This window comes from Bradyrhizobium sp. Kon58, assembly GCF_055807455.1.
The window spans coordinates 1-55,206 of record NZ_JBVVOT010000029.1 but is presented as its reverse complement, the minus strand read 5'-3'; the positions used below and the strand labels follow the sequence as shown (position 1 = coordinate 55,206).

Below are 55,206 nucleotides of genomic sequence, written 5' to 3'. Positions count from 1 at the left end.
GGCCTGGAACGGATCCCAGATCACCCACGCATCGACTGCGCCGCGCTCGAAGGCAGCGCGCGCATCGGCTGGCGCCAGAAACACCGGCTCGATCTCGGAATATTTGACGCCGGCTTTCTCCAGCGCCTTGACCAGGAGGTAGTGGACATTGGAGCCCTTGTTGAGCGCGACCTTCTTGCCCTTGAGGTCGGCGACCGATTTCAACGAGCTGTCCTTCGGCACCAGGATCGCCTCGCCCTTCGGCGCCGGCGGCTCGTAGGCGACATACTGGATCGGCGCGCCGGCAGCCTGTGCGAAGATCGGCGGGGCTTCGCCGGTGTTGCCGAAATCGATCGCGCCGACATTGAGCGCCTCGAGCAGTGGCGGGCCGGACGGGAATTCGGTCCACACCACCTTGTAGCCGTCGGCGGCGAGCTTCGGCTCCAGCGTGCCCTTGCTCTTGAGCAGCACCAGCTTGCCGTATTTCTGGTAGCCGATGCGGACCACCTTGTCCTGACCGTAGGAGGTGCCGACCGCGGCGGCGACGATACCGATCGACAGCACGATGGCCGCGATCAGACGCTGGATGATACGCCTCATGTTCAAACCCTTTGAAATGGGGAGATTGGTTGGCACGATCAGGCCGCCGGGTTGCGCCAGACGATGTCGCGGATCACGATCGGCTTCGGGATCAGGCCGAGCTTGTGGAAGCGGTCGGCGACGCCCTGCTGCGTCGTGACGACGTCGTCGGTGACCGGGCCGACCACGAAATTCGCGCGATTGGCGGCGAGGGTCTGGATGTCCAACGGGACGCCGGTGATCGCGGCGAGCGATTTGGCGACCGCGTCGCGGTGCTGTTCGGCCCATTGACCGGCGGCGGTCGTCACATCGATGATCTGCTGCAGGATGGCGCCGTGATTCCTGGCGAAATCGCGGTTGGCGATGAAGAAGGAATTGGTCTTGGTGATTTCGCGCGCATTGATCAGGATGCGGCCGCCCTGCTTGGTCTCGCCGATCGCGAAGTAAGGATCCCAGATCGCCCAGGCCTCGATGCTGCCATTGGCAAAGGCCGGGCCCGCATCCGGCGGCGTCAGATAGACCGGCGTGATGTCGGCATAGGTGAGGGCCGCTTTCTCCAGCGTCTGCACCACGATGTTATGAGCACTGGAGCCCTTGGTGAAGCCGACGCGCTTGCCCTTCAAATCGGCGATCGAACGAATCGGCGAGTCCTTCGGCACCAGGATGCCCTGCCCGTTGGTGATGGGCTGGCCGGCGGCATAGACGATCGCCGCGCCCGCCGCCTGGGCGAACACCGGCGGGGAATCGCCGACCGCGCCGAAATCGACGCTGCCGACATTCATCGCCTCCATCATCGGAGGCCCCGACGAGAACTCGACCCATTTCACGTCGATGCCCAGGGGCGCGAAATGTTTTTCCAGGGCGGCCTGCTGACGCGTGATAACCAGCACGCCGGTCTTCTGGTAGCCGATACGAATGTCCTTCACAGCGCCTTGTGACGCTGCTTGCGCGTTGGCGTGCGAAGCGAATGCGGCGGCTGCCGCAGTTCCAACGGATAGTTTGAGAAAGTCCCGACGTTGCATCCGACACTCCCGGCCGCGTGCGGCCGTCCTTCATTCGTGTTCGGGAATGATGGTGCGGCTTATCGGAGGTGTCGAGACGCGCGGAAAAATAGCGATGCAAGCACTGCAGGCGTGGCAGAGCGCATGATTAATCTTTCAATCCACGGAGCGAATGCAGGGGATATTTTTCCGCACGCGAATGTGAAAAACGCACGCGGCCCGACCGAGAATAAAAAAAATCGCGAAAACAACCCCATGCACAGTAGCCGGGGCGTGTGAAAACAATGACTTACGTATTATCCGAAATTGCTTTGACTCGTCGGGCAAAACAGGAGCAGGATGGCATCATGGCGGCGTTGCGGATGGACCGGTCCCTGCCGAGCTAATGCAGCCACCTCACCGGTAGATTTTGCAGCCCGCGAAAGGCCCAGCCGCCGATCCGCACGGGTTCGTCGTCGGCGATCTCGAGCCGGCCGGCACGGGCGAACAAGGTCGGCAGTGCGACGTCGGCGATCATGGCGCGCGAGGCCCAGGCGCCGGCGCAGAAATGCGGACCGGCACCGAACGCGACGCTCTTGGCCGTATCACGCCGCACGTCGAACTGGTCGGCGCGCTCAAAATGCTTCTCGTCGCGGTTGGCGGAGCCGAACATGAGGAACACCCGCTCATCGGTTTCGAACGCGACGTCGCGGATCGTCCACGGCTTTGCGATGCGTCGCGGCGACATGCCGATCGGCGAGATCCAGCGGGCATATTCCTCGAAGGCCTGCAGCCACGTCACCTCGCCCTTGCGCACGAGATCGAGCTGGTCGGGATGGCTCAGCAACGCCCACACCGTGCCGGCGATCGCCTTGCGCGGCTCGTTCTGGCCACCGGAGATCGCGAGTTTCACGTTGGCGCGCACGCTCTCCATCGCCATGCCCGAGGCGAGCAGCACGCCGAGGATGCTCTGGTCGGGATGCTTGCGCATCACCGGCAGGATGTCGTCGATCGCCGCATCGATGCCCGATGTCGCCGCATGGCAACGCGCCTCGACGGCTGCGTCGCCGCTGTAATTGGCGATGCCCTCGATCATGCCCTGTGACCAGGCGTCCATATCCGCAAAGCCGATATTGGTGAGGCCGGTGATCGACTTCAGGCATTCGCCGGAGAACGGCAACGCGAAGTCGCGCATGAAATCGATCCGCCCGGGCTCGATCGCGTCGATGATGCGGTCGGCATGGGCCTGGAACAGCGCGGCCCAGTGGGCCTTCACCGTCTTCGGCGACACCGTCGGAAACATCGCGCGGCGCTCGACCTGGTGCGCCTCGCCATCCTTGCGCATCATGTTGTGGCCCATCAGCCGGTTCATCAGGCCCGCGGGCTGGTGCGAGGAGAACACGTCGATCTGCTTCTCGGAGATCGAGATATCGTCACGGCTCGTCAGCAGCGTCGAGCCGAGCTGCGGCACGAAGGCGATCGGCGCCTCTTTCCGCATCTTTGCCAGCATCGGATAGGGATCGGACCAGAATGCGGCCGGGTCGATGTCAATGCGCGGCGCGGTGCTCAAGCTTCGCTCCATTGCTGATCACCGCCAACGTTAGCGGCTTCAGGAGGCGCCGTCTGTCCCCAGCGATTGGGACAGCTTCAGTTCAGGCCGCGCGGGCCGGCGAGCAGGCGCAGCACGATCGCAAACAGCTCGCTTTGCGAGGAGATGCCGAGCCGCTCATAGGCGCGCTTGCGGTACGTCAGCGTCGAATGCAGGCTGATGCCGAGTGCCTGCGAGATCGCCTCGGAGCTGAAGCCGGAGAGGATGCGCCGGCAAACATCCTGCTCGCGCGGGGTGAGGCTGGCGAGCGGCGCGCGCGTCGCGAAGAGCGCAGCGAGAGACTGCTCGGCCGTCGCCGACGAGCTGTGCTGGAAATGGCGTGCCACGCTCGCACTGATGGCCGGCGCGATGGCCTCAAGCCGCGCACGCTGGGCCTCGCTGAAGCGGCCCTGGACGGCGATGCGATAGAAGTTGACGTAGAAGCAGGTGTCGTCGACCCAGATCGCGGTCGCGCATTTGTCGACGATGCCGGAATCCACAAAGAACATCTTGCGGTAGCGGGCGCCGTACATGCGCGGCGCGAAGGCGGGCAGCACGAGCGTCGCGCGGCCCTCGCCTTCGAACAGCGCATCGCGGTTGGGATCGGACTGGTGGAACTGCCCGGCATAGGCGGCGCCAAGATCGCCGCCGATCGGGATGTTGCCGGCATCGAGCAGGCAGTGTGCGGCGCCCGCGCGGCTCAGCGCGAACACCATGCAATGCCCGACGCCGGCCTGCTGGCGCAGCGTATCGATCAGGATATCAGGGAAATCCGGACGACCGATGGCAAGCACCGCGGACGTGACATCGCCAGCTGCCGGATTTGCGGGCGTCCCGTGAGGGCGCATCGTTTTCTCCCCATCGCCTTTTGACGAAATTTATCAGCAATGGCCGCGCAGCGGAAGGCGGGTGTCGCCGGATATCTGCCGTAACGTCGCCAAGCCAGGCGGACGAAGGATGACCCCTCAGTCAGCACTTGTCCGCAAAATCTTGTCCATTGCTTTTCCCTTGGCCAGCTCATCGATCAGCTTGTCCAGGTAGCGGATCTCTCGCATCGTCGGCTCTTTGACATCCTCGACCCGGACGCCGCAAACCACGCCTTTGATCAGGGCTCGCGAAGGATTGATCTTGGGGGCTTTCGCAAAGAAGGTTTCGAAGTCCGTCCGCTGTTCCAGTTGGGCTTCCAACTCCTTCTGACTATAGCCTGTCAACCAGGAGATGACCTGATCGACCTCTGCTTTGGTGCGTCCTTTCTTCTCCGCCTTCGCAACGTAAAGCGGGTAAACGCTTGCGAAGCTGGTGGTGTAGATCCGGTGTTTTGTCATGAGCACTCCGGGATCGCTTGTTGCGGGATGTGACAACACCTTACCCCGCCGCCGCCTTTGCCGGCGCCACGCTGACGGCGAGCTTGCCGTAGCGGTCGGTGAACGCCTCGGTGTCGATTTCCTCGAGCTTGATCTCGCCGCTCATGACGCCTTGCTTCCACGCCGCCTGCGCCGGATCGTTCTGGAATTCCGGCATCACCTCGCGGCCGAACAGCTCCAGCGATTCGCAGATGTGCTCGTGGCTGTTCTTGCCCGCCTGGTTCAGGAGGATGACCTGGTCGATGTGCGAGCCCTGGAACCGCTTCAGCTTCCTGCGGATGGTCTCGGGCGAGCCGATCAAACCGCCGCGCAGCGCGGCCTCCTGCGCCTCCGGATTGTCGCGTTTCCACTTGTTGTACTCGTCCCACATGTTGACGGTGTAGGGCGCCGGACGCTGGCGGTTCTGCGAGGCGCCGTAGAAGCGCAACGCGAACTGGAAGAAGGTGGCGCCGTCGGCGCGGGCGCGGGCCTCCTCGTCCGTCTTGGCGCACATGAAGAACGACACCAGCGCCATGTTCGGATTGATCTCGTAATCGGCGAGCTTGGCGAGACGCTTGGTCATGGCGTTGTAATAGGCGTGCACCCAGGCATGCGCGGCATCCGCGCTGACGAACTGGAAACCGAGCGCGCCAAAGCCGTGCCGGCCCGCGCGTTCGATGGTCTGTAGCTGCGAGCAGGCCATCCACAATGGCGGATGCGGCTTCTGCACCGGTTTCGGCACGACGTTGCGCAAGGGGATGTCGAAATATTTGCCGTGATGCTCGCTGCCCGCGTCCTTGAACATCGGGAAGATCGCGGCGACGGCTTCCTCGAACACCTCTTTCTTGGTCTCCATGTCGCGGCCGAACGGCGTGAGCTCGGTGATGGATGCGCTCTCGCCCATGCCGAATTCGCAGCGCCCGTTGGAGAGCAGGTCGAGCACCGCGACGCGCTCGGCGACACGTGCAGGATGGTTGGTCGTGAGCTGGAGGATGCCGTGGCCGAGCCGGATGTTCCTGGTGCGCTGGCTTGCGGCCGCGAGAAACGATTCCGGCGAGGGCGAGTGCGAGTACTCTTCGAGAAAATGATGCTCGACGACCCAGGCGTGGTCGTAGCCGAGCTGGTCGGCCAATTCCATCTGCGAGAGCGCGTTCTGGTAGAGGTTGAGTTCGTCGCCTGCCACCCATGGACGTGGCAGTTGCAGCTCATAGAAGATGCCGAACTTCATGACGCCTCTCCCAAGTGTTTTTGCCGCTCATATTTTTGTTGCGGGCATCTTAATGGGTGGGGCGGCGCTGTCTACGCAGTCGCAATTCCGCCTTGCGGGAGAAGGTGCTTTTCGGCGCGGCGGCCATTGAGGACCACACCGATCAAGGTGAAGCGGACCAGCAGATGATAGCTCGCCAGCATCGGAGGAAGCGCGACGATCAGAATGATCGCGAACTTGATCAGCCCGGGCCAGTCGAGCTGCGACAGCGCGACCTGCAGCGCCATCACGATCGGCAGGTGGATCAGATAGAGCCAGTAGGATGCATCCGCGAGGTAGCGCCACGTCCGACTGAAGCCTGACATGAAGCGGAGGGCGAGGCCGAGGACCGCGAATGTGGCAACCCAAATCGCCGGTGCGTAGAGGATGGCGGAGATCAGCCTGAGCGTGGCGAAGCTGACCGGCAGTTTCGGCGCGACAGGCGACGACAGCATCACGCCTGACAACGCGAAGCTGACCAGGATCAGGAAGAGCGCGAGCAGGACATGCGTCAGCCAGCGTCGCTCGATGAGCCGCAGCAGATCGACCTGCCGATGCAGGAGCCAGCCGACGCCGAATGCGGTGCCGAAGCCGATCCAGGCCTGCGCGTTGGTGACGAGCGATTGATCCGGCGTCCTCACGCCCATCACGTTGATCCATCGTTGGTCGAGGCAGAAGGCGATGCCGATCGGGATTGCCAGAACCAGGGGAGCCAGCGGATTTCGCATGATCCGCGCGAAGACACGGTCAAACACCATGCGTAGCGAACCTGATGCATCAAGCCAGACCATCGCACCGCGCAGCAGCAGCATCGCGACATAGAGCTCCAGCAGCACATACAGAAACCAGAGGTGGGTCAGGGGGAACTTGGGCAAGGCCGGCAGCCAGCCGGACGTGGGGTGGATCGGACCGCCATTTGGAAAGTGAGATGCCCAGATCACGATCAGAACGATCGGCATGAACACGAGCGGCCAGCCGATCACCAATGGCAGGCCGATCCGCTGTAGCCTGTCCCTGACGAAGCCCCAGCTCCCCCGCCGGTGAAAGCTCATGCGGGCAAAGAAGCCGGCCATCAGGAAGAAGGTCGTCATCCGGAAGACGTGGATGGTAAAGGACAGCAGGCCCAGAGCGACACTTGGATGGGTGTCCTGGATGATCCAGAACCGGGGCGTGGCTGGCACAAACGACAATGTCGCGTGCAGGACGATGCCGAGCAGCAGGGCGCCACCCCTGACTGCGTCCAGAGCATGGAGCCTCTCCGATACAGGGGCGGCGGCGGTCGGGTGGGACATGGATAGGCTCGTTCCGGCTGGATGGGAGTTTATGCTGGACGATCTAGCCAATCGGCACAGGGCCTTCTCGCCTGATCCAAAAATCGGCTAGCCGATTTCGCGGCGCGGCTGGCTGAGTTCAGCGCTGTCGGGCCGGCTCAGCGCCTCACGCCGGAACTCGGTCGGGGTCATGCCGGTTTCAGCCTTGAACGCGCGATTGAAAGGTCCGATCGACTGGAAGCCCGCATCCATGGCGATGGTCAGCACCGGGACCTCCCGTTGCGTCACATCGGACAGCGCCAGCCTGGCGTCCTCGATACGGTAGCGGTTCAGGAAAGCGTTGAAGTTGCGATAGCCCAGCCCTTCATTGATCGCCTGGCGCAGCCGATGCTCGGGAACGTCGAGCCGCGCCGCAAGCGCTCCGATCGCAAGGCCTTCCTGGCGGTAGGTTCGCTCCACGGTCATCAGATGATCAAGGCGCCGCAGCAGGATCGGGTCGACGACCACCCGCCCCGCGGCGGCGCGATCGGCGATCCGGGCTTGCCTCCCCGTCTCGCCGGATGCGATCGCGGCCGTGGCGTCATCGACGGCCATCGCCGGCGCGCTGAACAGGCCGATGGCGGCAAGCATGGCCACCACGAACAGCCCGAGCGCGGTCGGGAGACTGCCGGGCGCACCGGGAACCGCGACGGGAATTGCGGCGAAGCCGGCGACGGCGACGGTCGCGATGAGCACGACATTGATCGCAAGCATCGCCAGCCGCAGTCGGCGTCGCCGCGCGACCAGATCGGCTCGCCAGGTCTTGACCGTCTGAATCGCGGCAGCGAGGGCCAGCACCAGGGTGGCCAAAGCCAGGACTCGCCCGCCTGCGCCGGCCAAAGCGGGCCAGTTCGCCCAGCCCAGCGTGATCGCAAACCCGAAAGCCACGATGCTCAGCCACAGGGCGCCGTGCCAACGTCTCAGCACGAAATCGTCGTCAAACGCCGCGCGCGCCCACAGCCAGAAGACGGCAGGCTGCGCGGACAGGATCGGCAACACCCACCACCAAGCCGTTTTGGGGAGGTTGGGCGCCGTCGCGATCGCATAGAATATGCCGCCTGCGCACATCGCGATGCCCAGCAAAGCCTGCTGGCCGGTTGCACGACGCAGCAAGGCCACGAGAACGATCAACAGGAACACGCCGCTCGCCGCGCCGCGAAGTCCGAGATCGATCGCCGTCAGCCCCGTCGCGTTCACAGCTCGTATCCCCGTTCGATGCCAAATTGTCGCATCGCCTTCGCACGGGCACAACCCAAACTTGTGCTTGTGGTCTGGCGGCAGCCAGCATCGCAACTGGACGGATTGATCCAGATCAAGGCGTCAGTGGCCCTGCTGCATCTAAGGTGCGGCAAGGCAACGGCCCGGATGCCGTCCCAATCCCCACATTCCAAACGAGACCGAATATGTCGGCCCCAGACGACGCGACTTCGCGCGTGCGCCGTAAGCGCATGGAGATTTTCGCTTTCCTGTTCCTGACCGCAATCGTGATGCCCGTCCTCGCGGTCGGAACGGTCGGCTCCTACGGGCTCGGCGTCTGGATCTACCAGATGTTCGCCGGCCCTCCCGGCCCGCCTCCCTCCCCGCATTGATCTCCTCGAAGCGAAAGACAGGCATCATGGCCGAATCCAAACTCAACCGCCGCGCATTGATCACCGGCCGGGTGCTCAGCGCCGACCGCATCGTCGCGCCGCCCGGTTGCGAAATTGCCAGCATCATTGTGCAGGCGCGCCCCGAGCGTCTGGACCAGTTGGAAGCCGCGATCACCGCCCTTCCCGGCTGCGAGATCCACGGCCGCGATGCGCGCGGAAAGCTCATCGTCGTGACCGAGGCGCCTGATTCCGGCAGCCTCGGCACCCTGCTCAACACCATCCAGTCGCTGCCCGACGTCTATTCGGCGGCGCTGGTCTTTCACGCCATCGAAACGGTTTAAGGCCGGGAGAGTCGTCATGACATCGCCAAATCTCGACCGCCGCCAGATGCTGAAGCTCGAGGCCGCCGCCATCGCGGCCGCCGCTGCGGGCATGCCGGCACCGGCGCTCGCCGCGAACCTCGTCGCCGAGCGCGACGTCGCCGAACTGAAATGGGACAAGGCCGCCTGCCGCTTCTGCGGTACCGGCTGCTCCGTGATGGTCGCAACCAAGAACAATCGCGTCGTCGCCACCCACGGCGACATCAAGGCCGAGGTCAATCGCGGCCTCAACTGCGTCAAGGGCTACTTCCTCTCCAAGATCATGTACGGCCACGACCGCCTGACGCAGCCGATGCTGCGCAAGACGGCCGGCAAATACGACAAGAACGGCGAGTTCACGCCTGTTACCTGGACCGAAGCCTTCGACATCATGGAGGTGAAGTGGAAGGAGGCGATCAAAAAGCGCGGGCCCAACGGCGTCGCCATGTTCGGCTCCGGCCAGTGGACGGTCTGGGAAGGCTATGCGGCCGTGAAGCTGTTCAAGGCCGGCTTCCGCACCAACAATATCGATCCCAATGCGCGCCACTGCATGGCCTCGGCCGTCGCCGGCATGATGCGCACCTTCGGCATCGACGAGCCGGCCGGCTGCTATGACGACATCGAGGCCACCGACGCCTTCGTGCTGTGGGGCTCCAACATGGCGGAGATGCATCCGATCCTGTGGACGCGCCTCGCCGACCGGCGGCTCTCCGCACCGCATGTCCGCGTCGCCGTGCTCTCGACCTTCGAGCACCGCTCGTTCGACCTCGCCGACATCGGCATGGTGTTCAAACCGCAGACCGATCTCTACATTCTCAACGCCATCGCCAACCACATCATCAAGACGGGCCGGGTCAACAAGGACTTCGTTGCCGCGCATACCATCTTCAGGCGCGGCCAGACCGACATTGGTTATGGTTTGAGGCCGGAGCATCCGCTGCAGAAGAAGGCGACGGGCGCGGCGAAGGCCAATGATTCCACCGAGATGAGCTACGACGAGTACGTCAAGTTCGTCTCCGAGTACACGCTGGAGAAGGCGGCGGAGATGTCGGGCGTGCCGCTCAACCGGCTGGAGGCGCTCGCCGAACTCTATGCCGACCCCAAGACCAAGGTGGTCTCGTTCTGGACCATGGGCTTCAACCAGCACACCCGCGGCGTCTGGTGCAACAACCTCGTCTACAACATTCACCTTCTGACCGGAAAGATCTCCTCGCCCGGCAACAGCCCGTTCTCGCTGACCGGCCAGCCCTCGGCCTGCGGCACCGCGCGCGAGGTCGGCACCTTCTCGCACCGCCTGCCGGCCGACATGGTCGTCACCAACAAGGAGCACCGCACCAAGGCCGAGCACATCTGGCAGCTGCCGGAGGGCACCATTCCCGACAAGCCCGGCGCCCACGCCGTGCTGCAGAGCCGGATGCTGAAGGACGGCCTGATCAACGCCTATTGGGTGCAGGTCAACAACAACCTCCAGGCCGGTCCGAACGCCAACGAGGAGACCTATCCGGGCTTCCGCAATCCCGACAATTTCATCGTAGTCTCGGACGCCTATCCGTCGGTGACGGCGCTCGCCGCCGACCTCATCCTGCCGACCGCGATGTGGGTGGAGAAGGAAGGCGCTTACGGCAACGCCGAGCGGCGCACGCAATTCTGGCATCAGCTCGTCCCTGCACCCGGCGAGTCCAAGTCCGACCTCTGGCAGCTCATGGAGTTCTCCAAGCGCTTCAAGATCGAGGAGGTCTGGCCGGAGGAGCTGATCGCCAAGAAGCCGGACGTACGCGGCAAGACGCTGTTCGACGTGCTCTACAAGAACGGCCAGGTCGATAAATTTCCGACGTCGGAGATCGAGGAAGGCTACGCCAACGAGGAGTCCAAGGCGTTCGGCTTCTACGTGCAGAAGGGCCTGTTCGAGGAATACGCCGCGTTCGGCCGCGGCCACGGCCACGACCTCGCGCCGTTCGACGCCTATCACCGCGAGCGCGGCCTGCGCTGGCCCGTCGTCAACGGCCAGGAAACCAAATGGCGTTTCCGCGAAGGCAGCGACCCCTACGTCAAGCAGGGCACCGAGGTGCAGTTCTACGGCTATCCCGACGGCAAGGCGCGCATCTTCGCCCTGCCTTACGAGCCGCCGGCGGAATCGCCCGACAACGAATATCCCTACTGGCTCTCCACCGGCCGCGTGCTGGAGCACTGGCATTCCGGCACCATGACCCGCCGGGTGCCCGAGCTCTACAAGGCCTTCCCCGAGGCCGTGTGCTTCATGCATCCTGACGACGCGCAGGAGGCGAAGATCCGCCGCGGCGACGAGGTAAAGGTGGTCTCCCGTCGCGGCTTCATCCGTGTCCGCGTCGAGACCCGCGGCCGCGACCGGCCGCCGCGTGGCCTCGTATTCGTGCCGTGGTTCGACGAATCCAAGCTGATCAACAAGGTGACGCTGGATGCCACCGATCCGATCTCGCTGCAGACCGATTACAAGAAGTGCGCCGTGCGCATCGAGCGGGTGAACGTGTCATGATGAAACGATTTGGAATAGCGCTGCTCGCAGTCGCGATCGCGGCCGGCGCGAGCTCGCTGACCGCGCAGACGGTGACGTCAGGCCTGCGCGGGCCGACGCCGCTCAACGACGAAGGTCCGGCGCCGCCGATGCTGCCGAACCGCAACACCTCCGAAAGGGAAGTGCGCAACTATCCGGAACAGCCGCCTGTCATTCCGCATACGATCGACGGCTACCAGATCGACCTCAACGGCAACAAGTGCCTGTCCTGCCATGCACGGGCGCGCATCGCGGAATCGCAGGCGCCGATGGTCTCGATCACCCACTTCATGGATCGCGACGGCCAATTTCTGGCGTCGATCTCGCCGCGCCGCTTCTTCTGCACGGAATGTCACGTGCCGCAGAACACCGCGACACCGCCCGTCAGCAACGACTTCACCGACATCGACACGCTGCTGTCGCGCGCAAGCCCGGGTGGCCGCCGATGACGACGACCGCTGATGAGCCCGACGAGGGAATGAAGGCCAAACGCGGCTTCGTCGCGCGAAGCTTGGACTTTGCGCGCGAGCTCTGGCAGGTGCTGATCCGTCCGAGCTCGGTGTTCGGGCTCGGCGTGCTGGTGCTGGCGGGCTTCATGGCCGGCGTGATCTTCTGGGGCGGCTTCAATACCGCGCTGGAATTGACCAACACCGAAAAATTCTGCACCGGCTGCCACGAGATGAAGGACAACGTCTATGCCGAGCTGAAATCGACCATCCACTTCGCCAACCGCTCCGGCGTGCGCGCGACCTGTCCGGATTGCCACGTGCCGCACAACTGGACCGACAAGATCGCCCGCAAGATGCAGGCCTCCAAGGAGGTCTGGGGCAAGATCTTCGGCACCATCGACACCCGCGAGAAATTTCAGGATCACCGGCTCGAGCTGGCGGCGCATGAATGGGCGCGCTTCAAGTCCAACGATTCGCTGGAATGCCGCAACTGTCACAGCGCCGATTCCATGGACATCACCAAGCAGTCGCCGCGGGCCTCGGTCGCGCATCAGCGCTTCCTGTTCACCAAGGAAAAGACCTGCATCGACTGCCACAAGGGCATCGCCCACCATCTGCCCGACATGCGCGGTGTACCCGGCTGGCAATAGGGCGCCCCGCCCGGCTTGAACCGGCGGTGCGAATGGTTAGTTTTGGGGCTGGCGAATCGCTCCGTTTCGCCCCCTCCTCAAGACAGACATGGCCACATTCACCCCGCATCAGGATGCCGCGCTCAAAGCCGTTGGCGACTGGCTCAAAGCCAAACCCGGCCGCAACGGCACGCCGCCGGTGTTCCGCCTGTTCGGCTATGCTGGCACCGGCAAGACCACGCTGGCGCGGCACATCGCCGACGGCGTCGACGGCGAGGTGAAGTTCGCCGCCTTCACCGGCAAGGCGGCGCTGGTCATGCGCAACAAGGGCTGCGACGAAGCCTCCACCATCCATTCGCTGATCTACCGCACCCGCGAATCCGGCGAGGAACAACCCAGCTTCGAGCTGTGGGACGACGCCCCGGCGTCCAAAGCCAAGCTGATCGTGATCGACGAATGCTCGATGGTCGATGCCGAATTGGGCCGCGACCTGATGTCGTTCGACTGCCCGCTGCTGGTGCTGGGCGATCCCGCGCAGCTGCCGCCGATCCAGGGCGGCGGCTTCTTCACCAATACCGAGCCGGATGCGATGCTGACCGAGGTGCACCGCCAGGCCCAGGACGATCCGATCGTGCGGATGTCGATGGACGTCCGCGAGGGCCGCGAGCTCGACATTGGCCGCTACGGCGAAAGCGAGGTGGTGTCGCGCAAGGAGCTCGATCCTGATCGCGTCATGGCCGCCGACCAGGTCCTGGTCGGCCGCAACAACACGCGGCGCGCGTACAATATGCGGGTGCGCCAGCGCCAGAACATCGAAGACGTCTTCCCCGTCGCCGGCGACAAGCTGGTCTGCCTGCGCAACAATCGCAAGAAGGGCCTGTTCAACGGCGGGCTGTGGCGCGTGAAGTCGCGCAACACCTCGCGCTCGAAATCCCGCATTCTCAGCATGAGACTGTCGCCGGACGAGGATCTCGGCCACAAGGTGACCAAGGTCTCGGTGCGTGCCGATTGCTTCGAGGGCGGCGTCGAGGCGATCGCCTGGGAGCAGCGCAAGCCCTATGACGAGTTCGACTACGGCTACGTGCTGACCGTGCACAAATCGCAGGGCTCGCAATGGGACGACGTCGTGCTGTTCGACGAGAGCTTTGCGTTTCAGGAGAGCCGCGCGCGGTGGCTGTACACGGGAATTACGCGGGCGGCAAAGCGGTTGAGCATTGTGGTGTGAGGCTGCCGTAGCTGCCGTAGCCCGGATGAGCGAAGCGATATCCGGGACAGAAGGACCCGCATGTCGCTACGCTCATGCGGGCTACGAATTCGAGCCCGGCCCTCACTTCCCCACAACAAAACAAAAATCCTCTCTTCCCGGCGGCGAGCCGTAGGAAAACGGCTGCTGCACGTGCTTGGTCACAAGCCAGACGTCGTCGCGGACGATGTCGAACAGCTTTCGGATCTCGACGCGCGGCATCTTGATTTCGCGGGCGAGCGCGGTGGCGAACGGGCTGTCGGCGCCGCCGTCGCCGTCCATCGCGGTCTCGCCGTGCTTGGCGGCGTAGACCACCATGAAGCCGGCGCCGGGCTCGATGTTTGAAAAGCCCTTGTCCACCAGCTTGAGCGACAGCGTGCGCTGCATGGTCGGCGCGAACGGATTGTCGCGGCAGGCATCCAGCATCACCAGACGCACTTTTCGCGCAGCGCCCACCGCCGCGATCACCTGCTCCAGCGCGACCGCCTGGGTCTCGGCGTCCCTGTCGGCGGCAAGCTTGGCATCGACGGGAACGAGGTAATTCACGCCGCCGATCTCGAAACCATGGCCGGCGTAATAGACCACCGCCCAATCCGCCTTCTCCGCCTCGGCCGCAAACGTCTGCAACGCTTCGAAGAACTTGTCGCGGGTGAGATCGCTGACGGATATCACGGTCTGGAAGCCGACATCGCGCAGCGCGGCTGCGATCATTTTCGAGTCGCGTGGCGGATTGGGCAAGGCGTGGACGTTCTTGTAGGCGCCGTTCCCGATCACCAGCGCCACGCGGCGCCCGGTGGATCCGGCCGGCGCCTGCGGGGTCAGCGCGGCCAATCGCTCCTGCGCGATCGCGCGGGCGCGCGCGACGTCGAGCTCGTCGAACTTCGTCAGCGAATAGGCCGCCGCACGATAGTCGGCACGGGCCTGGGCGAGGTCCTTCTTGCGCTCGTAGATCTGGCCGCGACCCGAATGTGCCCGGACATTGTTCGGGTTGATCTGGATCGCAATGTTGTAGTCCTTCAAAGCGGCGTCGAAATCGCCCTTCAACATGTTGACGTCGGCGCGATTGTTGATCGCGTACGTGTTTTTCGGCTGCTTCTCGATTAGGCCGTTGCAGTCGGCGAAGGCCTGGTCGTACTTGCCCATCATGCCGTAGGTGATGCAGCGGTTGGCGGTGATCTGCTGCGCGCCCGGTTCGATCTTCTCGGCCTCCGCGAAATCGGCGATCGCGCCGTCAAAATCCTGCATCAGCGTGCGCACGCGGGCGCGATTGGTGTAGCCGAGCAGGAATTTTGGCGCGTATTTGATCGACAGGTTGAAATCGTCGAGCGCGCTTTGCAGCGCCCCCCGGCGCAACTGGATGATGCCGCGGTTGTTGTAGGGGACACCGTAGGTCGGGCGCTTCTGGAGCGCGAGGTTGTAGTCCGTCATCGCATGGTCGTCCTGGCCCGTCCGCTCATAGGCGAGGCCGCGCAAATTGAGCGTGACGACGTTGTCGGGATCGAGATCGACGGCGATGGACAAGGTCTCGATGGCGTGGACGTAGTCGCGCTTGTTGATCAGCGTGTTGCCGCGCACGGAGAGCGCGATGGCCTTGTCCTTGCCGGTGAGCCGGTCGGCGTTGAGCAAATTGTCGCAGGCCTGCGCCCTCGCCTGCGCATCCGCCTGGCGGTCGCGGCAAATGGCGAGGTCGTCGCCGGGTTTTGGATCGGCCGCAGCGATCGAGCTCCAGCCGGCCAGGATGGCGAGCACGGCGACGAGGGTCAGGGATGCGACGCGCAGCATGTTGTCAGGTCAGCTCCAGCCATCATTCTTTAGGTCGATCACCGATCGCGCCGGTTCATCTAGCCCGGAGTTCCTGTCCTCGCCAAGCCGGGCCGCTCCAGGCGGCGCGTTTCACAGACTCGTGTCCGTCCGGCCGTAACAATCGCCCGGTCCGCCCGTATCTCGACTATCCGAAAATGCCGGGCTGTTCGCCCGGCCCCAACCGCCCTAGACTGTCAGACCTTCGGAAAGAGGATCGCCATGCGCCGACCTGCCATCCTGTCCCTGCTCGCCGCAACCACCGCCCTGACGCTGGCCTTTGCCGCGCCGACCCGGGCCGCAGAGGATGCGGTCGTGATCCCCGCCCCCGCGGTTGACGCGGCGCCCGCTAGCGGGATCCAGACCGCCGTGATCGCCGGCGGCTGCTTCTGGGGCGTGCAGGGCGTGTTCCAGCACACCGCGGGCGTCGTCAACGCGGTCTCCGGCTACGCCGGCGGCACCAAGGCGACGGCCGACTACCAGACCGTCTCGAGCGGCCGGACCGGCCATGCGGAATCCGTCGAGATCAAATACGACCCGAAGAAGATCTCCTACGGCAAGATCCTGCAGATCTACTTCTCGGTGGCGCACGACCCGACCCAGCTCAACCGGCAGGGCCCCGACAGCGGCACGCAATATCGCTCGGCGATCTTCACCACCTCCGACGAGCAGAAGAAGGTGGCCGAGGCCTATATCGCCCAGCTCAACGGCGCCAAGGTCTTCAGCAAGCCGATCGCGACCAAGGTCGGCGCGCTGGAGGCGTTCTATCCGGCGGAGGCCTATCACCAGGATTATCTGACGCTGCACCCGAACCAGCCCTACATCGCCTACAACGACCTCCCGAAGGTCGAGAACCTGAAAAAGCTGTTCGCGGATAACTATATCGAGAAGCCGACGCTGGTGAGCGCCAGCAAGGCCACCAACTGATCGCAAGATCACTGAACAAGATCACTGAACAAGATCACCGAAAACAAGATCATCGAAAAACGGGAGACCCATGCCCGACACCAAGACGAAAACCACGGACGACAAGGTCATCAAGAGCGAACAGCAATGGCGCAGCGAGTTGTCGCCGATGCAATACGCAGTGCTGCGCGAGAAGGCGACCGAGCGTCCCTTCTCCGGCGAATATGAGCACGACCACCGCGCCGGCACCTATACCTGCGCCGGCTGCGGCAATGTGCTGTTCGAGTCCGACGCGAAGTTCGATTCCGGCTGCGGCTGGCCGAGCTTCACCCAGCCCGCCGTCGAGGGCCATATCGACGAGGAGCGGGACGTCACCCACGGCATGATCCGCACCGAGGTGCTGTGCGCCAAGTGCAGCGGCCATCTCGGCCATGTCTTCCCCGACGGCCCTGGGCCCACGGGCTTGCGTTACTGCATCAATTCCGCGGCGCTGAAGCTCGAGCCCAAATAAACCTTGCGCGCCGCCGGGTTCCGTCATGGAACCCGGCGGCGCGATGTGCTTTTCTTCCCTGGTGGTGCGGCCGGCCATGGCGTTGCGGCGGCCGCCAGGGAGGATGCCATGACGCTTGGGACCATCCTGATCATCCTGGTGATCATTTATCTCGTCGGCGGCCTGTCGGGCCGCGTCGGTGGCTACGGCTACGGAATGGGTCATTCCGGCATGGGGATCGGCGGCCTTGTCCTGGTGGTGCTGCTCGTGCTGCTGCTCCTTGGCAAGCTATAAACCATTCAAACCTCTGATATTATTGTAACTTTCCCAGTTGCGGAGCTGCCATGCGCGGATTCATCATCTCGCATCGCGGGGGTCGCAATTTTGTCAAAACGGGCTATATTAGAGGACGAAAATGACATGTGCGGCGCCCACTCAATGGTGGCCTCTGCCCGTCCCAACCCCACGCGCTTAAAGCCCCAGAGAGATCACGAGGTCTTTGACCATGCGTCCACTGCGTCCGTTCAACTTCAACACTTCCGCCGAACTCTTCCCCGCTGCGATCCGCAAGAAGAAGCGTGCAGGCTTCACCTATCGCCGGTTCGGCACCGCGGCCGAAGCCGTCCAGTTCGCGATGGAGCAGTTGCCGACGGACTCGCTGAACGGCGCCTATCTCCAGGTCGAGGAAGCGCGCTTCGACCAGAACGGCATCCGCTCGCTGTATGAGAGCGAAGCCTTCCCGCTGCCCCGCCACCGCAAGCCGGTGGAAGCTAGCACCGACGCCGCCGACGCGGCATAAATTTTCGTAACGCGCTCCGATGTGCGCTGAAAGCGCGATGGCCGAAAGGCCGTCGCGCTTTTTGCGTTTTGGGCAGTGTCAGTCTTGGGGAGTGTCAGACTTGGGGAGTGTCAGATGCGAGGCTGCTTGTCGAGCCAGCGGCGAAGCAGGCGCACGTTGCGCATGTTGGCACGGAACATGACGTCGAAGGCGTCGCCCGCGAACGGCACAATTCCCACAACGCCGTCGAGGGCGACATTGCCGAGCATGCGCGCGGTGATGTACCAGGGCGCCCCGAGCGCCCTCGCCTCTCGCACCAGCCAGAGCGAGATCGCGGTGGTGATGATGTCGCCGACGACGGGGATCAGTCCGATCAAGCCGTCGATGCCATAGCGGATATTGGTTCCGGGCAGCACGAAGGCGACGTCGAGCAGCTTTGCGATTGCCTCGATCCGCGCGATCCGCTGCTCGCGCGTCAGATTGCCAAACGGGTTGCCGGCGAAGGGACTGTCCTTCCCGAACTCGAAGCGAAACTCGCGAAAGCCCTGCTCCAGCGTTTCGGGCCGGATCTCGCGACCGTCCTGATCGATGATCGGTCCACGCCCCTCGGTGCCGGAAGAGGCCGCACCCGGGCGGCTTCCCGAACGGGAGCGACGTGGAGCAAGGATATCGTCATCGGACATGGTCATGGCCTGTAGGGAACGCGCCAGCGCGGCGGAGGTTGCTGCGGCGTGATCGAAGGTCGCCCTCAAGTCTGTGCTGCCGCCGGCTGCGGCTCCGGGACATATTTATGCACGAGCCAGGATGAAAGCACCGCCGGCACAAACCCGACGAGGCCGTACAGGATGAATTGCACCGCGCCCGAGTCCGGCCCGCGCGAGCTGTAGGTCAGCGAGGCCAGGATGAAGGCGAACACGCCAACCAGCAGCATCCGCAGCACCGGGCCGATCCGGCGGATGTGGACCAGGATGTCGTCGACCGCACCGATCATCAGCGAGGGCAGGAAGCCGAACAGATAGCTGTATTGCAGGGACTTGAAGAACACCGCGAACAGCTTGCCGACCTCAGCGAGATTGGTCTGGGTCCAATAGCCGGACTGATAGGTCGTCGTCAGCAGCAGCAGGAACCCGCCCACGAACGGGCCAACCAGCGCAAACACGAGATAGCGTTTCATCAGGCACCCTCATCCTTCGCCCCGTTATAGCAGCGCCGCGGGAACCTTGAATAGCGGGAGGTGCGGGCTCCGCGCTGGGAACAAGCGGCATAGCGACGGACTTGAAACTCACCTGTCAGATTTGGAGCCGCCGATGTCCCACAAACTGTTCTTCCTGGCGACGATCGCGCTGACGGCCGTCAGCGGCTTGTCGAACGCGCCCGCTTTCGCGCAAGGCCATATGGGTACGCCGCAGGAGCAGAAGGCCTGTTCGCGGGACGCCTCGCGCTTCTGCCGCAAGGACCTCGGCAACGACATGGCGGTGCAAGGCTGCTTGCAAGCCAACCGGGCCAAGCTGTCGCGGTCTTGCAGCAAGGTGTTTCAGAGCCACGGCATGTGAGGACCGGAACCATCCCCGGATAATGGAGAGTGAAGCCATGTTGCGCGACGAACAGCTCTCGATTCTCAGGGACATCAGCCAGTCCATCGCGTTTGCCGACGACCGGCACGGCAAGATAGGCGAGCTGATCGCCGACGGTTACGTGATGAAGGACGGCGATCTGTTCGAGCTCACGGCAAAGGGCGTTACGGCGGTCGAAGAGCACGCAGCGCTTGGCGCAAGCGATACGGAACAAGCGAGCGTATCCTCCGATCGATTGATCTGATCGCACGCGAGTCGCATTGTGCGTGACGTGCGCGCAACAATTGCGAATTCCTTTTCGCCTGCCATTGCAGCCGCGTGACAATGGCGCATACTTGATTCGGGCGGCGCAGCACTTTTCGATTCGAACATCACGAGAGATCGAGCGACCACATCCGGGATTGAGGTCCCGGCGTGAAGGCTGTGACATGCGGCAGATCAAGCCGCGTGCGGCGCCCCAAAACCAAGTGGCTCAACCCACGGAACTCGGGGACGCATTCCGCATGACACGCTACCAGACATCGCAACTCTCTTCGCCGTCACAACCGCAGCCATCGCTTTCCAGACATCGCCCGGCCTTTCCTTCTCGTCCGAAGCGCAGCAGATGTGCTCCGGCGATGCCATGCGGCTGTGCTCCAGTGAGATCCCCGACATCCCCAGGATCAGGGCCTGCATGGTGCAGAAGAAAGCTCAGGTCAGCCCCGGCTGCCGCGCCGTAATGGACCGCGAGCACGCCGCCGCGACATCGCGCAAGCGGGAAGCGACGGCGCAGTAGAGAGAGCGTACCTGCGGCCATCCTTCGAGACGCCCGCCCAAGGGGCGCGCCCTCAGGATGAGGTCTCGTTTCGCGGCGAGATATCAAACCCTCATGGTGAGGAGCCCGCCAAGGCGGGCGTCTCGAACCATGCGGGCCGAGGTCTCACGGAGTAGAGATCTAGTCGCCCCACTGCGCGAAGGCGTCGTTAAAGGCGCGCTCGCCGGGAGCGCCCTTCTCGATGGCGATGATGGCGCGGCGCTGGTTGGCGTAGACCAGGGGCACGTCGAACCAGGAGCGCTCCTTCAGGAGCTGGACGTTGCGGCTGCGGTCGGCGTCGACGTTGGAGAGGCCGACCAGGAAGAAGCCGTCGGTGACCTTGACCGCGAGGCCTGCGAGCGGCGTGCCGCGTGCCTGCTCGTTCGACTTCATCAGGATGCCCGGCACGTTGGCGACGCCGCCGCCCGAAAAGTCCGCCGGCAGGACGAAGGTCAGCTCCGCGGTGTGGCTCGCCGGCAGGGAGGAGTCGGTGTTGCGGCGGAACGACATCGTCATCTTGAATTTGCGGTCGGGGATCTCGATGTCGGCGCGCACGGCGACGTCGGCCTTCTGGTTGCCCGACGCCTTGATCGGCTCGAGCCGCCACACCACCGAGCCGACATATTGCTTGCCCTTCGGATCGGATGGATCCTCGTCATAGAGCACGACCTTCTGCGCCACCGGCGCGACCGGCTGGTCGCTGGCCGAGGGCTGGCCGACGCGATCCGGAATCTTGGGCCTGCTCTGCGGCTGCGACGAATCCCTGGGCGCCTCCACCACCTGCGTCGGCGAAGACTTCAACAGGTTGGTCGCGGTCTGGACCAGCTGCTTGCCCCAGAGGATGCCGGCGCCGACCAGGATCAGCACGATGCCGACGGCGATCGCGCTCTTGAACGGAAACACGGAGCCGGTGCGGGCGCGCTTCTTCTTGGGTTCGCGGTCGAGAACGGGGATGTGCGGACGTTGCGACGGCGGCTGCGACTGCGGCGCGTAGCGCTCGGCCTCCTCGATCGATTCGTCGTAGGAGTAGGGCGCGTCCGTCCCGGCGGCGCGATTTTCCAGGCTCGGCTCGAGCCGGTCGAATTCCGGCGAGGGCGAAGGCACGTTGGCGTAGGTGCGGCGCGCCGCGCGGTTGGCCTGCGCGGCGGCGCCGCCGAGATCGTTGGCGTCGGCCGTGATGTCGCGGAAGCCGCGCACGCCCGGTGCCGGCGGCAGCGGCGGCGGGGGTCCCATGTCCGGCGGACGGCGCCCACCGGCACGATCACGTCCGGCCGGCGGAGGCTCCGGCATCGACGGCGGTGCCGGCGGACCCGGCTGTCGCGGCGCGTCGAAACGCGGAGCCCGCGGCGCACGGGGGGCGTCGCCCTGGTCATCAACGTTGAAGGAGGGCCGGTCGGCGCGCGGCGGCGGCGGAGCCGGACGGGTGCGCGGCGGGGCAGCGGCTTGGGGCGCGGGCGCATTGCCCTCGGTGGCGCGGGTGCTGGCGCGGCGGAAGGCATCGCCGCTGCCGCTGCTGCGCGCGCCGCCACCGGGGCGCGAGGCCTCGCGGGCACGCTGGGCGGCCTCTGATTCGACCTTGCGGACGGCCTCTTCCAGCGAGAGCCGCTCGCGCGTGATCTCGGATTCGGAGAGCGGCGGCTGCACGCTGCGCAGTTGCGCGATCAGCGCCGTGCGCGCCCGCTCGTAGAGCGCGCGACGGCTCTCGCCGGGAGCGTTGGGGTCCAGGGCGGCAATAGCGCGGGCGATCAGCGGATAGTAATCAGCCATTTCTACTCAATTATACGCGCGTCCCGGTAAGAGATCGTTAAGCCTCAAACGGATTTTGTACCAGGATAGTATCCTCGCGTTCGGGGCTGGTGGAAAGCAGTGCGACCGGGCACCCCACCAATTCCTCGATCCGGCGGACATATTTGATCGCCTGGGCCGGCAGCTGGGCCCAGGACCGCGCATTGGCGGTCGGCTCCTTCCAGCCTTCGATGGTCTCGTAGATCGGCTCGACCCGGGCCTGGGCGCCCTCGCCCGCCGGGAAATGATCGATCTCCTTGCCGTCCAGCTTGTAGCCGGTGCAGACCTCGATCGTGTCGAAGCCGTCGAGAATGTCGAGCTTGGTCAGCGCCAGACCGTTGATGCCGCAGGTCCGGACCGCCTGGCGAACCAGAACCGCATCGAACCAGCCGCAGCGCCGGGGCCGTCCGGTATTGGTGCCGAACTCGCGGCCGCGCTCGCCGATCTTGCGGCCGGTCGGGTTGTCCTGCTCGGTCGGGAACGGGCCCTGGCCGACGCGGGTCGTATAGGCCTTGCAGAGGCCGAGCACATAGCCGACCGCGGCGGGGCCGAGGCCCGACCCGGTCGCCGCCTGCGCCGCCACCGTGTTCGACGAGGTGACGTAAGGATACGTGCCGTGATCGACGTCGAGCAGCGCGCCTTGCGCGCCCTCGAACAGCATGCGCTTGCCCTCGCGCCGCTTGATGTCGAGCAGCCGCCACACCGTCTCGGCATAGGGCAGGAGCTGCGGCGCCAGCGCGGTCAATTCCTTCAGGATCTCCTTGCCGTCGAACTCCGGCAGGCCGAGGCCGCGGCGCAATGCATTGTGATGCGCCAGCAGCCGGTCGATCTTGTGCGGCAGCGTGTCGAGATCGGCGAGGTCCATCAGGCGGATGGCGCGGCGGCCGACCTTGTCCTCGTAGGCCGGGCCGATGCCGCGGCGCGTGGTGCCGATCGCGGTCGCCGCATTGGCGGATTCGCGATGCGCGTCGAGTTCGCGGTGCAGCGGCAGGATCAGCGTGACGTTCTCGGCAACCCGCAGATTGTCCGGGCTGACCGCGACGCCCTGCGACCGCAGCTTGGTGACCTCGTCGAGGAAGGCGGCGGGATCGAACACCACGCCGTTGCCGATCACCGACAGCTTCTGCTCGCGCAGCACGCCCGAGGGCAGCAGCGCCAGCTTGTAGGTCTTGCCGTTGATCACCAGCGTGTGGCCGGCGTTATGGCCGCCCTGGAAACGGACGACGATGTCCGCCTGCTCCGACAACCAGTCGACGATCTTGCCCTTTCCTTCGTCGCCCCACTGGGCGCCGACGACGACAACATTGGCCATTCGCGGGTAATCCCTATGCAATCTGTTAGATGCGCCCAGCCCAATCACGGCCGGGGCCGCTCGAACGCGAGGCAGCCAACCGGATAAAGGATGCAGCCTCTGTAAGCAAGCAAGAACGGGGCTTTTTCGGGGCCGCGAGCGCACTCCAAGCCTTTGATATCCCCCGAAAATTCAGAACCCTTCGCGACAATCGCAATGGCTTCGACCAAAGCGTGAGAGGCTGCTTCCACCGCTGCATGGTCGCGATGCATCCGGCCCCCGTTGATGCAACCTCGATTTCCGTGTCTTTGAGGGAAGCCGGGTTATGATCTGGCCCGGACACCCCCGGGCCCGGAGGTCTCGGCGCATGACGCGGGGCCACAACAATCACAATGTCCGCCACCGGCCAGCCCACGAGCGCGGAAACATCCGGTCAAAACTGGATCGCCAACCAGCCTTATCTGCTGCTCAGCATCACGGCGCTGTGCTGGGCGGGCAATGCCATCGTCGGGCGGCTCGCGGCCGGCCACATCCCGCCGGTGACGCTGTCGTTCCTCCGCTGGTTCTTCGCCTTCCTGCTGGTGCTGCCGTTCGCCTGGAAACACCTTGCGCAGGACTGGCCCGCGATTCGCGGCAAGCTCGGCCTGATGGTCACGCTCTCGATCACTGGCATCGGCGCCTTCAACACGCTGCAATATTGGGCGCTGGAGCATACGCAGGCGCTCAACACGTTGCTACTTCAGTCAGCCGCGCCGCTCGTCGTGGCGCTGTGGTCGCTCGCCATCCTCGGCATCCGGCTCACCGCGGCGCAGGCCTTCGGCGTGCTGCTGTCGATGTGCGGCGTGCTAATCATTCTGCTGCATGGCGATCTCACCACGCTGTCGAACATCGATTTCAACAAGGGCGACCTCATCTTCGTCGTCGCGCTGATCATCTTCGCGCTCTATTCGGTGCTGACCTTGAAGCGACCGCCGATGCACGGCCTGTCGTTCCTCGCCTTCACCTTCGGCTGCGGCGCTGCCTGTCTCATTCCGCTGGAGATCTGGGAGTTGTCCGCGCGTCCCGTGATGAAGCTCGACGGGCCGAACCTCCTGACCCTGTTCTATGTCGCGGTGTTCCCCTCGACGCTCGCCTATCTCTGCTTCAATCGCGGTGTCCGGCTGATCGGCGCCAACCGCGCCGCGCCGTTCTTCCATGTCGTGCCGGTGTTCGGCTCGATCATGGCAATGGCATTTCTGGGCGAGAACCCCCAGGCGTTCCACTTCATCGGTTTCGCGCTGGTGCTGGCCGGCGTGTTCGTGGCGTCGCGGAAGCAGGCGAGCTAGGCTTGGGGCCCGGTTCGATCGCCTGCGATCAAGCGTTTGCCGACGGGTTCATCCATACCATCTCCCAAACATAGCCATCCGGGTCTTCAATGTGTCGGTTATACATGAAGCCGAGATCCTGCGCCGGATTGGGATCGGCGCGACCGCCCGCAGCCACCGCGCGGGCCAGCGTTGCATCGACGGCATCGCGGTCGTCGACCGTCAGGGCGAACATAGCCTGGCTGTGGCGCCGCGCGTCGCCGATCTCGCGTTGGGTGAATTCACGATACTGGTCGTGGGTCAGCAGCATCACGCCGATCGCATCCGTGAACATGAGCGAGGTCGAATTTGCTCCGGAGAATTGAGGGTTCACCGCGCCACCCAGCGCTACGTAGAACGCCGTCGATGCGGCGAGGTCGCGTACAGGCAGGTTGACCAGAATCATCTTGGACATTGCTTTTCCTTCGAAAGCGACTGCAAGCCGCGCCAGGGTCTTTCATTGGGAACAGAGAGCTCTCAACACTCCTCCCGAAACTGCATTCAAATGTAGCGCGCGGCGCCCATGCAGAGCGCGGCGATGCCCAGCAGGCCCGCCGCCGCACGTTGGGCGGCGGCGATACCTGCACGGAGGTCCTCCGGCTTGCCGGCGCCGCGACGCAAGGCCACGAGCGCACGGGGGCCGATGACAGCCTGAACACCGGCCGCGATCAGTGCGCAGACAGCACCAACCGCGAGCACCTGTTCGGTCGTGCCGAAGCTGTGGGAATGAACGAGATGCCCGAGATAGCCGCCGGTCAGGATGGCAATCGTCGCCGCGCCGAGTTGTGGAAAGACCAGTTGCTCACCGCCAACTCCGCCGATGCGGGCCAGCGCAAAGCTTGATCCCGCCCAGAACACGGACGACAACACATGAAGTGACAAGGCGATCACGAGGGCAGTCTGCATGGCAAGCTCCGAACCGGCTTCTAAATTAGATATACTACATGTATAGTCAATACGTCAACAGAATGGCGAGGCGATGCCTAAGCGCAGTTATGTGAGCTCCGCACGGGCTTCCGCGGCGGCGGCGACGCGCGAGCGCATCATCGCGGCCGGCGCGCGCCTCCTGCGCGAGGACGCGAGCATTGCGAACTTCTCCCTCGACGTCGTTGCGAAGGCGGCCGGCGTCACGCGGTTGACCGTCTACAACCAGTTCGGATCGCGGCGGGGATTGCTGGAGGCCGTGTTCGACGACATCGCGCACCAGGGCGGACTGTTCGAACTGGCCGGGGTGATGACGATGGCGGATCCGCGCGCCGCGCTCGACCGGGTCATCGAAATCTTCTGTACGTTCTGGGGGCGCGATCCCGCCATCAGCGGGCTCAACCAGGCCATCGCGACCGATCCGGAATTCGGCGAGGCGCTGATCGAGCGTAACGAGCGACGGCGCGAATTGCTGACCACGCTGCTGTCGCGGATCGTCGGCAAGCACGCGGCAAAGCGCGCCATGCGGGACGCGGTCGATTTGATCTTCGTGCTGACGAGCTATCCGACGTTTGCGGTGTTGAGCCGACAGCGGTCGACGGAGGAGGTCTGCCGCCTGCTGCAGACGGCGTGTCACGCGATTGTGGACGGCCTGAAGTAAGCCGGCGGCAGGCGGCGCTATTTCGTCTTGAACTTGCTGTACGCTTCGTTCATCGCAATGATGACGTGCTCGGCGCAGGCGTTGACGCGGTGCGGATCGGCCTCGCTCTCGTAGGCCTCCGACGTCATCATGTCGACGAAAGCCGCAACTGTGGGATAATGGACCAGCGCCGCGAAATCCCAGTTGTTGCCCTGCTGCGGGCCGAGCGCGACCGCCTTGGCGTCGCCGGTCCAGAGCAACGTGCCGCCGCGCGCCTTGATCATCGGCACCGTGACCGTACTGTAGCGCAAATAGGCGTCCCAGCCGGAACCGTCGCCGTCGCCGGAGCGCGCGTGGAAGCGCATCAGATTCAACATCACCACCGGTGCATGCCGATCGAGCCGCTCGAGGCCATCGATGTTCAACATATTAACCGCCAATGCCGCCTCCTCTGGTCATGCCTGCATTGTAGCATTGCGGCCGCGTGTCTTGTGTCACGACATAAATCCGGCGCAAGCTTCTAACCAACGCCAATGACGATCGCTCCGCCCGCGCCACCGGCCTCCAATCCAGCCAGTTGGCTCAACAACCAGCCTTATCTGCTGCTCAGCCTGAGCTCGCTGTTCTGGGCCGGCAACATCGTGCTCGCGCGCCACGTCGGCGCGCATGTGCCGCCGCTGACGGTGACCACGATCCGCTGGTTCGGCGTGTTCCTGATCCTCCTGCCCTTCGCCTGGCCGCACCTGAAGCGCGACTGGCCGAATCTGCGCAAGAGCCTGCCGCTGATGCTGTTCCTGTCGCTGGTGGGCTTTGCCTTCAACAACGCGATCTCGTATTGGGCGATGCAGTACACGGAAGCGCTGAACGCGCTGCTGATCCAGTCGGCCGGGCCGCTGTTCGTGGCGCTGTGGTCGCTGGTGCTGTTCGGGGTGCGACTGACCGGTGCGCAGCTCGCCGGCATCGCGATCTCGCTTCTCGGCGTGCTGATCATCATCCTGCGCGGCGATCTCGCCGCGCTCGCGAGCATCAGCTTCAACAGGGGCGACATCATGTTCGCCTCCTCGCTGGTGGCGTTCGGGATCTACTCCGCCTTCATCCCGCGGCGACCGAAGATCCACCAACTCTCCTTTCTCTCCTTCACCACCTGCTGCGGCGCGACGATGCTGCTGCCGACCGCGATCTGGGAGGCCTGGAGCGGTCGCGTCCTGCAACTCGACGGGGTGACGCTGGCGACGCTGGGTTACATCCTGATCTTTCCCTCGACGCTGGCCTATCTGTTCTTCAACCGGGGCGTGGCGCTGATCGGCCCGAACCGCGCCGCGCCGTTCTTCCATCTGGTGCCGGTGTTCGGCTCGGCGATGGCGATCCTGCTGCTCGGCGAAAAGATCCAGCCGTTCCACCTGATCGGCTACTTGCTGGTGCTCGCCGGCGTCGTGATCGCCTCGCGCCAGGGCTCTGCGGTGAAGTAATTCCGCACCGCGAGACGAGGCGACAAACTCGCGTCTTCCGATTTCGACGAGGAGACGCTAGGTTCCCGCCAACGAAAAAAGAGGGAACGAACCGACATGCTTTCAGCGTTGATCCGAAACCTGCGTGCCATCGGCACGGCCGCCCTTTGTCTCGCCGCCGCGTCCGCTGCGCAGGCCGACAACTATCCGAGCCGCAACATCACGCTGGTGCTGCCGTTCGCGGCCGGCAGCGGCACCGACACCACGACGCGGCTGATCTCGCAGCATTTGTCGCAGGCACTCGGCGTCGGCATCGTCATCGAGAACAAGGCGGGCGCCAACGGCATGATCGCCGCCACCTATGTCGCGCGCGCCGCGCCCGATGGCTACACGCTGCTAGTGACCACCAACACCACGCATTCGGCCAATCCCTATCTGCTCAAAAGCCTGACCTACGATCCGGTCAAGGACTTCACCCCGATCGCGCGCACCGGCGACCTGCCCTTCATGCTGGTGATCCACCCGGAGGTGCCGGCCAAGACCGTCGGCGAACTCATCGCCTACGGCAAGGCCAATCCGGGCAAGCTGAGCTACGCCTCGGGCTCGTCCTCGGCGATCGTGTCGGGTGCGACCTTCGCGCACAATACCGGGCTCGACCTCCTGCACGTGCCCTACAAGAGCTCGCCGCCGGCGCTCAACGACGTCATGGGCGGCCGCGTCTCGATGATGTTCGTGGACATCCTGACCGGCCTGCCGCATGTCCAGGGCAACGCGCTACGCGCGCTCGCCGTCACGACGAAGAACCGCTCCTCGCTGGTGCCGAACCTGCCCTCGATGCAGGAGGCCGGCGTGCCGGACTTCGACATCTCGTCGTGGCAGGGCTATTTCGGCCCCGCCGGCATGCCCAAGGAGATCGTGACAAGGCTCAATGCCGAGATCCGGAAGATCGTCGAGAAGCCGGAGATCAAGGCCCAGCTCGCCACCCTCGGCATGGACGCGTTTTCGGGCACGCCGGAGCAGCTCGGCACGTTCGTGAACGAACAGCTGGTGTTGTGGGAGAAGCTGATCCGCGAGGCGGGGATCGAGAAGCAGTAGGGCGGTCTCGTAGGGTGGGCAAAGCGAAGCGTGCCCACCGAGAAATTACCGCGAACTCAAAAAGAAAAAGGTGGGCACGACGCTTCGCGTCTTTGCCCACCCTACGAATTCAGTGCAAGCCTTACGCCGCGCGCATCTTGGCGAGGAAGCCGTCGACTGCACTGCGCAGCGCGCCGGATTGGCTGTCGAGCTCGCGGGCGTTGGTGAGCACGTCGCTTGCCGCCGTGCCGGTCGCTTCCGCGGCCGAGGTGACGCTGCCGATATTGGCGTTGATCTCGCTCGAGCCGGCCGCGACCGACTGGATGTTGCGCGCGATCTCGCGGGTCGCCTCGCCCTGCTGCTCGATCGACGCGGAAATGCCCGCGGTGATCTCGCTCATCTCGGCGATGGTCTGGGTGATGCCGCCGATGGCAGCGACCGCATCGCTGGTCGAGGTCTGCATCGCCGCGACCTGGGCGGAGATTTCCTCGGTCGCCTTGGCGGTCTGGTTGGCGAGCGCCTTGACCTCGGAAGCGACGACGGCGAAGCCGCGGCCGGACTCACCGGCACGCGCCGCCTCGATGGTGGCGTTGAGGGCGAGCAGATTGGTCTGCGCCGCGATCGAGTGGATCAGCTTGACCACCTCGCCGATCTTCTCGGCGCCGGTGGAGAGTTCCTGCACCGTGGCATTGGTTCGCTCGGCGTCGTTGACGGCGCGGCTCGCCACTTCGGTCGAGCGGGTGACCTGGCGGGAGATCTCCGCAACCGAGCTCGACAGCTCTTCGGCCGCCGCGGCAACCGTGCCGACATTGCCCGACGCTCTCTGCGAGGCCGCGCCGACGGTCGCCGCACGCGAAGAGGCGTCGCTGGCGGTCGCGGTCATCGATTGAGCCGTGGCTTGCATGCCCGTCGCGGCCGAGGAGACCGAGCGGACGATGCCGTTGACGCTGCGCTCGAAGTCGCTGGCGATGCCCTCCATCGCGCTGCGACGTTCCGCCGCGACACGATCCTTGGCATCGGCTTCGGTCTTCTCGAGGTCGCGAATGCGCAGTGCGTTGTCCTTGAAGATCTGGACGGTCGACGCCATTGCGCCGACCTCGTCGCCACGGCCGACGCCGGGAATGTCGCCGTCGAGCTTGCCCTCGGCGAGATCCTTCATGCGGGCGCCGAGCAGAACCAGCGGACCGCTGATGCTGCGGCCGAGCAGCCAGGCGACGCTTCCGGCGACGATCACGATGCCGAACATGGCGAGACCGAGCAGCCAGTAGACCGGGCCCATCTTTGCGTCGATGTCGTCGAGATAGGCGCCGGTGCCGAGATACATCTCGAGTTCGGGAACGGCCACCGCGTAGCCCATCTTCCGGATCAAGCCTTCCTGGCCCGGTTTCGCGTATTCATAGGTCAAAAGGATCGAACCGTTAGCCTTCGCACCGTTCATCAGCTCCCAAGACAGTTTGCGGCCATTGGTCAGAACTTCCATGCGGTTGCTGCCGATCTGCTTCGGATCTGGCGCCAGCTGCGTGATACCGTCATAGGACGTTCCGAAGAGATAACCGGCGCCTTTGTCATAGGTCATCGCGTTGCCGTAGCGGCGAAGATCAGCCATCGCGGCATCCTTCGTCATCTCGCCCGCATCCACCCGCTTCTTCAGCGCCACCGCATAGTTGCGGCCCATGTCGACGATGGCCTTGGCCTGCTCGATGCGCGCGTTCACCATCTCCTGCTTCATCAGATAGCCGGAAAGAACCCCGGAGATGCACAGGCCGAACAAGGTGACGCCGACGAGAATGCCGAGCTTGGGGGCGATCTTCAGATTGCTCAATTTCACGGGATGGCTCCGGCAACAAAGGGATAAGGACGCGCGAGGGAATCGACCGCAATTGAATCAACTTTTAGTGGCGACCCCTTAGCAACCTGTTACGGGACGCCCCGTAGAAGCCCGGAGGAAATGTCGGGGCCGTCGCACAATCGTCGCCACGGCAACCGCCGATTGTACGCAACCGGCCCGATTTCGCGTAAAAGACGCAAAGGCCCGCGCGAAGGCGGGTCACAACAAGAAACCAAATCGGGAGCAGGATATGCCGAAATACAGGGTGGTGACGCCGAAGGGCGCGAGCTTCACGGTCGCGAGCAGCGATTATTCCTACGAGCGTGAGGCGCTCGATCCGATTGACGCCGAGATCGTCGAGGCGCCGGCCGACGAGGCCGGGTTCATCGCCGCCGCCAAGACTGCGGACGCCATCTACGCCAAGGGCATCCCGATCACCAAGACCATCATCGACGCGCTGGAGACCTGCAAGGTCATTACGCTGGGCTCCGTCGGCGTCGACAGCGTCGACATCAAGGCCGCGACCGCGCGCGGCATTCCCGTCACCAACATCCCCGACACCTTCATCGAGGAGGTCGCCGACCATGCCATGATGCTGCTGCTCTCGGGCTTCCGTCGGCTGGTCGAGCAGGACCGGATGGTGCGCAGCGGCCGCTGGGCCGAGGGCAGGCCGGCGTTGTCGAAGATTCCGCGGCTGATGGGCCAGACGCTCGGCTTCATCTCGTTCGGCCGCGTCGCGCGTGCAGTTGCGAAACGCGCAGCTCCGTTCGGCCTGCGGATGATGGCCTACGATCCCTTCATCCAGGAAACGCTGATGTCCGACCACGGCGTGATTCCGGCGACGCTGAACGAGGTGTTGTCGCAATCCGACTTCGTCTCGATGCACGCCCCCGCCCGGCCCGAGGTGCATCACATGCTCACAGAGAAGCACTTCCGGCAGATGAAGAAGGGCTCGGTCTTCATCAACACGGGCCGCGGCGCCACCGTGGACGAGGAAAGCCTGGTCAAGGCGCTGCAGGAGGGCTGGATCGCCCATGCCGCCCTCGACGTGCTGGAGAAGGAGCCGCCCTCGCACAACAATCCGCTGCTCGGGATGGAAAACGTCACCCTGACCGCCCATGTCGCCTCCGCCTCGGCACGGTTTGACGAGGCGCGCAAGCGCCGGGTGGGCTACGAATTGTCACTGGTGCTTCAGGGCATGTGGCCGGTAAGCTGCGTCAATCCGTCGGTGCTGCAAGACACCGCGCTCCGCCGCTGGCAGCCTGTCAGCATGGACCGCGGCCCGAACAGCTAGGCGGGACGGCCGCGAGGCGCGCCGGCAACCGGAAAGACCCTTCACCGGCGATCAACGCCGGGAAGGGAAACACATAGGGAGGAACCGATGAGGAACGACATCACACGTCGTGATGCCTTGGCGCTGGGCCTGTCCGCTGCGGCAATCGCGGCAACCGGTGCTCCGGCAAATGCTCAATCCGCGATCAAGGCCGCGGACGTCCCCACACCGAAACTGCCGATCGAGAAAGGCGCATCCCTGCGCATGCTGCGACCGGTCCGTTTCGTCCAGGCCGACGAGGACGTGTTCCGCGCCAATGCGGCAAAATTCACCAAGGAGACCGGCGTCGAGGTCAAGGTCGATTTCGTCGGCTGGGAGGACATCAACCAGCAGACCGCGGTGACCTCGAATTCCGGCGCCGGTCCCGACATCATCATCGGCTTTTCCGACGCACCGCACATCTATGTCGACAAGCTGGTCGAGCTGACCGACGTCGCCGATTATCTCGGCAAACGCTACGGCGGCTGGCTGCCGCTGGCGCAGCGCTACGGCAAGAAGAACAAGAGCCCCATTTGGATCGGGCTGCCGTTCGGAGCCACCGCGGGTCCCGTGATCTATCGCAAGTCGATCCTGCAATCGGTCGGCTTCGATAAGGTGCCGGAAGACCATGCCGGAATCCTAGACCTGTGCCAAAAGCTCCAGAAGGCCGGCAAGCCGGCGGGCTTCGCCCTCGGCAATGCCAAGGGAGACGGCAACGGGTTCGCAAGCTGGGCGCTATGGTCGCACAACGCGGCCCTGCTGGACGAAGAGGGCAACGTCATCATCAACAGCAAGGAGACGATCGCCGCGCTGAACTGGGTCAAACAGCTCTACCCGACCTTCATCGCCGGCACGACGTCCTGGAATGACGTCAGCAACAACCGCGCCTACGCCGCGCAGGAGATCGCGCTGACCGCCAACGGCGTCTCGCTGTATTTTTCGCTGAAGAACGATCCGGCGACCAAGGCGATCGCCGACGACAGCGAGCATCAGTTGCTGCCGAAGGGTTTGGCCAAGGTGTCGCCGATGGCGGGCCTGACGCTGAACGCCATGGTGTTCAAGCACAGCCAGTACCCCAACGCCGCAAAGGCCTTCCTGCAATACATGCTGGAAAAGGACCAGTACGAACCTTGGCTCAACGCCAATTCCGGCTACTGGTCCCAGCCGCTGGCCGCCTATGCCGAGGCGGCCGTGTGGTCGCAGGACCCCAAGGTGAAGCTGTTCAAGGACACCATGAACAGCACCTATTACGACGGCTACGCGGGCCCGATTTCGACCGCGACCGGCGCCGTGAGCGCCGACTACGTGCTGATTCAGATGTTCGCATCCGTCGCGACCGGCGCTGCCACACCGGAAGCCGCGGCCGCGGAAGCCGAGCAGCGCTGCAAGCGGTACTTCCGACGGCAGAAGTAAGGCCAGAGCACAAGACGGCCGTCATTGCGAGGAGCGTAGCGACGAAGCAATCCAGACTGCAACCGCGGAAACAGACTGGATTGCCTCGCTTCGCTCGCAATGACGGTGTGGCGGCATTCAACGACAGGACAACGACCCGATGTCCGTGACCACACTTCCCACTCTCGCCCTCGCACGACGGCAGCCCTCCTGGCTGGTGCGCCTGTTCGACTACAAGCCGTTCCTGATCGTGATGTGCCTCGCACCCGCGATCGGGCTGCTCACGGTGTTCCTGACCTATCCCCTGGGTCTCGGCATCTGGCTCGCCTTCACCGACACCACGATCGGCAGAAAAGGCGTCTTCGTCGGTCTGGAGAACTTCCAGTATCTGCTCACCGATTCCCTGTGGTGGAACGCGGTGTTCTACAGCGTGGTCTACACGGGGATCGCGACCTTCGGGAAGTTCGCGCTGGGCTTCTGGCTGGCACTGCTGCTCAACAACCATTTTCCGTTCAAGAGCCTGTTGCGTGCCATCATCCTGATGCCCTGGATCGTGCCGACGGTGCTCTCGGCGCTGGCGTTCTGGTGGATCTACGATCCGCAGTTCTCGATCATCTCCTACCTGCTGGTCGACGTGCTGCACTGGCGCACCACCAATATCGACTTTCTCGGCTCGCCCTGGCCGGCGCGCTTCTCGCTGATCGCCGCCAACATCTGGCGCGGCATTCCCTTCGTCGCGATCTCGCTGCTGGCGGGCCTGCAGACCATTTCGCCCTCGCTCTACGAGGCCGCAATGCTCGACGGCGCCAGCGCCTGGCAGCGCTTCCGCTACATCACCTTCCCGATGATGATGCCGATCCTCGCCATCGTCATGACCTTCTCGATCATCTTCACTTTCACCGACTTCCAGCTCGTCTACGCCATCACCCGTGGCGGCCCGGGCAACTCGACCCATTTGCTGGCAACGCTGGCCTTCCAGCGCGGCATTGCCGGAGGCGAGCTCGGCGAGGGCGCGGCGATTGCGGTGTCGATGATCCCGTTCCTCGTGTTCGCGACGCTGTTCTCTTATTTCGGCCTGGCGCGCCGCAAATGGCAGCAGGGAGAGAGCAATGACTGATACCGCCGCCCAACCGGCTGCCGTCGCCACCACACCGCCGGATACCATGGCCTGGGATTCCGGGCTGCGGCGGCTGATGATGATCTATCTGCCGCTCGGCTGCTTCGTGCTGATCCTCCTGTTTCCGTTCTACTGGATGGCGATCACGTCGTTCAAGCCGAACGCGGAGCTGATGAACTACAAGGAACACAATCCGTTCTGGATCTCCTCGCCGACGCTGGCCCACATCAAGCACCTCCTGTTCAATACCGCCTATCCGCGCTGGCTATGGACGACGATGCTGGTTGCGGTCGGCGCGACCACGCTGTCGCTGATCGCGAGCACGCTGGCCGCCTACGCGATCGAGCGCCTGCGCTTCCGCGGCAGTCCCTATGTCGGCCTCGGCATCTATCTTGCCTATCTCGTGCCGCCGTCGATCCTGTTCATTCCGCTTGCAACCGTGGTCGTGCAGTTCGGCTTGTTCGATTCACCGCTGGCCCTGATCCTGATCTACCCGACCTTCCTGGTGCCGTTCTGCACCTGGCTCCTGATCGGTTATTTCAAGTCGATCCCCTACGAGCTCGAGGAATGCGCGCTGGTGGACGGCGCCACACGGCTCCAGATCCTGCGCCGGATCACGCTGCCACTGGCGGTGCCCGGCCTGATCTCTGCCGGCATCTTCTCCTTCACGCTGTCCTGGAACGAGTTCATCTACGCGCTTGCCTTCATCCAGAGCGGCGCCAACAAGACGGTGCCGGTCGCGATCCTGACCGAGCTCGTCACCGGCGACGTCTACCAGTGGGGCGCGCTGATGGCGGGATCGCTGCTCGGCTCGCTGCCGGTTGCGATCTTCTACTCGCTGTTCGTCGATTATTACGTGTCGTCGCTGACGGGGGCGGTCAAGGAGTAACTCGTGGCAACGGCGTTTGGCCCGGTTTCACAAAACTGCAATGCGCGGTCCGCATAAGACGTCCTCCATTAACAGGAGACGCACATGCGAGCGACTTTTCTTGGCACCGTCGCAACGATCATTCTTACCGCGAGCTCCGCGCTCGCGCAGAGCGAAGGCGAATTCCCCGCCAAGCTCGCCGGCCATGTGGTGATGCCGGCTGCTACGTTCATCGACGCGCCGGCTGACGCGCCCGCCGATCTCAAGACATCCGGCAAATACACCACCGGCAAGCGGGTCGACGCGCTCGGCACGGTGATGGGCAAGTCCTATGAGCGTGCGACCGGCGTGTCGCTGCCGTTCAAGGGCCAGCCGCTGCAGGGCCATTCCGGCATCAAGTCGATGGGCGACGGCACCTTCTGGGTCATCACCGACAACGGCATGGGCGCGCGCGCCAATTCGCCGGATTCGATGCTGTACCTCAACCGCTACAAGATGGATTGGGCCGGCGGCAAGATCGAGCGGCTGGAGACCGTGTTCCTGCACGATCCCGACAGACGCGTGCCGTTCCGCATCGTGCATGAAGACACCGAGAGGCGTTACCTCACCGGCTCCGACTTCGACACCGAAGGTTTCCAGATTATCGGCGACACTTTCTGGATCGGCGACGAGTTCGGCCCTTACATCCTGAAGGCCGACAAGACCGGCAAGATTCTGGCCGTATTCGAGACGGTCGCCGACGGCAAGCCCGTGCGATCGCCGGATCATTGGGCGGTGGCGACCCCGGGCGCCCCGGGTGCGACCTACACCAACGTCAACCTCCGACGCTCCAAGGGTTATGAGGGCTTCGCCGCCTCGAAGGACGGCAAATTCCTCTACGGCCTGCTCGAGGGCCCGCTGTGGGATGCCGAGAAGAAGGACTGGGAGAAGGTCGACGGCAAGGAAGCCTCGCGCATCCTCGAATTCGACGTCACTGCTGAGAAGTTCACCGGCCGCTACTGGCAGTATGTGTTCGAGCAGAACGGCAACGCCATCGGCGACTTCAACATGATCGACCCGGCGAGCGGCCTGATCATCGAGCGCGACAATGGCGAAGGCACGCCCGACAAGGCCTGCCCGCAAGGCACCCGCGGCGAGAACTGCTTCCCTGACGTGGCCAAGTTCAAGCGCGTCTACAAGATCGAGCTCACCGACGCCAATGTCGGCAAGCCCGTGCGCAAGATCGGCTATATCGACCTCCTGAAGATCAGGGATCCCGATAAAAAGGCGAAGAACCCGCTCAATGACGGCGTCTACACCTTCCCGTTCTTCACCATCGAGAACGTCGATCGTGTCGACGAAACCCACATCATCGTCGGCAACGACAACAATCTGCCGTTCTCGTCCAGCCGCGATCCCAACAAGGCCGACGACGACGAGTTCATGCTGCTCGATGTCGCGGATTTTCTGAAGGCGAAGTAAGCCAGCGCTCTCTCAACGCGGTCATGCCTCGGTCAAGCCGGGGCATGACAGCGGAGGGCTTATCGCACCGTAAACTCCACCGGAATCGTAAAGCTCATCGCGCCGTTCCTGATCTCGTCCGGGATCGGCGGAAATGGCGCGGCCTGACGGACCATCGACATGGCCTGGGCGTCGAACGCGGCAATGCCGGACGAACCGCTGAGCCGGCTGGACGTAACCTGTCCGCTCCGGCTGACGGTGAAGCTGAGCCTGGCAACGCCGCGCTGACCGCCGCCGCCGGACGGATATTGGTGGAAGCGCATCAAATGCGCGCGGACCCGCTGATTATAGGATGCGATCACGGAGGCCACCGCGCCGGCGCTCATCGCGGATGCCATCGGCGCCTCACGCTCGGCGCGCGGCGGAGCGCTGGTGCGCGGTGCAGGGATGGCCTCCGACGGCTTCCTGGCTTCGCGACGGACCAGCTTCGGCTTCGCCGGCGCAGGCCTTTCGATCGGCACGATCTTCGCCGGCTCGGGCTTGGCCGGTGTGGGCTCGAGCTTCTGCTCCGGCGGCGCGACCACATCCGGTTTCTGCTGCGGCGGCGTCGGCGCGATGGTCTCCTCGGCGGCCCGCTGCTGCACCGGCTCCGGCGGCGAGGCGTCGGCCTCCTGCATCACCGGTCCCGGCGCGACGTCGTCCTGCACCAACTGCGGTGCCGACGTCACCGGCGCCATGTCGATCATAATCGCCGGTAGGCTGACGCCCTGCTCGGGCTGCGATTTGAGCCAGCTTGTCGCAAGAATCGCGGCCCCGAGATGCAACGCCACGATCACCGCTGCCGCTACGCTCCATCGCGCGCCCTCGCGCTCGCCAAGCGGCTCGTGCAGGGCAAAGGCGTTCGCGGCCATCAGCTGCGACCGTCGAGGCCGACCAGCGCAACTTTCAAATAGCCGGCGTTGCGCAAGCTGTTCATCACCTCCATCAGGTCGCCATAGGAGACGGCCTTGTCGGCGCGCAGATAAATGCGCTCGTCCTTGCGGCCCTTGGTGGCGGCATCGAGCGAGGTACTGAGCGCATCACGGGCGACGACGTCCTCGCCGACCGCGATCGAGAGATCGGGCTTCACGGTGACGAAGACCGGCTTGTCCGGCCGCGGTGCCGGCTCGGCCGCGGTCGCCGGCAGCTCGACGCCGATATCGACGGTGGCGAGTGGGGCGGCCACCATGAAGATGATCAGCAGCACCAGCATCACGTCGATGAACGGCGTGACGTTGATCTCATGGGTGACGTCGAGATCACCTGGGTCGCCGCGCTTGAGCGGCGATCCCGACCGTGCGCCGAGCTTCGCGGCCATGGCCTACTCCGCCGCCCGCGCCATGCGGAACTCTCTGTGATCGCGCTGCCGGCTCACCAGCAGCATGAGCTGCGCCGAGGCATCGCCCAGCAGCGCCCGGTAATTGGCGATGCCGCGGACGAGGTGATTGTAGATCACGACCGCCGGGATCGCAGCGACGAGGCCGAGCGCGGTCGCGAGCAGCGCTTCCGCGATACCGGGCGCGACAACCGCAAGGCTCGTGGTGTGGCTCTCGGAAATGCCGATGAATGAATTCATGATGCCCCAGACCGTGCCGAACAGGCCGACGAACGGCGCCGTTGCGCCGATGGTCGCGAGCACGCCGGTGCCGCGCGCGATCTGCCGCGACATCGCGGCCTCGACCCGCTCCAGCCGCAACGCGACGCGCTCCTGGAGGCCGTCGTCGAGGATGCCGCCGGAGAGCCCCGCTTCCTTCGCGCAGGACTGGATGAGCTGGGCGACGGCGTCGCGCGCATCGCCGGTCTGTTCTGCCACCTCGGTCAGCTTGATGTTGCCTTCAAGCGCGCGCGTCCGCTGCAAGGCGAGCGTGCCCTTGCGGCGCAGCTCGATGGACTTGGCGAGCCACACGGTCCAGGTCACCAGCGAGGCGACGGCCAGCCCCACCATCACCGTCTTCACGATGATGTCGGCGCTGACGAACATGCCCCAGGGCGACAAATTGCGCGGCAACAGCGCCTCGTCGATCGCGAAGGCGGGCGCCGGCGCGAGCGCCAGCACGATAGTCACGATCGCGTGCCGCAGCCTGGAATTGCTCTGCATCCTGATCTCCCGACAGACAAAACGAAGCTATGCCGCGGGCAATGCCGCGATCCGATCCGCGAGCTGCCGGAACCGCACGAGCTGATCCGCACGCAGCGCCCGGGTCTCGTCGCGGCCGACGAAGACCTTGAACATGATGCCGCCGTCCGCGTTGACGAAAGCGACGAAGGCCGAAGTCTTGCTCATGAAGGGACGCTCGACGAAGGCCACGGCCGCACAACGCTCGTGCCGGAGATGGCCGTGCAGGCCCTTCGGCTGCATCAGGTTGAAATAGCCGCGGCCGATCTCGCCTGCGGGAATCGCGCCGGTGAACTCGAAGATCGCGTCATCCGTGTGGACGATCAGCGTCACCTCGCCCCACGCGGCGATATCCTGCATGGCGGCGGCGAAATGCTCGCCGCCCCCCATCCGAACCATCGACGACGGCAGCGCCTCGATCACCGCGCGCGGCGTGACCTTGCGCTCGCGCGCGACGTCCTCGATCACCGCACCGGGGTTGTCGGCCATATACGCCTTGAGATCGGCGGGATCCGTGCTCAGCATGTCCAGCTCCTTTCGTGCTTCGCGCTGCCTCAAGCGGCCGCGGCCTTGCGCTCGCTCTGGATCACCTCGAAACCTTCGAATTTGGGATGACCGAGATAGAGGCTCTCGCCGGTTGGATTGTCGGCGCGGGCATGGGCACGACGAAACTGGTCCGAGCGCGTCCAGGCCTCGAACGCCGCCTTGTCGACCCAGGTCGTGTGCGAGGAATAGAGCGTGTGATCCTCGGCCTCGGGGCCCTTCAAGAGATGAAACTCGACGAAGCCCGGCATGCTGCCGAGATAGGATTCGCGGGTAGCCCAGACGGTTTCGAACGCGGTCTCCGCGCCCTTCTTCACTTGAAAACGGTTCATGGCGATGAACATTCAACTCTTCTCCTGTCAGTCATGCAGATCGGCGAACGCCGACCGGGTCTTCAGAACGCGCCGAAACCACGCCGGGGACATCGGCGTGGCTTTGGAGGCCGATGCGGCCCCCCATCGGGATAGCCGGCAGTCTCTTTAGGTGCCGCCAAAGTGGTACTTGAGGCCTCCCTTGATCACGAGCCCCGCGCCGGCGCTCGCCCACTTCACGTCGTTTTGCGTATCGCCGGTACTGCCGACCGGAACCGCGTAAGGCCGGTAGTACCGGTTGAAGAGATTCTCGACCGAGAAATTGAGCGTGAGGTCCGACGTCGGCTGATATTGAGCATAGAGATTCACGAGATCGTACGACGTCGCCGGAGTGTAGCTCCGTGGGATGTCGTAATTGGCGATGGCCGATGTCCACATCACCGAGAGGATCAGGGTTCGGTCGAGCAGGCGCACGCCAGCGGTCGTGGTGACCTTCTGCGGCGGGACGCTGTACAGGCCAAACCCCGTCTGCAGGTTCTTGCCATTTTGATACGTGCCGGAGAGACCGAGGAACCAGAGATTTGCGTCGTACATCGCCTCGGCTTCCACGCCCTGAATGCGCGCCGACGCCACGTTCTGATATTGCAGGAACGGCAGCACGGTGAGGCTCGGTGCCGGCGGCGGACCGGTGGGAACGACCAGGGGATTTCCGTAGGCGACCTGATCGATGAAGTCCGTTATGTCGTTGCGGAACACGTTGATCTTGCCGCGCAGCGTATCACCCGGAGTGAACAGGTCATTCTTCTTGATGTTGAAGCCGATCTCCTTGTTCTTGCCGACCTCGGGCCGCAAGTTCGGATTGGGCACGAAGCAGAAAGTCGAATCCGCGCCCGGTCCCGGCGTGCCTGACGGACAGCGGAAGAAGGAGTCGTTGATCGTGGCACCCGAATGCGGCCCGCTGACCAGCGTCTCCGTGATCGATGGAGCGCGATAGCCTTCGGCATAGCTGACATACGGCGTCACGACCGCGGTAGGAACAAGCGCAACCGTGATCTTCGGCGACAGGCGATCGCCACCGGACGACGAGGAAGTCGAGGAAAGCTGATAATTATCGTACCGGAGCGCGCCGATCACCTCGAGCATCGAGGTATAGTTCGCCTTCCACTGCACGAAGCCGCCGGAGACCGTGCGCTGACCGCCGGGCGTCGTGACCTCCGACGTGCCGGTGGTGTCGCGCGACGACACCTTGTCCTGGAACGCATCCAGTCCGTAGGTCAACGCGTGACGCCAGCTTCCGGTCTCGAACCGCGACGTGTTGTGCACGTCGACGCCAAGCGTATCGAGCAGATAGCCGCGATTGCTGCCGATACAGCCGGACACGGCATTGCCGGGCACGCCGCCGCAATAGACCGACGGCGTTATGCTCGTATGCGCGGTCTTGACCTGATCGTTCTCGGTGCGATTCCAGTACACCTTCGCGTCCCAATCGACCCACGGGTTGTCTGGCTGTGAATATTTCCAGCCGAGCGTCGTGGTGTAGTTCTTGACATTGGATGCGTAGATCGACGTGCCACCGAGATTGTTGGTGCCGCTCGCATTGGTCGAATTGGGATCACCGGCGCGCCGTGGCGGCTGGCCCACGCGGTAGATGTCTTCCTGGAAGATCGTGCCGAGCTGGACCTCGTGCCCATCCGCAGGCCGCACCGTCAGCTTGGCGATGCCGCTCGTGAGGCGATTGCCGGTATTGGCGACCTCGAAGCCCGTGCCATCCTTGTAGTTCTCCTGCGTGGAGTAGGTGCCGCCTGCGAACACGTCGACGTCAGGGTTGACGCGGACGCCGCCGAAGGCCGAGCCGAGCGCACGCCCGTAATTGCTGCCAAGAATGGTCTTGACGTCCACGCCCCATCGCTCTCCGGCGCGCACGACATCCTCGATGTCCTTGGTACGGAACGACGCCACACCTCCGATCGCACCGGAGCCGTAGATATTGGCGGTGGGGCCACGGACGATGTCGATGCCGCCGATCAGCTCGGGATTGAGGAAGAACGAGCCGTTCGCGAAATGACCGGTCCGCTGATAGTTCTGCCGCGCGCCGTCGACAACGACAGCGACACGGCCGAAATCCTGCAAGCCGCGGATGTTGATCGAGGTCGACGGCTCGTCGCCGCGATTCTGAACCCACACGCCCGGCACGTTGTAGATGAGATCGCCGACAGTACTGGCCTGCCGCGCCTCGATCTGCGCCGACGTCACGACGCTGACCGGCGCGAGCGCATCGACGGCACGCTCCTCGGTCTTTGAGGCCGCGGCCGTGATGGTGTCGAGCGCTTGAACGGGTGCAGCGCCGCCAGCCTGGGCGCGGGCGTTCATGACATCAGGCGCCGCCTGCTGCGCGACCGGCGGCTTGGCCTGCTTGCGCTTGGCCTGTTTCGGCCGCTCCGGCGACACGCTCTCAGCTCGCGGCTGAGCCGTCTGCGCAAGGCCGCTCTCCGTCACCAATGCCGCAATTGAAACCACCGACGCGCCCAAAATAAGGGCGCGCGAATACCTAGCCCCGTCAGCCATATCAGCCCCAGCCTGCACTTTACTTTCTTGGAGTCGTTTGGCTGGCGTGCGTTCGCAAGGCGAACGACTGGCTGGCTGATGTTCTCGAGACGCGGACAAGCTGTCCGCTGCCATAATTGGTTACGTGGCAACACTTCGACGGTCAATGACATCAGGTTGCAGTTTATATCGATTGTAAATCGTCGCCGTTGGAAAGCGCTTCGCGCCGCTTATACAAGCAAGACGCATCTGAAATTTCGAAAGCGCATCACACCTAACATGTCAGCAACGTCCGGAGACGGCGGCGGCGATGCGGCGGGGCCGACACAAAGCCCTTCCGCAACAACGAGAATCCTCACCATGCGAGGGAGCCGGATCGACAGCCGCGAGCTGTTTGCGGCCGAGCGCGAGATCATCATCGCGCATGGCGAGGACAATTATCGCCTGCGTTTGACCTCGCAGAACAAGCTGATCCTGACGAAGTAATCTGCAATGGCATTTTGTCGCACCCTCAGGTGTCTCCTGCTCTCCGGCACAATCGCGCTCGGGTCCAGCGCGCACGCCGCCGCCATCACCGTGCATGACGCGCGCAACCGCGATGTCGCTGTCGCCGACTTTGCACGGACGGTCTCGATCGGCGGGGCCATCACCGAGATTCTCTATGCGCTCGGGCTGGAGAGCCGGCTGGTCGGCGTCGACACCACGAGCCTTTATCCGGCAGCTGCGCTGCGCGACAAACCCAATGTCGGCTACATGCGCCAGATTTCGGCCGAGGGCGTGCTCGGCCTCAACCCCACACTGATCCTGGCGATCCAGGGGTCGGGCCCGCGCGAAACGATGGAGCTGCTGGAGACGGCGAAGGTGCCGCTGGTGCTGGTGCCGGAGACCTTCTCCGAAAACGGACTGATCGATAAAATAAAAATGGTCGGCCATGCCATGGGCGTCGACGCGCGCGCCGAATGCTTGAGCGCCGCGGTCGGCGCCGATCTCGCGCAGCTGCGCGCACTGCGTGCCAAGGTGACGAAGCCGGTTCGCGTGATGTTCGTGATGTCGCTCCAGAACGGACGCGCCATGGTCGCCGGTCACAAGACCGCTGCCGACGAGATCATCCAGCTCGCGGGCGCCGCCAACGCCGTTGACGACTACGACGGCTACAAGATCATCGGCGACGAAGCGATCGTAGCGGCGAAACCCGATGTCGTGCTGTCGATCGAGCGGGGCAAGGACTCACTCCAGGCCGACGCGATCTATGCCCATCCCGGCTTTGCGTTGACGCCGGTCGCGGCCAACAAGAGTTTCATCACGATGGACGGGCTCTATCTGCTCGGCTTCGGGCCGCGCACCGCGGCGGCGGCGCGTGATCTCTCCGTCAAGCTCTATCCGGCATTGTCCGACCAGGGTGGCGCGTTCGCCTCCGCCTTGTCGGCGGCGAATTGCCGGCAATGACTCTCGCGATCGGAACCGGAGTGCGTAGCACTGGGCAACGCGCCGGCAACGGACGGAGGTTCGCGTCGATTGCGCTTCCCCTGCTCCTCGCGGCGCTCGCAGTTATCGCAACCGTTGCGCTGACCGTCGGCGCGGCCGGCATTCCCCTGTCGCGGCTGCCTGCCGCGCTCGGCCTTGCCGGCAACGCCGCCGCCGATGCCATGACCGCCCGCGACCAGCTCGTGCTGTGGTCGATCCGCATCCCCCGGATCGCGGCGACCGCGATGGTCGGCGGCCTGCTCGCCGCGGCCGGCGCGATCATGCAGGGGCTGTTTCGCAATCCTCTCGCGGATCCTGCGCTGGTCGGCGTCTCCAGCGGTGGCGCGCTCGCGGCCGCGAGTGCCATCGTCTTCACCGATTCGCGCTTCGGCGAGACGCTGCATTTCCTCCAGACCGAGCTGCTGCCGCTTGCTGCTTTCGCGGGATCGCTGGTCACGACCGCGACCCTCTACGGCATCTCCAGCCGCTCGGGGCGGACCTCGATCGCGATCTTCCTGCTCGCCGGCGTCGCCATCACCGCGATCACCAATGCCGGCATCGGTCTGCTGGTGTTCGTCGCCGACGACCGCCAGCTCCGCGACATCACGTTCTGGCTGCTGGGCTCGATGAGCGGCGCCACCTGGACCAAGGCAGCCGTGCTCGCGCCCATCCTGGTCGTCGGGCTCGCGGCCTGCACCTACATCGCGCGCGGTCTCGATCTCCTGGTGCTTGGCGAGGCCGACGCCTTTCACGGCGGGGTCGATGTCGAGCGCCTGAAGCGGATCTCGATCGTCATGGTCTCCGCCATGACTGGCGTTGCGGTGTCGATCAGCGGCGTCATCGGCTTTGTCGGCATCGTCGTGCCGCATCTCTTGCGTCTCGTCATCGGCCCCGCGCACCGCCTGCTGCTGCCGGCTTCGGTGCTGCTCGGCGCGATCCTGATGGTCGGCGCCGACACGCTGGCGCGCACCATCGTGGCGCCGGCGGAGATGCCGATCGGCATTTTGACCGCCGCGGTCGGCGCCCCGGTGTTCCTGGGGATTCTGTTGCGGCAGCGGGGGCTCGCCTCGCTATGAGCGCCGTCATCGAAGCACGTGCTTTAGGCAAGCGCGCCGGCCGCGCGAGGCTGCTCGATGGCGTCGGCCTGAGCGTGGGGGCCGCCGAGATGATCGCCATCATCGGCCCGAACGGCGCCGGCAAGTCGACGCTGCTGCGGCTGCTCTCCGGCGACCTCCGCCCGAGCGAAGGCGAGGTGCGACTGAAGCAGCGCAATCTCCGCAGCTATACGCCGCGCGAACTCGCCGCGCGCCGCACGATGTTGTCCCAGCATATCAACGTCACCTTCCCCTTCACGGTCGAAGAGATCGTGCTGATGGGCGCGGGCGACCGCAGCTTGCGCGATCCCGGTCCACTCCTCGATGCCGCACTGGACGAGGTTGGCCTTACGCAATTTCGTGAACGGCAATTGCCGACGCTGTCAGGCGGCGAGCAGCAGCGTGCCCATTTCGCCCGCGTGCTGGTGCAGCTTGCCTGCGGCGAGGCCGAGCACGGACCGGGCCTTCTGCTGCTGGACGAGCCGACCTCGAGCCTCGACCTGCGTCACCAGATCGACCTCGTCGAAGCCGCGCGCCGCCGTGCGGCGGCTGGCACCGCCGTCGTCGCGATCCTGCACGACCTCAACCTGGCGATCCGATTTGCCGATCGGCTGGTCGTGCTGAACCGCGGCCGGCTCGTCGCCGACGGCCCGCGCGCCGAAATCGTCACACGCAAGACCATCCGCGACATCTTCGAGATCGACGCCGTCGTCCATCAGGCTGACGACGGCGTACCTTACGTGTTGCCGCAATCGATGCGCGCGGCGCCGCCTTTGCCGGACATTTAGCCCGCCGGCACGATCACCATGCTCTTGTCCTTCGGCCAGCGAATGCGCCAGGCGAAATTGATGTCCTTGACCTCACCGGGCTTGGCGTCGAACGACCATTCGAGCACGCCGCGGCGGTCGCGAATGTTGCTCGCGGTCGGCGGCGTGGTCGCAGGCAGCATCTCGACGAGGATGTCCTCGTTCTCGCTGACCGGCAACTGATCCTCGATCGCGACCTTGATCGGGAAGTCGTGACCATTGCGGATCGTCGTCTTGAACGATCGCTCGTCGGTCTTCGACGTCGTGACCAGGAGACCGGCCGAACCTTCGTTGCGCTTGAGCACCGCGCGCTCGATCCTGACCTTGTCGTCGGCGCCGAAGCCGAGCCGCACGACATCGTCCTTGGCCGAAGCCGAGAGCTTGCCGCGGCCGACGAAGGTCCCATCGCGATAGATTGCGACCTTACCCGGCAACAGATTCGTGTCGTCCACCTGCTTGAAGCTGGCCTCGAGGAAGGCGGTGGGGTCCATCACCGGTGCCGCACGCACCATGAGATCGGCGGGCACGGTCATCGAAGCGATGCGCAGGCTCTTGGCGCCCTCGGCGGCGCCGAGGCTGACGCGGCCGGGAATTTTGTAGGTAGCCTGGAAGTCACCGATTTCGGCGACCGCCTGCTGTTCCTCGGCGCGCTCGCGGATATCGTCGGCTGCCTTGGCCGCGGACGTTTCCATCTTTCGCTGCTGCATTGGCGCCGCCGCAGGCATTGCCGAATCCGAAAGCGAACCCAGCGCCCGCGGCCTCGGCACTTGCGGATATTGTGCAACGAGCGAGTTCAGCTCCGGCGCGCTGCCGCCGCGGCCGATGCGGACCGTGGAGACGCCGAGCGTGACGTTGGACCAGTCCTCGCCGGTTGATTGCGTGACTTCGGCACGGCGGACAAGCTCGAGCTGCGGTTTGCGATCCTTCGCGCCGGTGTCGAGGCGGGCATCGTAGAGCGGCAGCCAGCGCGCATTGCGCACATTGTAGGTGACCCTCAACGTCGCCTTGGTTGCTGCCGGCGCGGCGATGTCCATGCGGACTTCGAGCTTGCTCGGCGGCTTGGCCTTGCGCTCGACTTCGAGCTGAGCGATCTGCCGATCGATCTCGCGCATCTTGCGCGTGGCGTCGCGAACAGCGGTATCGGCGCTCGCAATTTCCTCGCCGACGGTGGCAAAGGCCGTGCGCCATTCGGCAATCGGCCGCGCCTCGCCCTTGTCGCCGATCCCCGCGGGCGACGCTTCCGCAAAATGCTCCGCGAATTTGCGCCGCGCATTGGCCGAGTCGATCGCGCCTTGCAGGTCGGCGCGCTGGTCGTTCAGTGCTTCGATGCGCTTGTCCAGCTCCGGCAAATTGACCGGCGCCGCACGCGGCGTTCGCGCATCGATCGTGCCGATGGTGAGCTTCGCTCCCCCCTCACCCTCCACCCGGATCGAGGAGGTGTCGAGACCAAGCGGGAAGTCCTTGGCAATGAGCGTCGAGTCGCCAGACGGCAGGTCCACCGCGATGATTCGGGTGACGGTCGCGCCATCGGGGTAAATGGTGACGGTATCGATGGCCGATGTGGCGTCCAATTCGGCGGCCCATGACGACGACGCGAATGCTGTGGTCACCAGAACCAGGCTCGTCGTTACCAAACATCTTGCGGTGATGCGCATCAAGTCCCTCCTCCAAGTCATCGCCGCCGCCAGCCGGACGCGCGATCCAATGCCTCGCCAACATGGTTGGACGCGGCAGGGAAGGAACTGGTTCGATTGGGGTTTCCGTGGGGCGCCGCCGCGGCGGCACCATGGCCGCGGAACGTGTCGTCAGCCCGCGACGGAGCCCTTAATCCTGAGCGGACGAACCCTGCCCGAAGACGCGGCGGAGCAGATCGGTGACGTTCTTGGCGCCCGCCTTCCTCAGAATGCCGGCGCGATAGCCCTCGACCGTGCGTGCGCTCAGATGCATGCGCCGGGCGATCTCCTTGTTGGTCAGGCCGGCGGCGAGATGCTCGAGCACGTCACCTTCGCGCGCGGTCAGGGGTTCGCAGCCGGGCAGCCAGCGCTGCCGGCTGGAGCCGGGCTGTGCGAACTCGTCGATGGCGGCATCGATCCGGTCGACGATGTCGCAGGTGCGGAACGGCTTCTCTATGAAGTCGGCCGCGCCGCTCCTGATGGCATCGACCGCCATGGCGATGCTGCCGTTTGTCGCGGTCACCAGCACCGGCGCCATGCAGTTTTCCTCGCGCAGGCGCTTGAGCACGTCGAGACCGGAGCGATCGGGCGGCATCTCCAGCAGCACACAGGCCGGCATCCGCGCCTTGGCCTCCGAGAGCAGAGACGCGCCGTCGGCGAAGCAGATCACGTGGTATGCGCTCTGTTGGAGCGCGGTGGACAATTGTTCGCGGGAGGCGGCATCGGTGTCGATGACGAATACCTCACCCTTGGAAAGCATGTTCCCCGGCATAATTCCGATCCAGCAATGTCTTTGGTCAAATGGTCCGAGACGGCAGCGGGGCCTCGTCGCGCCGCGCCGTCATATGCACGGCATTCACGCCCGTGCTTCGGTTTCACTTATGTATGTTCCACCCGGTTCCCGGATTTGACGGATCGGGACATAAACTTTACATTTCGGGACATCTGCGGGAATGGCTGGCAGGAACGGTTCGCATGACCGACCTCATTCGCAGCGCGGGCTTGAGCTACTACCCGGAGGTCGCGCGGTCGGTCGGGCTCGACCCCAAACAGATGATGCGCAAGGTGAGGCTGCCGCTGGCCTGCCTCGACAAGCCCGATACGCCCATTGCCGTCACCGGTCTGCGGCGTCTGCTCGAAATGTCGGCCGAGGCGTCCGGAGCCGAAGATTTCGGCTTGCGGCTTGCCGAGCGCGGCGGGCTGACCAATTTCGGCGCGGTCGGCTTGATCGTGCGCGAACAGGCGACCGTTGGTGAAGCTATCGAAGCCTTCTCGCGCTTCATCCCGATCCATCACGACGGCATGAAGCTGGACGTCACCCACGACAAGCAGACCGTGACCGTCACGCTGCACCTGCGCGGCCGACAGCCGACCGCGCCGCGCCAGTCGATCGACATGGCGCTCGGCAGCGTCCATCGCATCATCCAGTCGCTGTTCGGCAGCGATTGGCGGCCGCAGGAAGTTCACCTGCATTATCCACCGCCGCTCGACCGCAAGCGCTACCGCGAGTTCTACGGCTGCCGTGTGACCTTCAATGCGGAGGACGATTCGATCCTGTTGTCGGCACACGACATGGAGCGCCGGATCCCGAGCGCGCATCCGCTGATTGCGAGCTATCTGCGCAAGCGGATCGAGGCGATCGAGACGCGGCCGGCAAGCTGGGAGGAGAAGGTCGACGAGGTCGTGCGTCTCCTGCTCGCCGGCGGCGACTGCACGGTCGAGCGCGTCGCCGAGCACCTCGCCTGCACCCGCCGCACCATCCACCGGCATCTCGCCGAAGCCGGCACCAGCTTCTCGGCCATTCACGACGCGCAGCGCGCCGATCTCGTGGTCCAGCTGATCGACGACCCCGGCCGGCCGCTGGCCGACATCGCCGTGCAGCTCGGCTTCTCCGCACAGAGCGCCATGGCCCGCTGGTTTCGCGGCCGCTTCGGCTGCACCATCACGGCATGGCGCAAAGGCGTCCGGCCATTGGAATCACCGACCGCGGCGACCGCGGCTTGAATTCAGCGGGCCGGGACGGGCACGCCCATGATGGCGAGGGCGCGGCGACGACTGCCGGCGAGCAGCGGACCGAACGCGATGGCAAAGCCGAGGAACGCAACGATCCAGCCGCAGGCGGCAAGGTGCAGCAACGTATCGCCGTGCGCAGGCCAAACCACCGCCGCGACCCGCGCCAGCGCCGCGACGATGATCGCGGCATAGATGGCTTGTGTCGCCGGCGACGCCGTCAGCGCCTGTCCGGTATGGCCGAGACTCGCACGGGTCATCACCGAGAGCGTCATGGTTCCGGCCGCGCCCGCCATCCAGGCGTGGATGCCCGCGCTCGGCGGCAACGCGCCGAAGACGGCAAGAGCATGCAGGAGGAAACCGAGCGGCACGAAGACATAGCCGACATGGAGAATCAGGAGCAGCTTCTCGCGGAAGGTGCGATCACCGGCCCAACGTGCGAGCCGCACCAGATGGAGCCCGCCGACGAGCGCCATCGCCGCCCCGGTGATCGTGCTCAACGGCGCGACGATCCACGCGAGGAGCGCCAGCGCGCTGCACCCGATCACCACACCGTCAAAACGCCCGAACGGCACCGGAAGGCGGCCAGGGTTGAACTTGGCCAGCCAGTTGCGGGTGAAGCTCGGGATGATGCGGCCGCCGATCAGCGAGATCATCACAACGACCACGCCGATGCCGAGGCGGATGCTGACATCGGCCCCACCCGCATAATGCGCTTCGAGGTGGAAGGCGACATTGCCGGCGAGCAGCACGAGCACCAGCACCACCACAGGAAGGTTGCGCCAGTTGCCGCCGGCGATGATCTCGCGCGTTGCAGCGGCGACGACCAGCGTCAGGAAGGCGGCATCGACGGCAAGCGCAAACAGCCAGCCGATGTCGGCAGACAGCGTCACCGCGACCCGGCCAGCGATCCAGACCGCCAGCAGCGCGCCCAGAGACGTCCCCTGGATCGGCAGCCGCCCGGTCCAGTTCGGGATCGCCGTGAACAGGAATCCCGTAATCACCGCCGGCAGGAAGCCGTAGAGCATCTCATGGACGTGCCAGTCGCGCGGCGCAAAAGCCGACGTCACCGACAATTCGCCGTAGAACATCGGCAGCCATGCCAGGATCGAAAGCCCTGCTTGGATGGCGGCAAGCAGGAAAAACGGCCGAAAGCTGTTCGCAAACAGCGGCCAGCCCTCAAAGTTGCGGGATCGGGCGCCAGCCATGGGTCAACTCCAGTCGATTCAAATCGTCGCCTGGAAAAATACTGCCGTCCGGCTGGCTCGTTTTTGAGCTATCGCAAACACCCTGACGATTGCAGGTGTCATCACACTTCCAGCGCCAAGGAGGCGGAATGGCCAAGGTCGACACATCGCTGGTTGCGCATTTGCCGCTGTTTGGGGGTGTCAAACCGGAGGACCTCGAGGAGATCCTGCGCGGGGCCCGCTCAGTGCGCTATCCCAAGAACAGCGCCATTTTCGAGCAGGGCGCGGACGCGCAATCGTTCTTCCTGCTGCTGCACGGCCATGTTCGCGCGGCCAAGACCACACCGACCGGCGAGCAGATCGTGGTGCGCTATGTCGCGCCGGGCGAAACGTTCGGTCTCGCGATGGCGATCGGAGCCGCGCGCTATCCGGCCACGGCGATCGCGGTCGACGACAGCGTCGCGCTGATCTGGCCGACTTCCGCATGGCCGCGACTGGTCGAGCGACGCTGCGCACGAGAAAGCGCGAATCCTTTGCGACTGCGATGCGGTCGCCGTCCAGTCTCACGACGCCGTCGGAAATCAGCGGCTTCAGACGCGATGCCGATTTCAGCATTGCCCCGGCCTCTGCGCCATGACGCGCGCAGATGTCGCCGAGATCGGCGCTGAACTCGCACATGATGCGTTCGATGATGTCGGCGCGCAGCCGGTCGTCGTCGGTGAGCCCATAGCCTTTCGCGGTGGCCAAATGGCCCGCGGCGATGCTCTGCGCATAGGCGCCGATCTGCACCTCGTTCTGGACATAGCCCTGCGGCAAATGTCCGATCGCGCTCGCGCCGAAGCCGAGCAGGACTTCGCCCTTGTCGGTCGTGTAGCCCTGAAAATTGCGCCGCAGCGTGCGTTGCTCGAAGGCCACAGCCATGGAATCGTCCGGCCGCGCGAAATGATCGAGCCCGATCTGCACATAACCGGCCTCCTTCAACGCATTGGCGATCGCGCAGGCCTGGTCGTGGCGCGCAAGGCCGTCGGGCAGCACGGCCTCGTTGATCATGCGCTGGTGCTTCTTGAAAGCAGGCACATGCGCGTAGCCGAACACCGAGAAGCGGTCGGGCCCAAGCTCGAGCGAACGTCGCACGGTATCCAGGCACGAGGCAACGGTCTGGTGCGGCAGTCCGTAGATCAGATCGAAGTTGATCCCATTGATGCCGGCGCGCTGGAGCCTGTCGACGACGGAAGCCGTCTGTTCAAAACTCTGCACACGGTTGATCGCGCGCTGCACGACGGGGTCGAAGCTCTGCACGCCCAGGCTCGCGCGATTGACGCCGGACAGCCGCATGGCCTCGACCATGTCGGCCGTCAGCGTGCGAGGATCGATCTCGACCGCAATCTCGGCCGACGGCAGCACGAAGAACGATTGGCGCATCGCCGCCATCAACTCGGCAAAAGCCTCCGGCGCCATGATCGTCGGGGTGCCGCCACCGAAATGGATGTGCTCGACCTTGATGCGCCGGCCGATCGTCTCGGACACCTGCGCGATCTCACTGCGCAGCGTACGCAGATAGGCCGTGATGAGGCCGTCTCTACGAACGATCTGGGTATGGCAACCGCAATACCAGCACATCTCGCGGCAGAACGGCACGTGCAGATAAAGCGACGCGCTGGCCGCCGCCGGGAGCTCCGCCAGCCAGCGGGCGTAGGCGCCCTCGCCGATCGCCGGCGAGAAATGCGGTGCGGTCGGGTAGCTCGTGTAGCGCGGCAGTCGTTCCTCGCCGTAGCTCGCCGCAAGATCGGCCCTCATATCTTACCCATTCGTCAATCAATGCTGCGCAGCGGGGCGGCGCATCCCGATGGCACGAAATTACCCGTTTACGGGTGCGCTACCTTGCGCTCGCTCAAAGTCCGCGCACGGGATCGGCGCCATGGTGACATTTGATTATTGCCCTCTGGAGACAGGTTATGGCGTCGTTCGCGCTCGATCTCGTTCTGTGGCTCACCGGCGTTCGCGGCCATATCCCGCGCTTCGACGATTTTCGTCCCCTCCCAACGACGCCCACCGTTGGCGCCAGCCACCTGGTACGCGTAATGGTCATCACGGCCGCCGTTCTCGCCGCGCTGTCACTCGCGGTCTGGGGCACGGTCTGGATTGCGATCCAGTTGCTCTAGTCGACAACAATCCATTCGCAACAAACGCAACTGAACATGCGAACGATTTGCGGCCGACGCGGCTGACGTCGCGCGCCATCGCGTCTTTGGTATTGCCGATGCGATCTTCGACAAACTCCTAAGGATTTTACCGGAGGCGAATACGGCAAAAGCTTGTCGCAGCGCAAACACGCTTGCCGCGATCGGCGCACACTGCATTCCGTCATCAAGACCATTTCAGATGAAGGATGCTTCCGATGTTCACCCGCCGAGCCGCATTGATCAGCGCCGCCGCCACCGCCCTGATGCTGGCGACACCCGCCTTGGCTGCCGACGATCTCAAACTGCCGCGCCAGAAGGTCGAGCTGGTCGCTCCTCCGTTCGTGCACGCGCATGAGCAAGCGACCAAGCAGGGCCCCAGGATCGTGGAGTTCACGCTCACGATCGAGGAGAAGAAGGTCGTCATCGACGAGAAGGGCACCACTTTCCAGGCGATGACCTTCAACGGCTCGATGCCGGGTCCGATGATGGTCGTGCATGAGGGCGACTACGTCGAAACGACACTGGTCAATCCCGCAACCAATTCCATGCCGCACAACATCGACTTCCATTCCGCGACCGGCGCGCTCGGCGGCGGCGCGCTCACGCTGGTCAATCCAGGCGAGCAGGTTGTCTTGCGCTGGAAGGCAACCAAGACCGGCGTGTTCGTCTACCATTGCGCACCGGGCGGCCCGATGATCCCCTGGCACGTCGTCTCCGGCATGAACGGCGCCGTGATGGTGCTGCCGCGCGACGGCCTCAACGACGGCAAGGGCCACGCACTGAAATACGACAAGGTCTATTATGTCGGCGAGCAGGACATGTACGTGCCGCGCGACGACAAGGGCAATTTCAAGTCCTATGAATCGCCGGGCGAAGCCTTCACCGACACCGAAGAGGTGATGAAGAAGCTGATCCCCTCCCATGTGGTGTTCAACGGCAAGGTCGGCGCGCTCACCGGCAAGAATGCGCTCACCGCCAATGTCGGCGAGAACGTGCTGATCGTGCATTCGCAGGCCAATCGCGACAGCCGTCCGCATCTGATCGGCGGCCATGGCGATTATGTCTGGGAGACCGGCAAGTTCTCCAACGCGCCGGAGACCGGGCTCGAGACCTGGTTCATCCGCGGCGGCTCGGCGGGAGCTGCGATGTACAAGTTCATGCAGCCCGGCATTTACGCCTATGTCACGCACAATCTGATCGAGGCCGCCGACCTCGGCGCCACCGCGCACTTCAAGGTCGAAGGCAAGTGGAACGACGATCTGATGACGCAGGTGAAGGCCCCTGCCGATATCCCGGCCCCCAACACCAATTAGACGCGACGAGGGGCCGGTGATGACCGGCCCCTTCTTCCCTGGGGGGATGACCATGCTGATCGCATTCAAGCTGAAGCTGCTGCTCGCCTGCGCCGCCGGGCTCGCGGGGCCGATCGCGGTAGCGCCGCTGGTGTCGGACATCCGGACCCACGGCGCCGCGGCGGAGCCCGCCATCGTCAGGGTCGCGCCAGGCAGCCTGTCCTATCGCGAGGCCGGCGATTTCACGCGTGCCGGGCAGCAAGCGGAAGCGCCGCTGCGCACGATGCGCTTCGAGAGGCCGCTGCACATCATGCGGCATCAGGTCTCGTCCTCCGACTATCAGATTTGCGTGCAGGAGGGTGCTTGTCGCGCGCTTGATCGCGGCGTGGCAATCGCCTCCGATCGACCCGCGGTGCAGGTGAGCTGGCACGATGCCGAGGCTTATGCGGGTTGGCTCTCGCGCAAGACCGGTCACAGTTACCGCCTGCCGAGCGACGCAGAATGGGCCTTTGCGGCCGGCTCCAGATTCAGGGATGACGGTCTTCCGGTGGACGCAGCAGATCCATCGAAGCGCTGGATCGGTCGCTACGAGCGTGAATCCGAACGCGACCTGTTCGACACGACGGCCTATTCGTTCGGCAAGTTCGGTTCGAACGAGCACGGCATCGAGGATCTCGCCGGCAATGTCTGGGAGTGGACCTCGACCTGCTTCGTGCGCTCGCGGACCGACGCGGCCGGCAATGCCGGCCGTCCCACCGCGAATTGCGGCGTGCGTATCGCCGAGGGTGCGCACCGCGCCTATGTCACCGATTTCATCCGCGACGCCCGCGCCGGCGGCTGTGCGCAAGGCGTCCCGCCTGCCAATCTCGGCTTCCGCCTGGTGCGAGAGGAAACGTCCTGGGTCGCAAGCGTATCGGCGCGGTGGGGTCGGGCATGGTCGGTTAAGTCATGATGCGATTGAGGAGGCAATGTGCGCGCTGCCTCCTCAATGTCGTCCTGGCGAAAGCCAGGACCCATAACCACTAAGCAAAGTTTGGTGAAGACTCGCGTTGACAGCCCTTGGGACTATCGCCGACCGCGATCGATAGACCTCGCGGTATGGGTCCTGGCCTTCGCCAGGACGACACCGAAGATGTGGTCACGGCGGCGCCAAGCTGAAACGAAAATGGCCGGAGCGAAGCCCCGGCCATTTTCGCGGTATTTGCAACCGCCTTACGTGTTCTTCAGCGCGACGCGGAATTCGGCTTCGGTCTTGGCCTTGACCTCGTCGAGCGAGACGCCGTCGGCGAGCTCGATCAGGGCCATGCCGCCGCTGCC

The 55,206-nt window shown here is 64.6% G+C and carries 56 protein-coding genes and 3 pseudogenes (1 of these 59 only partly in view); 31 read left to right on the top strand and 28 right to left on the bottom strand.

Annotated features, from left to right (window positions below; all coding sequences use genetic code 11):
• From AC0L20_RS32015 to AC0L20_RS31980, 8 genes are all read right to left on the bottom strand, one after another.
• Positions 1–579: the 5' portion of a sulfonate ABC transporter substrate-binding protein gene (locus tag AC0L20_RS32015; protein WP_473294550.1), read on the bottom strand. 375 nt of this gene lie to the left of the window's left edge; only the first 579 of its 954 coding nucleotides appear in the window; the start codon lies at positions 577–579; the stop codon falls past the left edge of the window.
• A 38-nt stretch (positions 580–617) separates the two neighbouring features.
• Complete coding sequence (locus tag AC0L20_RS32010; RefSeq protein ID WP_473294549.1) at positions 618–1,580, bottom strand: sulfonate ABC transporter substrate-binding protein; 963 nt, start codon at positions 1,578–1,580, stop codon at positions 618–620.
• Between the two features lie 361 nt (positions 1,581–1,941).
• On the bottom strand, positions 1,942–3,108 hold the full coding sequence (locus AC0L20_RS32005) for a cytochrome P450 (RefSeq protein WP_473294548.1): 1,167 nt from the start codon (positions 3,106–3,108) through the stop codon (positions 1,942–1,944).
• 77 nt (positions 3,109–3,185) lie between these two features.
• Entirely contained in the window at positions 3,186–3,974 is a 789-nt protein-coding gene (locus AC0L20_RS32000; RefSeq protein WP_473294547.1) for a helix-turn-helix transcriptional regulator, read from the bottom strand.
• A 117-nt stretch (positions 3,975–4,091) separates the two neighbouring features.
• A complete protein-coding gene (locus AC0L20_RS31995) occupies positions 4,092–4,451 on the bottom strand; it encodes a DUF2200 domain-containing protein (protein ID WP_473294546.1) in 360 nt (119 codons plus the stop codon).
• Positions 4,452–4,491: 40 nt separating this feature from the next.
• Entirely contained in the window at positions 4,492–5,697 is a 1,206-nt protein-coding gene (locus AC0L20_RS31990) for an LLM class flavin-dependent oxidoreductase (protein WP_473294545.1), read from the bottom strand.
• 71 nt (positions 5,698–5,768) lie between these two features.
• Positions 5,769–7,007, bottom strand: coding sequence for an acyltransferase family protein (locus AC0L20_RS31985; RefSeq protein WP_473294544.1), 1,239 nt, complete (start codon positions 7,005–7,007; stop codon positions 5,769–5,771).
• 87 nt (positions 7,008–7,094) lie between these two features.
• Positions 7,095–8,222, bottom strand: a complete 1,128-nt coding sequence (locus AC0L20_RS31980; protein WP_473294543.1) for an AraC family transcriptional regulator — start codon at positions 8,220–8,222, stop codon at positions 7,095–7,097.
• A 206-nt stretch (positions 8,223–8,428) separates the two neighbouring features.
• On the opposite strand from AC0L20_RS31980, the gene napE reads away from it, so the two are divergent.
• The 6 genes from napE (at position 8,429) to AC0L20_RS31950 (ending at position 13,806) form a co-directional block, all read left to right on the top strand.
• On the top strand, positions 8,429–8,614 hold the full coding sequence (gene napE / locus AC0L20_RS31975) for a periplasmic nitrate reductase, NapE protein (protein WP_007596178.1): 186 nt from the start codon (positions 8,429–8,431) through the stop codon (positions 8,612–8,614).
• A 26-nt stretch (positions 8,615–8,640) separates the two neighbouring features.
• A complete protein-coding gene (locus AC0L20_RS31970; protein WP_473294542.1) occupies positions 8,641–8,955 on the top strand; it encodes a chaperone NapD in 315 nt (104 codons plus the stop codon).
• 16 nt (positions 8,956–8,971) lie between these two features.
• A complete protein-coding gene (gene napA, locus AC0L20_RS31965) occupies positions 8,972–11,485 on the top strand; it encodes a nitrate reductase catalytic subunit NapA (protein ID WP_473294541.1) in 2,514 nt (837 codons plus the stop codon).
• A complete protein-coding gene (locus AC0L20_RS31960) occupies positions 11,482–11,952 on the top strand; it encodes a nitrate reductase cytochrome c-type subunit (protein WP_473294540.1) in 471 nt (156 codons plus the stop codon). The genes napA and AC0L20_RS31960 overlap by 4 nt, the downstream gene beginning before the upstream one ends.
• A complete protein-coding gene (locus tag AC0L20_RS31955; RefSeq protein WP_027570412.1) occupies positions 11,949–12,602 on the top strand; it encodes a NapC/NirT family cytochrome c in 654 nt (217 codons plus the stop codon). Before AC0L20_RS31960 ends, AC0L20_RS31955 begins: the two co-directional genes overlap by 4 nt.
• An 88-nt stretch (positions 12,603–12,690) precedes the next feature.
• Positions 12,691–13,806 carry an ATP-dependent DNA helicase gene (locus tag AC0L20_RS31950; RefSeq protein ID WP_007596183.1) on the top strand — a complete coding sequence of 372 codons (1,116 nt, stop codon included), beginning with the start codon at positions 12,691–12,693 and terminating at the stop codon, positions 13,804–13,806.
• A gap of 102 nt (positions 13,807–13,908) precedes the next feature.
• Here the strand turns inward: AC0L20_RS31950 and AC0L20_RS31945 are convergent, their stop codons facing one another.
• The gene (locus AC0L20_RS31945) at positions 13,909–15,606 is read right to left on the bottom strand and encodes a caspase family protein (protein WP_473294539.1); all 1,698 of its coding nucleotides are present in this window, start codon (positions 15,604–15,606) and stop codon (positions 13,909–13,911) included.
• 240 nt (positions 15,607–15,846) lie between these two features.
• Here AC0L20_RS31945 and msrA point away from each other — a divergent pair, with 240 nt between their 5' ends.
• The 4 genes from msrA (at position 15,847) to AC0L20_RS31925 (ending at position 17,819) form a co-directional block, all read left to right on the top strand.
• Positions 15,847–16,551 carry a peptide-methionine (S)-S-oxide reductase MsrA gene (gene msrA, locus AC0L20_RS31940; RefSeq protein ID WP_473294538.1) on the top strand — a complete coding sequence of 235 codons (705 nt, stop codon included), beginning with the start codon at positions 15,847–15,849 and terminating at the stop codon, positions 16,549–16,551.
• Positions 16,552–16,621: 70 nt separating this feature from the next.
• On the top strand, positions 16,622–17,041 hold the full coding sequence (gene msrB / locus AC0L20_RS31935) for a peptide-methionine (R)-S-oxide reductase MsrB (protein WP_456653459.1): 420 nt from the start codon (positions 16,622–16,624) through the stop codon (positions 17,039–17,041).
• Positions 17,042–17,149: 108 nt separating this feature from the next.
• Positions 17,150–17,314 carry a DUF3309 family protein gene (locus AC0L20_RS31930; RefSeq protein WP_081747975.1) on the top strand — a complete coding sequence of 55 codons (165 nt, stop codon included), beginning with the start codon at positions 17,150–17,152 and terminating at the stop codon, positions 17,312–17,314.
• Positions 17,315–17,525: 211 nt separating this feature from the next.
• Positions 17,526–17,819, top strand: coding sequence for a hypothetical protein (locus AC0L20_RS31925; protein WP_007596188.1), 294 nt, complete (start codon positions 17,526–17,528; stop codon positions 17,817–17,819).
• Positions 17,820–17,929: 110 nt separating this feature from the next.
• Here AC0L20_RS31925 and AC0L20_RS31920 read toward each other — a convergent pair whose 3' ends face one another.
• Both AC0L20_RS31920 and AC0L20_RS31915 read right to left on the bottom strand, forming a co-directional pair.
• A complete protein-coding gene (locus AC0L20_RS31920; RefSeq protein ID WP_473294537.1) occupies positions 17,930–18,487 on the bottom strand; it encodes a DUF4112 domain-containing protein in 558 nt (185 codons plus the stop codon).
• 59 nt (positions 18,488–18,546) lie between these two features.
• Positions 18,547–18,972, bottom strand: a complete 426-nt coding sequence (locus tag AC0L20_RS31915) for a DUF5413 family protein (RefSeq protein WP_063994824.1) — start codon at positions 18,970–18,972, stop codon at positions 18,547–18,549.
• 133 nt (positions 18,973–19,105) lie between these two features.
• Between AC0L20_RS31915 and AC0L20_RS31910 the strand changes: the two genes are divergently transcribed.
• The 3 genes from AC0L20_RS31910 to AC0L20_RS31900 all read left to right on the top strand — a co-directional run bounded on the left by AC0L20_RS31910 (position 19,106) and on the right by AC0L20_RS31900 (position 20,147).
• The gene (locus AC0L20_RS31910; RefSeq protein ID WP_473294536.1) at positions 19,106–19,351 is read left to right on the top strand and encodes a hypothetical protein; all 246 of its coding nucleotides are present in this window, start codon (positions 19,106–19,108) and stop codon (positions 19,349–19,351) included.
• 37 nt (positions 19,352–19,388) lie between these two features.
• A complete protein-coding gene (locus tag AC0L20_RS31905) occupies positions 19,389–19,616 on the top strand; it encodes a hypothetical protein (protein ID WP_473294535.1) in 228 nt (75 codons plus the stop codon).
• Between the two features lie 360 nt (positions 19,617–19,976).
• Complete coding sequence (locus AC0L20_RS31900) at positions 19,977–20,147, top strand: hypothetical protein (protein ID WP_473294534.1); 171 nt, start codon at positions 19,977–19,979, stop codon at positions 20,145–20,147.
• A gap of 159 nt (positions 20,148–20,306) precedes the next feature.
• Here the strand turns inward: AC0L20_RS31900 and AC0L20_RS31895 are convergent, their stop codons facing one another.
• On the bottom strand, positions 20,307–21,932 hold the full coding sequence (locus tag AC0L20_RS31895) for a hypothetical protein (RefSeq protein WP_473294533.1): 1,626 nt from the start codon (positions 21,930–21,932) through the stop codon (positions 20,307–20,309).
• A gap of 37 nt (positions 21,933–21,969) precedes the next feature.
• Positions 21,970–23,262 (bottom strand): adenylosuccinate synthase, encoded by a 1,293-nt coding sequence (locus AC0L20_RS31890; protein WP_027519944.1) that lies wholly within the window; start codon positions 23,260–23,262, stop codon positions 21,970–21,972.
• 371 nt (positions 23,263–23,633) lie between these two features.
• Here AC0L20_RS31890 and AC0L20_RS31885 point away from each other — a divergent pair, with 371 nt between their 5' ends.
• A complete protein-coding gene (locus AC0L20_RS31885; RefSeq protein ID WP_473294532.1) occupies positions 23,634–24,566 on the top strand; it encodes a DMT family transporter in 933 nt (310 codons plus the stop codon).
• 28 nt (positions 24,567–24,594) lie between these two features.
• Here the strand turns inward: AC0L20_RS31885 and AC0L20_RS31880 are convergent, their stop codons facing one another.
• Together AC0L20_RS31880 and AC0L20_RS31875 are read right to left on the bottom strand one after the other, a co-directional pair.
• A complete protein-coding gene (locus tag AC0L20_RS31880; protein WP_473294531.1) occupies positions 24,595–24,999 on the bottom strand; it encodes a VOC family protein in 405 nt (134 codons plus the stop codon).
• Positions 25,000–25,085: 86 nt separating this feature from the next.
• Positions 25,086–25,490, bottom strand: coding sequence for a hypothetical protein (locus AC0L20_RS31875; protein ID WP_473294530.1), 405 nt, complete (start codon positions 25,488–25,490; stop codon positions 25,086–25,088).
• Positions 25,491–25,563: 73 nt separating this feature from the next.
• Here AC0L20_RS31875 and AC0L20_RS31870 point away from each other — a divergent pair, with 73 nt between their 5' ends.
• On the top strand, positions 25,564–26,169 hold the full coding sequence (locus AC0L20_RS31870; RefSeq protein ID WP_473294529.1) for a TetR/AcrR family transcriptional regulator: 606 nt from the start codon (positions 25,564–25,566) through the stop codon (positions 26,167–26,169).
• Between the two features lie 17 nt (positions 26,170–26,186).
• Here AC0L20_RS31870 and AC0L20_RS31865 read toward each other — a convergent pair whose 3' ends face one another.
• Positions 26,187–26,576: a DUF1330 domain-containing protein gene (locus tag AC0L20_RS31865; protein ID WP_473294528.1), complete on the bottom strand. Its 390-nt coding sequence runs from the start codon at positions 26,574–26,576 to the stop codon at positions 26,187–26,189.
• Positions 26,577–26,681: 105 nt separating this feature from the next.
• Between AC0L20_RS31865 and AC0L20_RS31860 the strand changes: the two genes are divergently transcribed.
• Together AC0L20_RS31860 and AC0L20_RS31855 are read left to right on the top strand one after the other, a co-directional pair.
• Positions 26,682–27,617, top strand: a complete 936-nt coding sequence (locus tag AC0L20_RS31860; protein WP_473294527.1) for a DMT family transporter — start codon at positions 26,682–26,684, stop codon at positions 27,615–27,617.
• A 96-nt stretch (positions 27,618–27,713) separates the two neighbouring features.
• Positions 27,714–28,691, top strand: a complete 978-nt coding sequence (locus AC0L20_RS31855) for a Bug family tripartite tricarboxylate transporter substrate binding protein (RefSeq protein ID WP_473294526.1) — start codon at positions 27,714–27,716, stop codon at positions 28,689–28,691.
• Between the two features lie 121 nt (positions 28,692–28,812).
• Here the strand turns inward: AC0L20_RS31855 and AC0L20_RS31850 are convergent, their stop codons facing one another.
• Positions 28,813–30,498 (bottom strand): methyl-accepting chemotaxis protein, encoded by a 1,686-nt coding sequence (locus AC0L20_RS31850; protein WP_473294525.1) that lies wholly within the window; start codon positions 30,496–30,498, stop codon positions 28,813–28,815.
• Positions 30,499–30,748: 250 nt separating this feature from the next.
• Here AC0L20_RS31850 and AC0L20_RS31845 point away from each other — a divergent pair, with 250 nt between their 5' ends.
• From AC0L20_RS31845 to AC0L20_RS31825, 5 genes are all read left to right on the top strand, one after another.
• On the top strand, positions 30,749–31,792 hold the full coding sequence (locus AC0L20_RS31845) for a C-terminal binding protein (protein WP_473294524.1): 1,044 nt from the start codon (positions 30,749–30,751) through the stop codon (positions 31,790–31,792).
• Between the two features lie 87 nt (positions 31,793–31,879).
• A complete protein-coding gene (locus tag AC0L20_RS31840; RefSeq protein ID WP_247358299.1) occupies positions 31,880–33,223 on the top strand; it encodes an ABC transporter substrate-binding protein in 1,344 nt (447 codons plus the stop codon).
• 139 nt (positions 33,224–33,362) lie between these two features.
• Positions 33,363–34,319, top strand: coding sequence for a carbohydrate ABC transporter permease (locus tag AC0L20_RS31835; RefSeq protein WP_027519956.1), 957 nt, complete (start codon positions 33,363–33,365; stop codon positions 34,317–34,319).
• Positions 34,312–35,208: a carbohydrate ABC transporter permease gene (locus AC0L20_RS31830; protein ID WP_473294523.1), complete on the top strand. Its 897-nt coding sequence runs from the start codon at positions 34,312–34,314 to the stop codon at positions 35,206–35,208. Before AC0L20_RS31835 ends, AC0L20_RS31830 begins: the two co-directional genes overlap by 8 nt.
• 84 nt (positions 35,209–35,292) lie before the next feature.
• Positions 35,293–36,648 (top strand): esterase-like activity of phytase family protein, encoded by a 1,356-nt coding sequence (locus tag AC0L20_RS31825; RefSeq protein WP_473294522.1) that lies wholly within the window; start codon positions 35,293–35,295, stop codon positions 36,646–36,648.
• A gap of 59 nt (positions 36,649–36,707) precedes the next feature.
• On the opposite strand, the gene AC0L20_RS31820 is transcribed toward AC0L20_RS31825, so the two are convergent.
• The 6 genes from AC0L20_RS31820 to AC0L20_RS31795 all read right to left on the bottom strand — a co-directional run bounded on the left by AC0L20_RS31820 (position 36,708) and on the right by AC0L20_RS31795 (position 42,201).
• Positions 36,708–37,538: a TonB family protein gene (locus AC0L20_RS31820; RefSeq protein ID WP_473294521.1), complete on the bottom strand. Its 831-nt coding sequence runs from the start codon at positions 37,536–37,538 to the stop codon at positions 36,708–36,710.
• Positions 37,538–37,984 carry a TonB system transport protein ExbD gene (gene exbD, locus AC0L20_RS31815; protein ID WP_473294520.1) on the bottom strand — a complete coding sequence of 149 codons (447 nt, stop codon included), beginning with the start codon at positions 37,982–37,984 and terminating at the stop codon, positions 37,538–37,540. The genes AC0L20_RS31820 and exbD overlap by 1 nt, the downstream gene beginning before the upstream one ends.
• Positions 37,985–37,987: 3 nt before the next feature.
• Positions 37,988–38,764 carry a tonB-system energizer ExbB gene (gene exbB, locus AC0L20_RS31810; protein WP_473294519.1) on the bottom strand — a complete coding sequence of 259 codons (777 nt, stop codon included), beginning with the start codon at positions 38,762–38,764 and terminating at the stop codon, positions 37,988–37,990.
• 27 nt (positions 38,765–38,791) lie between these two features.
• Positions 38,792–39,307: a heme utilization cystosolic carrier protein HutX gene (gene hutX / locus AC0L20_RS31805; protein WP_473294518.1), complete on the bottom strand. Its 516-nt coding sequence runs from the start codon at positions 39,305–39,307 to the stop codon at positions 38,792–38,794.
• A gap of 29 nt (positions 39,308–39,336) precedes the next feature.
• Complete coding sequence (gene hmuQ, locus AC0L20_RS31800; protein ID WP_045002782.1) at positions 39,337–39,669, bottom strand: heme-degrading protein HmuQ; 333 nt, start codon at positions 39,667–39,669, stop codon at positions 39,337–39,339.
• Positions 39,670–39,804: 135 nt separating this feature from the next.
• A complete protein-coding gene (locus tag AC0L20_RS31795) occupies positions 39,805–42,201 on the bottom strand; it encodes a TonB-dependent hemoglobin/transferrin/lactoferrin family receptor (RefSeq protein WP_473294517.1) in 2,397 nt (798 codons plus the stop codon).
• Between the two features lie 258 nt (positions 42,202–42,459).
• On the opposite strand from AC0L20_RS31795, the gene AC0L20_RS31790 reads away from it, so the two are divergent.
• The 4 genes from AC0L20_RS31790 to AC0L20_RS31775 are packed head-to-tail and all read left to right on the top strand — an operon-like array spanning position 42,460 to position 45,526.
• Positions 42,460–42,666 carry a hemin uptake protein HemP gene (locus AC0L20_RS31790; RefSeq protein ID WP_473294516.1) on the top strand — a complete coding sequence of 69 codons (207 nt, stop codon included), beginning with the start codon at positions 42,460–42,462 and terminating at the stop codon, positions 42,664–42,666.
• Positions 42,667–42,672: 6 nt separating this feature from the next.
• Positions 42,673–43,626, top strand: coding sequence for a heme/hemin ABC transporter substrate-binding protein (locus AC0L20_RS31785; protein WP_473294515.1), 954 nt, complete (start codon positions 42,673–42,675; stop codon positions 43,624–43,626).
• Positions 43,623–44,720 carry a FecCD family ABC transporter permease gene (locus AC0L20_RS31780; RefSeq protein WP_473294514.1) on the top strand — a complete coding sequence of 366 codons (1,098 nt, stop codon included), beginning with the start codon at positions 43,623–43,625 and terminating at the stop codon, positions 44,718–44,720. The genes AC0L20_RS31785 and AC0L20_RS31780 overlap by 4 nt, the downstream gene beginning before the upstream one ends.
• Positions 44,717–45,526 carry a heme ABC transporter ATP-binding protein gene (locus tag AC0L20_RS31775; protein WP_473294513.1) on the top strand — a complete coding sequence of 270 codons (810 nt, stop codon included), beginning with the start codon at positions 44,717–44,719 and terminating at the stop codon, positions 45,524–45,526. The genes AC0L20_RS31780 and AC0L20_RS31775 overlap by 4 nt, the downstream gene beginning before the upstream one ends.
• Here AC0L20_RS31775 and AC0L20_RS31770 read toward each other — a convergent pair.
• Both AC0L20_RS31770 and AC0L20_RS31765 read right to left on the bottom strand, forming a co-directional pair.
• Complete coding sequence (locus tag AC0L20_RS31770; RefSeq protein WP_473294512.1) at positions 45,523–47,199, bottom strand: mucoidy inhibitor MuiA family protein; 1,677 nt, start codon at positions 47,197–47,199, stop codon at positions 45,523–45,525. The two genes, AC0L20_RS31775 and AC0L20_RS31770, sit on opposite strands and share 4 nt — an antisense overlap.
• 169 nt (positions 47,200–47,368) lie before the next feature.
• Complete coding sequence (locus tag AC0L20_RS31765; RefSeq protein ID WP_473294511.1) at positions 47,369–47,989, bottom strand: response regulator transcription factor; 621 nt, start codon at positions 47,987–47,989, stop codon at positions 47,369–47,371.
• Positions 47,990–48,192: 203 nt separating this feature from the next.
• On the opposite strand from AC0L20_RS31765, the gene AC0L20_RS31760 reads away from it, so the two are divergent.
• A complete protein-coding gene (locus AC0L20_RS31760; protein ID WP_473294510.1) occupies positions 48,193–49,221 on the top strand; it encodes an AraC family transcriptional regulator in 1,029 nt (342 codons plus the stop codon).
• Between the two features lie 2 nt (positions 49,222–49,223).
• Here the strand turns inward: AC0L20_RS31760 and AC0L20_RS31755 are convergent, their stop codons facing one another.
• Positions 49,224–50,435 carry an NnrS family protein gene (locus tag AC0L20_RS31755; protein WP_473294509.1) on the bottom strand — a complete coding sequence of 404 codons (1,212 nt, stop codon included), beginning with the start codon at positions 50,433–50,435 and terminating at the stop codon, positions 49,224–49,226.
• A 128-nt stretch (positions 50,436–50,563) separates the two neighbouring features.
• Here AC0L20_RS31755 and AC0L20_RS31750 point away from each other — a divergent pair.
• Positions 50,564–50,920: pseudogene (locus tag AC0L20_RS31750) on the top strand (cyclic nucleotide-binding domain-containing protein); the annotation flags it as partial.
• On the opposite strand, the pseudogene hemN reads toward AC0L20_RS31750, so the two are convergent.
• Positions 50,916–52,211: pseudogene (gene hemN / locus AC0L20_RS31745) on the bottom strand (oxygen-independent coproporphyrinogen III oxidase); the annotation flags it as partial. The pseudogenes AC0L20_RS31750 and hemN overlap by 5 nt on opposite strands.
• 158 nt (positions 52,212–52,369) lie before the next feature.
• Here hemN and AC0L20_RS31740 point away from each other — a divergent pair.
• The 3 genes from AC0L20_RS31740 (at position 52,370) to AC0L20_RS31730 (ending at position 54,841) form a co-directional block, all read left to right on the top strand.
• The gene (locus AC0L20_RS31740; protein ID WP_473294508.1) at positions 52,370–52,576 is read left to right on the top strand and encodes a hypothetical protein; all 207 of its coding nucleotides are present in this window, start codon (positions 52,370–52,372) and stop codon (positions 52,574–52,576) included.
• A 236-nt stretch (positions 52,577–52,812) separates the two neighbouring features.
• On the top strand, positions 52,813–53,910 hold the full coding sequence (gene nirK, locus AC0L20_RS31735; RefSeq protein ID WP_473294507.1) for a copper-containing nitrite reductase: 1,098 nt from the start codon (positions 52,813–52,815) through the stop codon (positions 53,908–53,910).
• A gap of 52 nt (positions 53,911–53,962) precedes the next feature.
• Complete coding sequence (locus AC0L20_RS31730) at positions 53,963–54,841, top strand: SUMF1/EgtB/PvdO family nonheme iron enzyme (protein WP_473294506.1); 879 nt, start codon at positions 53,963–53,965, stop codon at positions 54,839–54,841.
• Between the two features lie 260 nt (positions 54,842–55,101).
• Here AC0L20_RS31730 and AC0L20_RS31725 read toward each other — a convergent pair.
• Positions 55,102–55,206 (bottom strand): annotated as a pseudogene (locus tag AC0L20_RS31725) (succinyl-CoA--3-ketoacid-CoA transferase); the annotation flags it as partial.

Coding starts and splice junctions, on each gene's coding strand:
- AC0L20_RS31945 (WP_473294539.1), bottom strand. CDS start 15,606: ATGCTGCGCGTCGCATCCCTGACCCTCGTCGCCGTGCTCGCCATCCTG.
- AC0L20_RS31765 (WP_473294511.1), bottom strand. CDS start 47,989: ATGCCGGGGAACATGCTTTCCAAGGGTGAGGTATTCGTCATCGACACC.
- AC0L20_RS31960 (WP_473294540.1), top strand. CDS start 11,482: ATGATGAAACGATTTGGAATAGCGCTGCTCGCAGTCGCGATCGCGGCC.
- AC0L20_RS31855 (WP_473294526.1), top strand. CDS start 27,714: ATGCTTTCAGCGTTGATCCGAAACCTGCGTGCCATCGGCACGGCCGCC.
- AC0L20_RS31900 (WP_473294534.1), top strand. CDS start 19,977: ATGTGCTCCGGCGATGCCATGCGGCTGTGCTCCAGTGAGATCCCCGAC.
- AC0L20_RS31870 (WP_473294529.1), top strand. CDS start 25,564: ATGCCTAAGCGCAGTTATGTGAGCTCCGCACGGGCTTCCGCGGCGGCG.
- AC0L20_RS32000 (WP_473294547.1), bottom strand. CDS start 3,974: ATGCGCCCTCACGGGACGCCCGCAAATCCGGCAGCTGGCGATGTCACG.
- AC0L20_RS31895 (WP_473294533.1), bottom strand. CDS start 21,932: ATGGCTGATTACTATCCGCTGATCGCCCGCGCTATTGCCGCCCTGGAC.
- AC0L20_RS31835 (WP_027519956.1), top strand. CDS start 33,363: ATGTCCGTGACCACACTTCCCACTCTCGCCCTCGCACGACGGCAGCCC.
- AC0L20_RS31875 (WP_473294530.1), bottom strand. CDS start 25,490: ATGCAGACTGCCCTCGTGATCGCCTTGTCACTTCATGTGTTGTCGTCC.
- AC0L20_RS31795 (WP_473294517.1), bottom strand. CDS start 42,201: ATGGCTGACGGGGCTAGGTATTCGCGCGCCCTTATTTTGGGCGCGTCG.
- AC0L20_RS31845 (WP_473294524.1), top strand. CDS start 30,749: ATGCCGAAATACAGGGTGGTGACGCCGAAGGGCGCGAGCTTCACGGTC.
- napA (WP_473294541.1), top strand. CDS start 8,972: ATGACATCGCCAAATCTCGACCGCCGCCAGATGCTGAAGCTCGAGGCC.
- AC0L20_RS31970 (WP_473294542.1), top strand. CDS start 8,641: ATGGCCGAATCCAAACTCAACCGCCGCGCATTGATCACCGGCCGGGTG.
- AC0L20_RS31730 (WP_473294506.1), top strand. CDS start 53,963: ATGCTGATCGCATTCAAGCTGAAGCTGCTGCTCGCCTGCGCCGCCGGG.
- AC0L20_RS31740 (WP_473294508.1), top strand. CDS start 52,370: ATGGCGTCGTTCGCGCTCGATCTCGTTCTGTGGCTCACCGGCGTTCGC.
- AC0L20_RS31990 (WP_473294545.1), bottom strand. CDS start 5,697: ATGAAGTTCGGCATCTTCTATGAGCTGCAACTGCCACGTCCATGGGTG.
- AC0L20_RS31825 (WP_473294522.1), top strand. CDS start 35,293: ATGCGAGCGACTTTTCTTGGCACCGTCGCAACGATCATTCTTACCGCG.
- hmuQ (WP_045002782.1), bottom strand. CDS start 39,669: ATGTTCATCGCCATGAACCGTTTTCAAGTGAAGAAGGGCGCGGAGACC.
- AC0L20_RS31955 (WP_027570412.1), top strand. CDS start 11,949: ATGACGACGACCGCTGATGAGCCCGACGAGGGAATGAAGGCCAAACGC.
- AC0L20_RS31890 (WP_027519944.1), bottom strand. CDS start 23,262: ATGGCCAATGTTGTCGTCGTCGGCGCCCAGTGGGGCGACGAAGGAAAG.
- hutX (WP_473294518.1), bottom strand. CDS start 39,307: ATGCTGAGCACGGATCCCGCCGATCTCAAGGCGTATATGGCCGACAAC.
- AC0L20_RS31925 (WP_007596188.1), top strand. CDS start 17,526: ATGCGTCCACTGCGTCCGTTCAACTTCAACACTTCCGCCGAACTCTTC.
- exbB (WP_473294519.1), bottom strand. CDS start 38,764: ATGCAGAGCAATTCCAGGCTGCGGCACGCGATCGTGACTATCGTGCTG.
- AC0L20_RS31995 (WP_473294546.1), bottom strand. CDS start 4,451: ATGACAAAACACCGGATCTACACCACCAGCTTCGCAAGCGTTTACCCG.
- AC0L20_RS31880 (WP_473294531.1), bottom strand. CDS start 24,999: ATGTCCAAGATGATTCTGGTCAACCTGCCTGTACGCGACCTCGCCGCA.
- nirK (WP_473294507.1), top strand. CDS start 52,813: ATGTTCACCCGCCGAGCCGCATTGATCAGCGCCGCCGCCACCGCCCTG.
- AC0L20_RS31910 (WP_473294536.1), top strand. CDS start 19,106: ATGTCCCACAAACTGTTCTTCCTGGCGACGATCGCGCTGACGGCCGTC.
- AC0L20_RS31950 (WP_007596183.1), top strand. CDS start 12,691: ATGGCCACATTCACCCCGCATCAGGATGCCGCGCTCAAAGCCGTTGGC.
- msrB (WP_456653459.1), top strand. CDS start 16,622: ATGCCCGACACCAAGACGAAAACCACGGACGACAAGGTCATCAAGAGC.
- AC0L20_RS31860 (WP_473294527.1), top strand. CDS start 26,682: ATGACGATCGCTCCGCCCGCGCCACCGGCCTCCAATCCAGCCAGTTGG.
- AC0L20_RS31760 (WP_473294510.1), top strand. CDS start 48,193: ATGACCGACCTCATTCGCAGCGCGGGCTTGAGCTACTACCCGGAGGTC.
- AC0L20_RS32010 (WP_473294549.1), bottom strand. CDS start 1,580: ATGCAACGTCGGGACTTTCTCAAACTATCCGTTGGAACTGCGGCAGCC.
- AC0L20_RS31840 (WP_247358299.1), top strand. CDS start 31,880: ATGAGGAACGACATCACACGTCGTGATGCCTTGGCGCTGGGCCTGTCC.
- AC0L20_RS31905 (WP_473294535.1), top strand. CDS start 19,389: ATGTTGCGCGACGAACAGCTCTCGATTCTCAGGGACATCAGCCAGTCC.
- AC0L20_RS31770 (WP_473294512.1), bottom strand. CDS start 47,199: ATGCGCATCACCGCAAGATGTTTGGTAACGACGAGCCTGGTTCTGGTG.
- AC0L20_RS31830 (WP_473294523.1), top strand. CDS start 34,312: ATGACTGATACCGCCGCCCAACCGGCTGCCGTCGCCACCACACCGCCG.
- exbD (WP_473294520.1), bottom strand. CDS start 37,984: ATGGCCGCGAAGCTCGGCGCACGGTCGGGATCGCCGCTCAAGCGCGGC.
- AC0L20_RS31780 (WP_473294514.1), top strand. CDS start 43,623: ATGACTCTCGCGATCGGAACCGGAGTGCGTAGCACTGGGCAACGCGCC.
- AC0L20_RS31885 (WP_473294532.1), top strand. CDS start 23,634: ATGTCCGCCACCGGCCAGCCCACGAGCGCGGAAACATCCGGTCAAAAC.
- AC0L20_RS31865 (WP_473294528.1), bottom strand. CDS start 26,576: ATGTTGAACATCGATGGCCTCGAGCGGCTCGATCGGCATGCACCGGTG.
- AC0L20_RS31915 (WP_063994824.1), bottom strand. CDS start 18,972: ATGAAACGCTATCTCGTGTTTGCGCTGGTTGGCCCGTTCGTGGGCGGG.
- AC0L20_RS31930 (WP_081747975.1), top strand. CDS start 17,150: ATGACGCTTGGGACCATCCTGATCATCCTGGTGATCATTTATCTCGTC.
- AC0L20_RS31820 (WP_473294521.1), bottom strand. CDS start 37,538: ATGGCCGCGAACGCCTTTGCCCTGCACGAGCCGCTTGGCGAGCGCGAG.
- AC0L20_RS31920 (WP_473294537.1), bottom strand. CDS start 18,487: ATGACCATGTCCGATGACGATATCCTTGCTCCACGTCGCTCCCGTTCG.
- AC0L20_RS31785 (WP_473294515.1), top strand. CDS start 42,673: ATGGCATTTTGTCGCACCCTCAGGTGTCTCCTGCTCTCCGGCACAATC.
- AC0L20_RS31755 (WP_473294509.1), bottom strand. CDS start 50,435: ATGGCTGGCGCCCGATCCCGCAACTTTGAGGGCTGGCCGCTGTTTGCG.
- AC0L20_RS31775 (WP_473294513.1), top strand. CDS start 44,717: ATGAGCGCCGTCATCGAAGCACGTGCTTTAGGCAAGCGCGCCGGCCGC.
- AC0L20_RS31790 (WP_473294516.1), top strand. CDS start 42,460: ATGTCAGCAACGTCCGGAGACGGCGGCGGCGATGCGGCGGGGCCGACA.
- napE (WP_007596178.1), top strand. CDS start 8,429: ATGTCGGCCCCAGACGACGCGACTTCGCGCGTGCGCCGTAAGCGCATG.
- msrA (WP_473294538.1), top strand. CDS start 15,847: ATGCGCCGACCTGCCATCCTGTCCCTGCTCGCCGCAACCACCGCCCTG.
- AC0L20_RS31985 (WP_473294544.1), bottom strand. CDS start 7,007: ATGTCCCACCCGACCGCCGCCGCCCCTGTATCGGAGAGGCTCCATGCT.